Consider the following 56,237-nt stretch of genomic DNA (forward strand, 5'->3'; position numbering starts at 1 on the left):
AGCGGGGCGCAGGAGAAGGGGTGGGCGCGCACCGTGAGCCGGCCGTCCGCCATGGCCGCCCAGAGCGCCCGCCCGTACCCGGCGGCCGCGCCCGGTGCCGCGGCGAGGCGCTGCAGGGCGTCGACCACGTCGGCGGTCGTGGCGTCGGATACGTAGTACGGGTACGGCTTGACGTGCAGGACCGCCCGCTCGATCCGCCCCTCGGTGAGGAGGTGGGCGATCAGGAGCAGGTCGGGGACGAGTTCGCGGCCCGCGTTGTCCGCGACCAGGAACAGGGCGCCCGCGCCGGAGGGCGGCAGCAGCGACCACAGGGTCTCGCTGTCGTCGGCGACCAGGGCGGGGGCCGGCTCCGCGGCCTCGGCGCCCCCGGCGGACAGGCGGAAGCCCAGGTCGGCGCGGTTGCCCCAGAGCGAGCCGTGCAGCAGGGCGCGGGCCCGCTCCGGTTCCGGCCGGTCCTGGAGCGTGTCGAGCGCGGCCAGTTCCTCGTCGGTCTCCGGGGCGTCGAGTTCGGCCCGTTTGAAGGGGCGGAACGGGTCGATGCCCTGCCAGGCTCCCGGACCGCAGGAGCCGACCGCGTCGAGCAGCCGGCGGTAGAAGTAGCTTTCGGACCACAGCCACGGCACGTCGAACCACGAGTGTCCGACCTGGTCGTCCAGGCCCCAGGCGCGCCAGCGGTCGCGGTCGTCCGCGTTCTCGGGCAGCGGTTCGATCACGCCTTCGGTGCAGCTCTTCAGCAGCTCGTCCAGCGCACGGTGCTGCCCGGGGCCGTACGGGAAGGCCTCCCGCACCTGGCGGATGATCGCGGGGTGTCGCTCGGCCAGCACGCTGTGCGGGAACGAGCCGGGTTCGTTGCCGAGGATCACGGGCGCCGCAGGGGTGTCGGGCATGTCCGTCACCGTATCGCGCGGGTCAGCCGGTTCTGATCTCCCGCTCCAGCTGTGTGGCGAGGGTCAGATAGCGCGGGCGGCGGTGCACCGGCACCAGACCCCGGACCATGAGGTACCACATCTCGGCCACCCTGCGGGGCAGCCGTGCGACAGGCTCGAGGGCGCGGCCGGCGACCCGGGTTCCGATGAAGAAGCAGACCAGGGAGTGCGCGACGACATGGACGTCGATCTCGGAGTTCACGTCGGCCTCCTTGACGGCCCCGCTGAACTTCCGGGTGGCGAACTCCAGCCACTCGGTGAAGGGGTGTCGGAGCGGCGCCCGTACGACGACGTCCGCGGTGGCGAGGCGCAGTCCGGCGCGCGGCACCGGGTCCTCCACGGCGAGCCGGGCGATGCAGAACGTGATGCGCATCAGGGACTCCAGCGAGGAGTAGCCGCGGCCCTCGATGTCGTCCACGACCTGCTGCGCGGCTTTGGCCTGGAGTTCCAGGATGGCGTGGGCCAGGTCCTCCTTGGCGGCGAAATGGAAGTACAACGCCCCTTTGGTGACCTGCGCATGGCCGACGATGTCACTCAGACTGGTGGATTCATAGCCCTGCCGGTCGAACAGATCGGCAGCGGCGGTGATGATCGTCGCCCGGGTCTGCTCAGCGCGCAACTGCCTCGCCATCGACTGACCCCTTCCTTGCGGCTCTAACGAACGGGACACGCGGTTTGTTTCTCCTTGGGCATACGATAACTCACCGAGCGGCAAAGGGAGTCGGGTGGTCGGGATGGATTTCACCACGTTCCACGCCTACGGACGGCGCCGGCACGATACTTATCGTTTCGCAAATGGATGTCGCAGTACAGCACTCGTCGCACGTTTCCTGAGCGTTTCCGGAAGCCAACAGCCGGTGTCCGTCCGGACTTGGAGTGCGGCGACGGAGGGCGCCGTGCCGCTTCCGCGTGGACCTCGATGACCTCCGCCAAAACCGCCCGACCGGTCTGTGTCGTGTGCTGCCTGGCTCCGAGGGATCCTGGACGGCCGGGCAGGCGGAGGTCCGTGGCAGCTGAACACGGCGGAGGTGTGCCCCGTACTGGACACCGCAGACCCCGTTCCCGCGCCTGCCGAGGAGACGTCCCGGATGACTCGGATGACCGCCCGCCTGTGTGTCACGGCGGCCGCTGCTGCGGCACCGCTCCTGCTGCTGCCATGGGCGGCGGGGTCTGCCCAGGCCCACGGCGCCCCCACGGATCCGGTCAGCCGGGTGTACGCCTGCTCGCCCGAGGGCGGTAGCGCGAACCGGTCGGCGGCCTGCCGGGCGGCGATCGCCGCGAACGGCGCGCCCTTCACTGCATGGGACAACCTGCGTGTGGCAGGGGTGGGCGGCCGGGACCGCCAGGTGATTCCGGACGGCAGGCTGTGCAGCGGGAACCTGCCCGCCTACCGGGGGCTCGATCTGGCCCGGCGGGACTGGCCGGTGACACAGCTGAACCCGGGCGGCCGGCTGACGATGACGTACGCCTCGACGATCGCGCACACCGGTACGTTCAGGCTGTACCTCACCAAGCCCGGCTACGACCCGGCGAAGCCGCTGAAGTGGTCCGACCTGCCCACGCGCCCCTTCGCCGAGGTCACGGACCCACCGCTGACGAACGGGGCGTACCACATTCCGGCGACGCTGCCGAAGGACCGGACGGGCCGTCAGGTGCTGTACACGATCTGGCAGAACACCAGCACGCCCGACACCTACTACTCGTGTTCCGACGTGGCGTTCCCGGAGGCGGGGGCGGCGCGGGCCACCGGGGCGGCCGCCGCCTCGAAGGCACCGGCGAGTCCGCGGCCCGCGCGGACGGCGACGGCGAAGCCCTCGACGGGAACGCCGACTCCCGTGGCCGAAAAGGGGAAATCGGGCGCGGAGACGAGCACTTCGACGGGCACCACGGGCGAGAGCACGCCAGTGGCCGAGGCCACCCACGCGGACGCGGGCCCCTCGGCTCCGTTGCTGGCGGGCGGCGCCGTAGCGGTGCTGGTGCTCACCGGGGGCGCCGCCCTGGTACTACGTCTGCGTCGACGCTGAACGCCCCTTCGGAAAAGGTCAGTTGACGTAGACCGGGGCGCCCGCGTCGGTGACGGGGGCGTACTTGGCGGTGAAGTAGCCGCTGGCGAAGCAGAGCGAGGAACCCGAGCTCTTGGTGAACTGCTGGTTGGTGAAGGCGATGCTGCTGTCGCTGTTGTCGGCCTTGCCTGTCAGGCTCGGCGCCTGGTAGACGCAGGAGATGGTGCCCAGCAGGGTGCGCAGCTTCACCGTGGTCTGGATGGTGGAGCCACTGGCCGGCGACACGGTGAGGGTGCCGTCGGAGGCGACCGTCGCGGTGTAGGGCAGGTGGTCGACCGTGATGCTGCTGACGCCGAGCACACCGGTGACGTTGCTGGTGCAGCTGCTGCTGTCGAAGGTGTGCCCGGTGACCGACTCGGAGGCCGTACCGGGGGCGGTCGGGTTGTCGGTGACCGCGGCGGTGAACTGCGACGAGGTGCAGGTGACCCCGCTGGTGCCGGTCGCGCTGGAGTAGAGCGTGGCGGACGTGCCACTGGCCAGCGGGGCGGTCAGGGTGTCGCCGACGGCGGCGGCGGTGCCACCGGCGCTGCCCGTGGTCAGGACCGCACTTCCGTCCGCGGAGGCGGGGACGGCCGCGGCGACGGTGAGCGCGGTGACGGTTCCGGCGAGGGCGAGGAGGGATCGCGTACGCATGCGGGTGCCTCTTTCCTGGGGTGGGGGGACAACGTGGGGTGGGGTGAGGGGGGACGACGTGGGGTGGGGTGAGGGGGGACGACGTGGGGTGGGGGCGTTGGCGCGGTGGGGATGGCGCTACAGAGGGCGTCGCCGTCGCCGGTCCGTGACGCCTTCTCCGTACGTGACGGACCGGCGACGGCGGTCGGCCGGGCACCGGTCGAAGGCCTCGGGGGAAGGCCTCCGACCGGGCCGGACAGGGGGCGGCCGGGCACGGGCCGAGGGGGGAAGCCGACCGTGCCGGTGCCGTGCTGGTATGGAGCGGTTGATGAAGGAAGGCCGGGAACGCGGCCGATGCCGCTCGACGGATCCGGCGCCACGGATCCGGGGGAAACCTGGGAGAGTTGTAGACCGCCTCAACCATCAACGTCAAGGCGCAGCAAGGTAGTTGCTGTCTGACGGGCTCCACCCGTTACCGCTTCACGGCTGGCCGCGGAGACGTCCGCGCATACCCGACACCCTTTTTTCACAACTCCCTTGACCCCAAAAAGTAACCGGCGGTAACTTCCTCGAAGGCTACTGCCGCGTAACGAGAAAGCCCTTGCATCCGCCGGGAGTGCGAGGAGGCGTGCGTGACAGTCGCTGTCCGCGCCAGGACAACGCGCCACTGAACCCCAACCCGCATTGACCTATGCCCATGGGAGCAGACATGGCCTCGTCCCCGGACCTCTCGTCCGCCGACAACACCCCCGAGAACCCGGGAAGCGGTTCCCCGTCCGAAACCTCGACCGATTCCGGCGCCGTCGCCGGCGGCGAGAGAAGAGGCCGGGTCCGGTTGCGCAGGGCCGCCGTCATGGCGGTACCCGCCACCGTGGTCGCCGCGAGCCTCGCGGTGCTCACCGCACAGGGGGCGCTCGGCGTGCAGTTCGCGATCTCGGGCATGCCGTTCACGGTCACGGCGACGGAACTCAACGGCACCGGGTTCGAGCAGTTCGGCGGGCTCGACAACATGGCGGACGGCAGCCCCAACGCCGGGGACACCGGTGGGCAGGTGCTCGTCGTCACCTCCGCGATCAAGAACGCCACGCTCACCAAGCTGTGCCAGAGCGTCGACCTCGGCGGCACCAACCTGAAGATCACCGCCGGCGGGGGCGAGCAGAAGGTGACCGCGAGCGACCTCACCACCGACTCGACCGAGCTGTCGGGCGACGCGGCCTTCAACAACATAGAGATCGGCAACGACGCCAGCACGCTGAACAAGGCCAACGCGAAGGGCCCGATCGGCGTCTTCAGCCAGCAGGCCGACACGGTGCACATCGGCAACCTGCGCCAGACCAACTACGCGACCACCGCCGGTGTGTTCAAGCTGCCCGGACTCAAGCTGAGTTTCAGCGACAAGGCCTGCTGATCCGATGCCGGAGCGTCCACATCAGGGACCGAGGCCCGCCTTCCGCAGGTGGCGGGCCCGTCGGCCGTTCTGGGGCGGGCTGCTGCTGACCCTCGGCGGCGGGGAGATCCTGCTCACCGAGAAGGCCTCGCTGAAGGTCGTGATGCACATCGGCATGCAGGGCCTGGCCGGCTATCTGCTGCCGACGCTCATGGTGCTGCTGGGGCTGCTGATCCTCTTCAACCCCGGCCAGCGGCTCTTCTACTCCCTCACCGGCATCCTGGTCACCCTGGGGACCTGGATCACCTCGAACCTGGGCGGCTTCTTCGTCGGCCTCCTCCTCGGCGCCACCGGCTGCTGCCTGGCCTTCGGCTGGCTCCCCGACCAGGCGCCCCGCGTGAGCCGCCGCCGACGCCGCAAGGAGTCACGGGAAGCGGCGCGGCGCCTGGCGGAAGGGGCGGGAGAACCGGCCTGACGGCGTCGGCGGCGCGCGCGTCCGCCGTCGACGGCCTCACCGCACGGGGCACGGAAGGGCGCCATCCGGACAGCCTCTAGGCGTCCGGCGCCGTGCGGGTCACCGTCGGCTCCACGACCGCGGCCTTGCCGGCACCGGCCGCCGCGGCCGGTGTGCCGTTCTCGTCCTTCATCGCCTTCGCCTCGCCCTTGAGGATGCGCATGGACTTGCCCAGCGCCCGGGCGGTGTCCGGCAGCTTCCTGGAACCGAACAGCACGAGGAACACGATCGCGACGATCACCAGGCGCCAGGGCTCAAGTCCGTTGCGGAGCACGACCGCCCCTCCCTTTCTCGGATTCCGCAAAGACGATTGCCACATTGCGCAACTGTGCAACCCGGGTGAGATCCCCCTGCATGAACCCGGCCTACGGCTGACGCCGGTCGTGGCGCGTCTTCGCCACGGTGAGGGCGAGGGCGTAGAAGCCGAGGACGGCGACGAGCAGCAGGTGGTACGCGGCGGGCAGGGCCGCCATGCCGAGGGCCGCGCCCAGCGGGCTGGGCGGCAGGAGCACGCCGACGGCGGCGAGCGCGGCCGCGGCCCCGCCGACCGGTCCGGGGCGGCGGCCCTCGGCGATGCGCCGGCCGGTACGCACAAGCAGCATCACCAGGGCCTGGGTGAGCAGGTTCTCGGTGAACCAGGCCGAGTGGAAAACGGCTTCGTCGTCCACGGCGTCGGGGCCGTGCAGAGCCAGCGCGAGCACGCCGAAGGTGGCGAGGTCCGCGACCGCGTTGAGCACGCCGAACACCGTGACGAAGCGCAGGAAGGCGGGCGGTCGCAGCACGGTCGGCCGGCGCAGCGCCCGCGCGTCGGGGCGGTCGTGCGCGAACGCGAGCTGGGAGGCGTCGAAGCACAGGTTCTGCGCGAGGACCTGGGCCGGGAGCATCGGCAGGAAGGGCAGCAGCAGTCCGGCGGCGAGCATCGCGATGACGTTGCCGAGGTTGGAGGAGAGGGTGACGCGCAGGTAGGAGGCGATGTTGGCGCTGCTGTGCCGGCCGGCGGTGACGGCGTGTCCGATCGCGGTGAGGTCTTTGTCGGCGAGCACGACGTCGGCGCTCGCACGGGCCAAGTCCACGGCACCGCGCGGGGCGAGGCCGACGTCGGCGGCGAGCAGTGCGGGCACGTCGTTGACGCCGTCGCCGAGGAAGCCGACGGTGTGCCCGGCCGCGCGCAGACCGGCGACGATGCGCGCCTTTTCCTCGGGGGTGCACCGGGCGACGACCGAGGGCCCTGCCGGTACGGCCGTACCGGCGCCGTCCGCCGCGGACCGCACCTGGTCCGGCTCCAGTCCCAGGTCGCGGCAGACGCGAGCCGCCGTGCCGGGGTGGTCGCCGGTGAGGACGTGGACCGTGATGCCGAGGTCGGTGAGGGTGCGCAGGGCTTCGGCGGCGCCGGGGGCGAGGGCGTCGCGGAAGGTGATCAGGCCGCGGTAGGTGAGGCCGTGTTCGTCGGCGGAGGTGCAGGGCCGGGTGCGGGCGGTGGAGGTCCCCCCGCTCGACCGAAGCCGGGAGTACGGGAGTTCGGCGGTGGCGACGGCGAGGACGCGCAGCCCGGCGTCCGCCTCGCGCGCGGCGAGGGCGAGCAGGCGCCGGCGTTCGTCGTCCGGCAGGTCACAGCGGTCCAGGACGGCCTCGGCGGCGCCCTTGGTCACCAGGACATGGCGGCCGGGGCCATCGGTGACGACGGCGGTCGCGGTGCGCCGGGCCGGGTCGAAGGGCAGGGCGGCGAGGCCGTCGTACTCCTCGCCGACGGGTCCGGCGGCGGCGAGCAGGGCCTCGTCGAGGGCGTCCGGGGCCGGCAGTTCGGCGAGTTGCAGGGTCCACCAGGCGCCGACGGCCGCCCAGCGCAGCACGTCGGGGTCGTCCCGGCCGTCCGGTCCGAGCGAGCGGGCGAGGACGGGCCGGTCCTGGGTGAGGGTGCCGGTCTTGTCCAGGCACAGCACGTCGACCGCGCCGAGGTCGTGCAGCGCGGGCAGGCGTCGTACGACGACCCGATGGGTGCGGGCGAGCAGGGCGGCGCCCCGGGCCAGGCAGGTGGTGACGATCACCGGGAGCATCTCGGGGGTGAGCCCTACGGCCACCGCGACGGCGAACGGCAGGGTGTCCAGGCCCCAGCCGTGCAGGGCGGCGCCCGCCATGAGGACCAGCGGCGGGGTGAGCAGCATGAACCGGACGAGGACCCAGGAGATCCCGTGCACGGACCGGTCGAAGGCGCTGGGGGAACCGCGGCGGTGCGGGGCCTGCTGCCCGGCGGCGAAGCGGGTGCGCGGACCGGTCTCCACGACGACCGCGGCGGCGCCGCCCGCGACGACGTCGCTGCCCTGGAAGCACAGATGGGACTCCGCGCGCGGGTCGGGCACGTCGACCGCGGTCTTGGCGACGGGCGCGGACTCGCCGGTGAGGGCGGACTCGCGCACGGTCAGACCGCGGGCGCGGAGCAGTCGTACGTCCGCCGGGACGAGGTCGCCGGGGCCGAGCCGTACGACGTCGCCGGGCACGAGGTCGGCGACCGGGACCTCACGCGCGGACGGTCCCACTCCGTCATCGGGGCGGCGCAGCACGGTGGCCGTGCCGGCGACCAGTTCGCGCAGAGCGGCCAGGGCGCGGTCGGCGCGGCGCTCGCCGGCCGCGCGCAGCACGCAGCTGACCGCGACCAGGGCGAGGATCACGGCGGCGGTGCCCCAGGAGGCGACGCACGCCGAGACCAGGCCGAGCGTGAGCAGGACGGCGGTGAAGGGGTCGCGCAGCCCGTCGGCGTACCGGCGGAGCCAGGAGGGGGCACGGGCCTGGGGCGGGGTGTTCTCGCCGACGGCGGCGAGCCGGGCGGCGGCCTCCTCGTCGGTGAGTCCGCGCGGGCCGGTCTCCAGGCGCCGCAGCAGTGCGAGCGAGGTGTCGGTCACGGGTTCAGAGGCCGCGGAGGCGGCGGGCCGGGACCGTGGTGGGCGCCTCCCGTTCGGCGAGCCGGCCGACGAGGAGGTGGACGACGTCGACGACGGCGGCCTGCCCCTCGGCGTCCACGAAGTACACCTGGCGGCGGCCCTCGCGGCGGGAGCGGACGAGGCCGGCGAGTTTGAGCTTGGTCAGATGCTGGCTGACGGCCGGGAGCGCGCCGCCGACCCGTTCGGCGAGCCCGGTGACGTCGCTCTCGCCCTGGGCCAGCGCCCAGACGATGTGCAGCCGGGCGGGCGAGGCGAGCAGTCCGAAGGCCGCGGCGGCCTCCGTGAGCACCTCGGCCGAGGGGTCCTGCCGGCCCGTGCCGGGCGCTGTCGCCACTTCGTCGTCCTCCTGCCGCTTCTTCGCAGCGTTTCGTCTGTGTTCCGTCTGTGTGCGGGGAATCAGTCTAGGGCGCCGGAACTTATCGGCCGCCCCATGAGTTTCTACGTTGCTGTAGAAGATGCTGCAGGCGTTTCCGTCTTGGCAATCGACCGTGGATATGAGGAGTTCGCATGGCCCTGTGGGACCGCGTCAAGGAGTCGGCGTCGCAGATGCAGACCCAGCTGGTGGCGAAGAAGAACGACCTGAAGAGCGGTGCCTTCCGCGATGCGAGCATGGCGATGTGCGCGCTCGTGGCCGCCGCGGACGGCACGATCGACCCGTCGGAGCGGCAGCGGGTGGCCCAGCTCATCGCGACGAACGAGGTGTTGCAGAACTTCCCTGCCGACGACCTGAGGCGCCGCTTCGAGGAGAACCTGAACAAGCTGACCACCGACTTCGACTTCGGCAAGGTGAGCGTGCTCCAGGAGATCGCCAAGGCGAAGAAGAAGCCCGCCGAGGCGCGCGCCGTGGTGCAGATCGGCATCGTCATCGGCGGCGCCGACGGCGACTTCGACAAGACCGAGCAGGCGGTGGTGCGTGAGGCGTGCTACACGCTGGACCTGCCGCCGCACGAGTTCGACCTCTGATCCGTCGGCACCCGCGAGGATGGGGGGCATGCTCGACGACCTCGACCGTGCCCTCATCCACGCCCTGCACCTGGACGGCCGGGCGCCGTTCAGCCGGATCGCCGCGGTGCTCGGAGTCTCGGCGCAGACGGTCGCCCGCCGCTACGGCCGACTGCGCACCGAGGCCGGGCTGCGGGTGGTGGGCCTGGCCGACCCGCACCGGGCGGGCCGTACCCAGTGGCTGGTGCGGCTCACGGCGGCGGCGCGGTCCGCTCAGGACATCGCCGCGGCGCTGGCGCGGCGGCCGGACACGTCGTGGGTGCGGCTTTCCTCGGGCGGAACAGAGATCACCGCGGTGATCCACGCCCCCGCCGAGGACGCCGCCCCCGACTCCCTTCTCCTGCGGGACATTCCGCGCACCGGCGGGATCACCGCCGTGTCCGCGCACTGCCTGCTCCACACCTACCTGGGCGGACCGGCGAACTGGCGGCGCAGCGCCCAGGCCCTGGACGAGGAGCAGCGCGCGGCGCTGGCGTACCGCAGCAGCACGGAGGAGGTGCGTCAACCGGAGCCGGGCGACGCCGAGTTGCTGGCCGCACTGGAGAGGGACGGGCGGCTCGGACAGGGGGAGCTGGCCCGGGCGACCGGCTGGTCGCCCGCGACCGTGGCCCGTCGGCTGGCCGAACTGCGAGCGGCGGGCGCGCTGTTCTTCGACGTGGAGGTCGACGTCGGTGTCTTCGGAGTGCGCACCCGGGCGCTGCTGTGGCTGTCGGTGCGGCCGGCGGATCTGGAGGAGGTCGGGCTGGCCCTGGCGGGCCATGACGAGCTGGCCTTCGTGGCGGCGACCACCGGCCCCTCCAACCTGGTCGCCCAGGCACTGTGCCGCGACCCGGCCGACCTGCACCGCTACCTCACCCGTCGGCTGGGCGCGCTGCGGGCGGTCCGGTCCCTGGAGACCAGCCCGGTGCTGCGCACCCTGAAGGCGGCGAGCCCGTCGCTCACGGACCTGGCACGGGTACGCCGCCCCTCGCGGTGAGACCGGCGCCGGCGCGGTGCCGGGGGACGCGAGCATTCCCCCAGGTCCCGCCGGGGTCTTTCTCCCCGGGTCGCTACACCTGGGGTCTGTCCGGCGGATCAGGCTCTACTCCCGGTCCGCCCTGCCCACCCGGCCGCTCGCCACCGCGCACACCCCTACGAGTCCCATCGCCGCCCAGCACGCCGCCTGGGCCGCCCGCAGGGCCGCGCCCGGGTTGCCGGTGCCCGCACCGGCCAGGTACACGCTGCCGAGGATCGCGACGCCCAGGGTGGCGCCGAGTTGCTGGACCGCGTTGAGCAGACCGGCCGCCGAACCGATCTCCTGGGGGCGCAGCGGGTGCAGGGCGAGGGTGAAGAAGGCCGGGGTGAACAGGCCGGCGCCGAGGCCGACGAGGGCGAGGGCGGGCGGCAACGCACCCGGGTAGTGGCCGGGGGCGGCCGTACGGTAGGCCACGACGGCGGCGAGCAGGCCGGTCAGGAGCACGCCGAGCCCGTACGGCATCAACCGGCGCCCGTACCGCCGTACCAGTCGGGCGCCCGCCAGCCAGGACGCGACCGCGAGGCCGGCCGACCACGGGATGAGGCTCAGGCCCGACTCCAGCACGCCGGTGTGCGCGCCGAGTTGGAGCTGGAGCACGACCACCGTGGTCATGCCGGTCGTCACCGCGAAGAACACGGTCGAGGTGACCAGGGCGGCGGGGAAACCCCGGTGGGTGAACAGGCTCGGCTCCAGCAGGGGCCGGGCCGAGCGACGCTGGTGCCGGGCGAACAGGGCGAGGACGAGAAGGCCGGCGAGCAGCAGCGCCCAGCGGTGTGCGGGCAGTCGGGTGACGTCGGCGCCGATGACGGGATACACGACGAGCCCGGTACCGATCGCCGCCAGCGCGGTGCCCGGCCGGTCGAGGGCCGGCCGGAGCGGGGCGCGGTCCTCCGGGAGCAGCGGGGCGAGAGTGAGGACGACTGCGGCGACGGGCACGTTCACCAGGAACGCGGCCCGCCAGGAGGAGCCGAACAGGTCGGCGTGGGTGAGCACACCGCCGAGGACCGGTCCGCAGACGGCGGCCAGGCCCATGACAGGACCGATGCTGCCCAGCGCCCTTGCGGTCTCCTCCCCCGAGAACATCGCCTTGATCAGCCCGATGGTCTGGGGGATGACCAGGGCCGCCGCCGCGCCCTGCACCACCCGGAAGCCGATCAGAAGGCCCGCGGTCGGTGCCAGGGCGCAGGCCACCGAGGCCGCGGCGAAGGCCACGACCCCGAGGACGAACAGCCGGCGCCGGCCCGTGCGGTCGCCGAGCCGCCCACCGGTGATCAGCAGCACGGCGAACGGCAGGGTGTACGCGGTGCCGAACCACTGCACGTCGGAGACCGAGCCCCCCAGGTCGGCGTGGACGGCGGGCGCGGCGACCTGGACGACGGTCGCGTCCAGCAGGTTCATGGCCTCGGCCAGCAGCAGGGCGGCCAGGGCCGGCCAGCGCCATCGGTAGGCCTCGGCGGGCAGCACGCGTTCCGTGGTCATGGGAGTCCCCTCGCACTCGGCATGTAGCGGTCACGGATCAGCGTGGGAGCGCACGGGGAACGACCTCCAACCAGGCCGGGAAGGACGCGGATTTCTTCCGTCACATCCGTCGGTCGTACGGAAAACTCACACGGACACTCACCTGCAGACGCACACGCCGACCAGGCGGACCGCGCGGGATCACCACTCCGCGAAACACGACGAAGCGGGTGCCCCCGGCCTCCGGGGGCACCCGCTTCGTCGTGTCCACGGTCGCTTCCGCGCCGTGCGGTCGGTCAGTCGAGACCGGCGGACTTCAGCCAGGCTTGGGCGACGTCCAGCGGGTCCTTGTTCTCCGACTGCACCTGGGTGTCCAGGTCCAGCAGGGTCGCCGTGTCCAGCTTGGCGGAGACGGCGTTGAGCGCGTCGACGCCCTTCTGGGGCAGGGCGCTCTTGTACACGAGCGGCTGGATGTTCTCGAAGCCGAAGAGGTTCTTCGGGTCCTGGAGGACGACGAACTTCTCCTTGGAGATGGTCGCGTCGGTGGTGAAGATGTCCGCGGCCTGCACCGTGTTCTGCTTCAGCGCCGTCTGGGTGAGCGGGCCGCCCGCGTCCAGCGCCTTGAAGGACTTGAACTCCAGGCCGTACACGTCCTTCAGGCCTACCAGGCCCTGCTGACGGGTCTGGAACTCCGGCGAGGCACCGATGGCCAGGTCCTTCGCGATGTCCTTCAGGTCGGCGATGGACGACTTCTCGGTGAGGTGGTACTTGCTCGCGGTGGCCGCGTTGACCGTGACCGAGTCCTTGGACTGGGCGGGCGAGGGGTCCAGCAGGGTCAGCTTGGAGTCCAGCTTGGCCTCGATGGCCGACGTGGTCGCCTCGGCGGACTTCGGCCTGGCCTTCTGGTCGAGGTAGGCCAGCAGCGCGCCGTTGTACTCGGGCAGGACCGAGATGGAACCGTTCTTGAGCAAACCGTAAGTGGTCTCACGGCTGCCGATGTTCGGCTTGTAAGTGACCTTGATTCCCTTGGCCTTGAGGGCCTCGCCGTAGATGTCCGCGAGCAGGGTGCTCTCGGCGAAGTTGTTGGAGCCGACGACGACACTGTCGCCGCTCGCCTTGCTGCCCGGATCAGCAAGGGGGTCGTCGCCCTTGCCGTCGGAGGAGTTACAGCCCGCCAGCAGAGCCGTCGCCGCCGCGAGGGCGACCGCCGCCGCGCCTCGGTTCCTCCGGATGGACCTGCTGATGCGCTTGGTGGAAGTCACCTACTGATCCAATCCAGCCAGTTCTTGGTCAGTCAAGTGCCTCCAGGTCACCGATTGGCTTCGATGCGCGTTCAGTTGTGCGCAGAGAGCGCTCACCTTGTAACGCATTCTTGATAAAAGGCGAGCTGATTGATCCTTCAAGGGCCCTGTAGTCTCACCGGAGTCGAAATCGGTCACAGCGGTGCACGGGGCCCGCTTCCGCCGTAAGGCACCCCACGAAGGAGGCCCGGTGTCCACGAACCAGGTGGACGCGCCCGCCCGGCATGCCCCGATGCACAGTGGTGTACGAGGCTTCGCCGACCGCTGGCCCTTCCGGCGCAAGCTCAACCTGCTCGTCGGCGTCCCGCTCGCGGTCGTCGCCGCCCTCCTGTCGTACGTCCTCACCGACCTGGTCCGGCAGTCGGACAGCGCCGAGTCGGCGGCCCGGACGGTGCGTGACAGTGTGCAGGTGGCCCGGCTCGTCGACCGCATGGAGGCCGAGCACCAGCAGGCGATGCTGCTGTCCGCGCGCTTCGAGTCCGGCTACTCCAAGCCCTCGCTCGCCGCCTACGACGCGGCGCAGGAAGCGGTGCGGGACCAGGTCGAGGAGGTGCGCGCCACCTACGGCGACCGGCTGCCGGACGCCGAGGCGCAGGCCCTCAGGGACGTCGCCGGCCTGTCCAGCCTGCGGCAGAGCGTCGAGCGGGGCTATCTGCCGGCCGACAACATCGACCCCGCCTACGTCGACACGGCAGGCCGCCTGATCGACGGCCTCGGACTCGACCGCAACACCTCGCTCGCCTCGACCTTCACCGGCAACCTGCTGGACTCCCTGCTGCGTGCGGACGCCGCCCACGGCGCCTTCGAGACCAGCGTGTTCTCCGCGACGACCCGGGACACCAACGCGCTGATCGAGTTCACCAACGCGGTCGGTTCCTACGACCTCTACACCCACCAGTCCGACCGCTTCTCCCGGTTCGCCACCGAGCGCCAGACGCAGCAGCTGGCCGGCATCGACCACACCCCTGCGCAGCAGAACATCGCGCAGGCCTACGCCGACCTGCAGATCGACCCCACACAGCTGGAGGCCGGGTCGCGGGCCGAGATGCTCCGGGCGGTCCAGGACGCGCTGGCCGACTACCCCGACTACCCCGAACAGGCCGCCGCCCGGCTGAAGATCACCACGTCGCTGATCGGCCAGATCGCCGACCGCGCCGACGACGCCGCCTCCTCCGCCCAGTGGCGGGCGGGCCTCCTGCTGTACGGCACCCTGCTCGGCTTCGCGCTGTGGATCGCCTTCGCGGTGCTGGTGCGCCGCTCGGTGGTGCGGCCCGTGCAGGCGCTCACCGACGCCGCGCAGGAGGTCGCCGAGGTGGCGAAGCGCGAACTGGACCGGGTGGCGGACGACGACGCCGAGGACGACGGGCCACCCCGGCTGCGGGACATGCCGGTCACCGCGCGCGACGAGATCGGCGATCTGGCCGAGGCCTACAACCGGGTGCAGACCACCGCCGCGGCCCTGCTGGAACGCCAGGTGCTCAGCCGCCGCAACACCGCCGAGATGTTCGGCAACGTCGGCCGCCGCGTCAGCAACCTGACGACGCGCCAACTCGCGCTGATCGACGCAGTGGAGCGCGGCGAGACCGACCCGGCGCTGCTGGAGCGGCTCTACTCGATCGACCACATCGCCGTACGCCTGCGTCGCAACGCCGACAGCCTGATGCTGCTGGCGGGCATCCGGGAGACCGCGCTGGACGGCGGGCCCACGGAGCTCTCCAACGTCGTGCGGGCCGCGCTCGGGCAGATCGAGGGCTATCAGCGGGTACGGCTGTACGCCGCCTCGGACGCCATGGTCGAGCCGGACATCATCGGCGACCTGACCCTGATGACGGCCGAACTGCTCGAGAACGCGGTGTCGTTCTCCCCCGAGGGCAGCCCGGTGGAGGTGACCGTCCGCTCCGGCACCGACGGCGCCCACGTCGTCGTCACCGACCACGGCCTCGGCATGAGCGCCGAGCGGCTCGCCGAGGAGAACACCCGCCTGATCCGCCGCGAACGCCTGGACCTGGTGCCGACGAAGGTGCTCGGCCTGTTCGTGGTGGGCGCGCTGGCCCGCCGCTGGGAGATCGGGGTCGAGCTGACCCGTACACCGGGCGGCGGTGTGACGGCGGAGGTGACCCTGCCGGCGACCCTGCTGCTGACGCTGAGCCCGGTGGCGGAGCCGGTCGCCGTGGCACCGGCGGCCGTGGATGCTCCCTCCGGGCCGGTACCGTCCGACTCGGCCGGGGAGAAGACCGACCCGGCCGGTTCTCTGCCCCGCCGCCTGCCGAACCGCGAGGCAACCGCCCCCGAGGAGGAGCCGCAGCTCGTGCCCTCCGGCACCGCCCGCCCGCTGCGCCGCCGGGTCCGCGGAGCCACGCTCCGGACGACCGCCGACACGGCCCCGGCCGTACCGCAGCAGACCCGCACCCGGGACGCGGAGGCGGAGCGCAGCGCGCTGGACGAGTTCGAGGCGGCGGTGGAACGCGCCCAGCGGGACAGCGACACCGGCAACCACGCCCGGCCGCACGCCGAGGACACTCCCGTCCCGCCCCCCACGCAGACCCCGCCGCACGACCAGAACCACCTTCCGGAAGGAGCCGAGCAGTGAGCACGTCGACAGGTGACACCCCGACGGGCGGCACCACGCCGACCGACCTGCGGGCAGCCGCAGCCGACTTCACCTGGCTGCTGAACCGATTCGCCACCGAGACCGCGGGCGTCGTCGACGCGATCGCGGTCTCCTCGGACGGCCTGCTCATCGCCGTGTCGGAGCTGCGCGAGCGCGCCCACTCCGAGCGGCTCGCCGCGATCGTCTCGGGCATCACCAGCCTGGCCGCCGGCGCCTCCGGCAACTACGGCCTGGGCGGCCTCAACAAGGTCATCATCGATCTGGAGGGCGGCCATGTCATCGTCTCCGCGATCGGCAGCGGCGCCCTCCTCGGCGTGGTCGCCGACAAGGACGCCAAGCTCGGCAACATCGCCTACGAGATGACGCTGTTCGCCAACCGTGCCGGTGCCGCACTCAGCCCGCAGCTGGTGCTGGAGCTGAAGAACAGCGTCGGCGCCACGCACTGAGGCGGGCGTCCGGAGAGGAAGAGCTGACAGCCATGGCGGACGGCACCCCGCCCCCGGGCCCGGACCCGGTCGGCCCCGCCCCCGCCGTACGGCCGTTCCTGGTCACCGCCGGCCGGGTGGCGGACGCCGCCTCCGGCCGGTCGCTGCCCGTCGAGACCCAGGTGGTGGCCACCGCCGCCGGTCTCGACGCGCTCGACCGGCTCTCCTTCGAGCGGTACGACATCGTCGCCGCCTGCCGGCTGCCGCAGTCGGTCGCGGAACTCGCGGCCCGGCTGCGGCTGCACCTCAACGTCGTCCGTGTGCTGGCCGAAGACCTGCGCGACGCGGGGCAGCTGGCGGTGTACGTGCCCGACGTCCACGCCACCCACGCCGCCTCCGTCCTGCGCAGGGTTATCGATGGCCTCAGGGCCGTCCCCGACTCCCGAGGGGTACCGAGTGACACCGACTGAACCGCTCACCCGGGGCGCGGCCGCACCCACCCCCGTACGGCCGCCGCTGCCGGTGAAGATGGTGATCGCGGGCGGTTTCGGTGTGGGCAAGACCACCACCGTCGGCTCGATCTCGGAGATCGAGCCGCTGACCACCGAGGCGTCGATCACCGAGGTCGCGGCGGGCGTGGACGACCTCACGCACACCCCGCGCAAGACCACCACCACGGTGGCGATGGACTTCGGCTGCATCACCATCGACCCGACGCTGAAGCTGTACCTGTTCGGCACGCCCGGTCAGGAGCGGTTCGGGTTCATGTGGGACGACATCGTGGAGGGTGCGGTCGGCGGTCTCGTCATCGTCGACACCCGCCGCCTGGACGACTGCTACGCGGCGGTCGACTACTTCGAGCACAAGGACATCCCGTTCGCGGTGGCGGTCAACGCCTTCGACGGGCAGGTGGAGCACACCCTGGACGAGGTCCGCTGGGCCCTCGACGTCTCCGACGGCGTCCCGGTCGTGGTGTTCGACGCCCGGGAGCGCGGCTCGGTGCGGGACGCGCTGCTCGTCGTACTCGAGCTGGCGCTGGCCCGCACCGGGAACTGAGCCCTCAGTTGCTGCGGCGCACCCCGGGCGAGACCGCTGTCCGGGACACCGCCCAGAACAGCAGGAGGGTCGCGAGCGCCATCCCGGCGACCAGGGTGGCGCCTCCGACGACCTTCTCGTAGTCCTTCTGGTAGAGGCCGTCGATGATGTAGCGGCCGAGGCCGCCGAGGCTGACGTACGCGGCGATGGTGGCCGTGGAGACGATCTGGATGGCGGCCGAGCGCAGTCCGCTGAGCACCAGCGGGAGCGCGACCGGGAGTTCCACCTGGAAGAGGATCCGTGACTCCGGCATGCCCATGCCCCGCGCGGCGTCCACCGGGGAGGGGTCGACGGAGCGGATCGCCTCGTACGTGGTGACCAGGATCGGCGGGACCGCGAGGACGACCAACGGGATCATCACGGGTCCCAGTCCGAAGCCGAGCCAGGTGACCACCAGCACCAGCAGCCCGAAGGTGGGCAGCGCCCGGCCGGCGGTGGCGATCAGCGCGAGGGTGGTGCCGCCGCGCCCGTAGTGCCCGGTGACCAGACCGACCGGCAGCCCGATCGCGGCGGCGAGGACGAGCGCCTCCAGCGAGTACTGGAGGTGCTCGACGAGCCGGGTGGGGATGCCGTCGTAGCCGTGCCAGTGTGAGCTGTCACTGAAGAAGGCCTGGACGAAGTTCAGTACGTTCACCGGGCCGCGCTCTCCTTCGGCATCCAGGGGGTCAGCAGGACGCGCACGGCGACCAGGGCCGCGTCGACCAGCACCGCCAGCACGGCGGTCGTCACCACGGAGTTCACGGCGAGCACGGGCCGGTTGTAGATCTGCGCGTCGTGCAGCAGATTGCCGAGCGCGCCCTGGTTGCCGATCAGCATGCCGACGCTCACCAGGGAGATGCTCGACACGGTCGCCACCCGCAGGCCCGCGATGATCGCCGGCACGGCGATGGGCAACTGGACCTGGAGATAACGCCGTACGGGCCCGAGTCCCATGGCCGTGGCGGCGGCGAGGGTCTCCTGCGGCACCGAGCGGACGCCGTCCACGATCGCGGGGACCAGCACCACCAGGCTGTACACCGCGAGCGGGATCATCACCGTGGTCTCGGTCAGGCCGGTGTAGTCGATGAGGACGACGAAGAAGGCCAGGGACGGGATGGCGTACAGCACGGTGGTCGCGCCGAACACCGGCGCGTAGAGCCAGCGGAACCGTACGCACAGCTGGGCCACGGGCAGCGAGACGAGCAGCCCGGCGAGCACCGGCAGCAGGGACTCCCGCAGGTGCAGGCCGATCAGCCCGAACCAGCTGTGCTGGAGGTCGCTCGGTATGTCGAAGAAGCCGTTCATCGCACGGCCTTCGCGTCCTGTCGGCCCGCGGTGTGGGCGGCGCGGATCGCCTCGCCGATCACCTGCTGGGAGACGACGCCGACGGCGCGCCCCTCGCCGTCCACGGCCACGGCCCAGCCGGTCGGCGAGAGGACCGCCCCGTCGAGCGCGGTGCGCAGCGAGTCCTTGCCGGGCACGAACGGCCGCCCGTGCGGCAGGAGTCGGTCCGGGTCGATCTCGCCGGCGGTCAGGTCGTCGGGCGCGCCCCAGCCGAGCGGCCTGCCGCCGACGTCCGTCACGAGGAGGTAGGGGGCCGTGCCACGCGAGGCGAGCTTCTCGGCGCCGGCGTCGATCGCGACGACGGGAGCGGTCTGCAGCTCCAGGTCGGCGGAGGGGAAGAAGGACAGCCGTCGGATGCCGCGATCGGCGCCGAGGAAGTCCTCGACGAAGGGGTCGGCGGGCGCGCTGAGCAGTTCCGCCGGCGGGGCGAACTGCGCGAGCCTGCCGCCGGTGCGCAGTACGGCGACCATGGTGCCGAGCTTGATGGCCTCGTCGATGTCGTGCGTGACGAAGACGATGGTCTTGCCCAACTCGTCCTGGATCCGCAGCAGTTCGTCCTGGAGCCCCTTGCGTACGACCGGGTCGACGGCGGAGAAGGGTTCGTCCATCAGGAGCACCGGCGGGTCGGCGGCGAGCGCCCGGGCCACCCCGACGCGCTGCTGCTGGCCGCCCGAGAGCTGGTACGGGTACCGCTTGGCGAGCGCGGTGTCGAGCCCGACCCGTTCCATCAGGTCCGCGGCCCGTTCCCGGGCCTTCTGCTTGCTCCAGCCGAGCAGGCGGGGCACGGTGGCGATGTTGTCGATGATGGTGCGGTGCTGGAAGAGACCGGCGTTCTGGATGACGTATCCCATGGACCGGCGCAGGGTGTTGACCGGCTGCTGCCGGATGTCCTTGCCGTCGAGGAGGATGCTGCCCTCGCTGGGTTCGACCATCCGGTTGATCATCCGCAGGGTCGTCGTCTTGCCGCAGCCGGAGGGGCCGACGAGGACCGTGATCGCCCGGTCCGGTATCTCCAACGACAGGCGGTCGACGGCCACCGTGCCGTCCGGGTACCGCTTGGTGACTGCATCTATCCGTATCAAAACGCCGGGTACCCTTCGGTTTTGGCGAGGCCTGGCCGTTGTCGGGAGAGTGTAGACGGCGAGTGTTGCGGCACTTTTGCCTGTGCGAGACTGCACGATCGGCAGCACCTCTCGATCCACTCGCGCAACGGAGTCCGTGATGACGGTTGGTACGCCCGACGTTCCGCACATAGACACCGGCAAGGCCCATCCCGCGCGGGTCTACGACTGGTTGCTGGGCGGCAAGGACAACTACCCGGTCGACGAGGCGGTCGGCAGGAAGCTGCCGCCCGAGGCGCACGACGCCGCCCGGCAGAACCGCGCGTTCATGCACCGCGCCGCGGCCTGGCTCGCCGCCCAGGGCATCGACCAGTTCCTCGACATCGGCACCGGTGTCCCCACCGAGCCCAACCTGCACCAGATCGTCCAGAACATCGTGCCGACCGCGAGGGTCGTCTACACCGACAACGATCCGATCGTGCTGCGGCACGCCGAGGCCCTGCTCGTCAGCCGGCCCGAGGGCGCCACGGACTACATCGAGGCCGATGTGCGCCGCCCCGCGGAGATCCTCGACCACGCGCGCGGTGTGCTCGACTTCGAACGGCCCGTCGCGCTGTCACTGATCGCGCTGATGCACTTCATCCCCGACGACCAGGATCCCCACGCGATCGTTCGCGAACTGCTGGCCGTCCTGCCGTCGGGCAGCCACCTCGTGCTGTCGCACGCCGCCTCCGACCTCTACCCGGAACTGGCGGAACAGGTCACCGCCGAATACGCCAAGGGCGGCATCCGCCTCGGTTTCCGCACGCGTGCCGAGGTCGCCCGCTTCTTCGACGGCCTGGAGCTGGTCGAGCCGGGCCTGGTGACAGCCACGGAGTGGTTCCGGACGCCTCCGACGCCCGCCCCCGAGGGGAGCGGCATCTACGCAGCGGTCGCCCGCATCCCCTGAGGACCCACGACCGGCACCCCCGCCGACCGCACCACCCGACGTCCACCGCGAACACCTCGCCCGCGGCCCACATCACGCCGTCCGCCCCGAGAGCAGCGGCAGCCACGACGGCCGGCACCCCCTGAGGACCCGTCAGCCGACCCCCGCCACCGGCACCCCCGCCGACCGCACCACCCGCCGACCGGCGTCGACCGCGAACACCTCGCAGCCGGGCCGGGCGGCGGCCCAGGCCACGCCTTCCGCCCCCAACGCGAAGGCGGCTGTGGCGGTGGCGTCCGCCTCGGTCAGGGTCGGGGCCAGCACGGTCAGGCTGAGCAGCCCGGTCGCCGGGCGTCCGGTGCGCCCGTCGAGGATGTGGTCCCCGCGCTCGTACCGCCCGGAGGTCGCCACCGCCCCCTCGGTGACCTCCAGCACCGCGCACACCCGGTCGGCCCGTTCGGGATGCCGTATCCCCACCCGCCACGGCCCGCCGGCGACGACCACGTCACCCCCGGCGTTGAGGCAGAACCGCCGCGCCCCGGCCGCCGTCAGCAACTCCGCGGCCCGCTGCACCGCCCAGCCCTTGACCACCGCGGAGGGATCCAGGGGCCCCCGCCCCGGCAGCCGGGCGTCGAAGGCGCCGCCGGTCGCGCTCCGGTACTCCTCGCACAGGCCCAGGACCTCGGCGAGGTCCGCGCTCACGTCGTCGGCGCCCAGCTCGCCCCGGTCCAGCCGGCACACCTCGCTGTCCGCCCGAAAGGGGCTGAACCGGCGGTCCACCTCGCGCAGCCAGGCGAACACCCCGTCCGCGACGGCATGCGGGACCCCCTCGTCGTCGACGCGCAGCGACACCGGGAGCCCCATCACGTGCTCGACGCGCCGCAGCATCTAGGCCCCGTCCAGCGCGGCCTGCAGCGACTTCCGGTATCCCTCGCTGGTGATCGTGGCCCCGGACACCGTGTCGACGTCGGCGCTCTGCGCCCGCAGCGTCTCCTCGATCAGCGTCGGTACGGCGCCCTCGGTCTGGGCGCTGTCCGGCTGCTTCAGCATCCGTACGGCGCTGATCCGGTCCCCGTCGAGGGTCACCTCGACCTGGACGTCGCCCTTCTCGGTGGAGACGGTCGGCTCGGCCACGACCCGGCCGGACGCGGCGGCCGTGGGTGCCGGGGCGGCCTCGGTGGCGGTGGTCCGGTGCGACGGCTCGTAGCGCCACAGCGGGACGAGTCCGGCCACCGTCAGAGCCAGGACGGGCAGTGCTCGCTTCACGTGTTCGTTCTCCTCATCCTCGATGTCCTCATCCCGCCAGGCTGAAGCGCTCGAAGTGGATCTGCCGCTCGGGTACGCCCATGTCACGCAGGTGGCGCAGGACCGCCGTGGTCATCCCGGGCGGGCCGCAGACGAACACGTCGCGGTTCCCGATGTCCGGGACCAGCCGGGCCAGTTCGCGCGGCGCGAGCAGGTCGGGCACGGCCGGCCCGGTGACCAGGTGCAGCTGGGCGCCCTTGGCGGCGGCCAGTTCGGACAGCTCCCCGTACAGGACCGCGTCCCGCTCGGCCGTCACCCGGTAGAGGAGGACGACATGGCCCTCGATCTCCTCCAGCAGGGCGCGGATCGGGGTGATGCCGACCCCGCCCGCGATGAGCAGGGTGTCGGGGCGGGTGCGGTGCAGGGTGGTGAAGGCGCCGTAGGGGCCCTCGGCGAAGACCCGGGTGCCGGGCTTCAGTCGGCGCAGGGCGGCGGTGCCGTCACCGGCGGTCTTGACGGTCAGTCGCAGCTGGTTGCCGTCGGGGGCGGCGGACAGCGAGAAGGGGTTGGCCTGCCACCAGCGGCCCGGGGTCAGGAACCGCCAGAGGAAGAACTGGCCGGCGACGGCGGGCAGCCGGTCGAGGTCGCGGCCGGTGACGTACACCGACACGACGGTGTCGGACTCGGGGACGACGGCCGCGACCCTGAGCCGGTGTCGCAGGTTGCGCCACAGCGGCAGGACCAGCCGGCCCGCGAGGACCGCGCCGAGGGCCGTGCCCCACAGCGTGTACCAGTAGGCCCGTGCGGCGGCGGACGCGGTGAAGGTCGTACCGGTCGCGACCTGGTGGGTGAAGGCGAGCACCACGGCCAGGTAGGTGTACAGGTGGACGAAGTGCCAGGTCTCGTAGGCCAGCCGGCGCCGGGCCCAGCGCGCGGACACCGCGCCCACCACCGCGATCAGGGCGAACGCGACGATCGCCCGCAGCACGCCCTCGGTGGTCTCGGCGAGGTCGACGAGCTGGTCCACCGGGTCCAGGGAGGACAGCTGGGCGTACCCGAAGGTGATGAGGACCAGGTGCGCGAGGAGCGTCCACAGCACGGCGAAGCCGGTCCAGCGGTGCCAGGAGGTGAGCCGGTCCATGCCGATGCGGCGGTCCAGCCACGGCAGCCGGGCCACCAGCAGCAGCTGGAAGGCCATGACGAGCGCGCCGCAGAGCCCGGCGAGGCGGCCGAGGAGGATCAGCGCGTTGGAGCCGAGACCCGCCCGGGCGAACAGGACGGCGACGACGACGGCGTTGGCGGCCAGCAGCGCGTACAGGCCGGTGCGGGCCACGGCCCGGGGGCGTATCGCGGAGGAGGGTGGTGCGGGGCGGGACTGGAGGGTCGTCACGGACGGCGGCTCCTTGATCGGGACCTGGGAGTCGAGCTTCGCCCGGGATTGCTGTCGATCTCCTGTCGGACGACTTTCAACTGGATATCGATGTGCCTGGTGGGAACGGCCGGGTCTGGCGCCGCGGAGCCGGTGCAGGAGGATGAGCGGGTGGAGAAAGTACGACTGCTGGTCGTGGACGACGACCCGCCGATCGCCGACCTGGTCGCCACGGTCGCCCGGTACGAGGGCTGGGAGGCGGTCACCGCGTACTCCGGCGAGCAGGCCCTCGCCCGGGCCGCCGAGTTCGAGCCGGACATCGTGGTCCTGGACCTGATGCTGCCGGACATCGACGGCTTCGGCGTTCTCGACCGGCTGCGCCGCTCGGGGACGATGGTCCCCGTGGTGTTCCTGACCGCGCGCGACGGCGTCGCCGACCGGGTCGCCGGGCTCACCCGGGGCGGGGACGACTACCTGGTCAAGCCGTTCGCGGTGGAGGAGCTGATGGCCCGGCTGCGCACGGTGCTGCGGCGCAGCGCCGGACCCGGCTTCCAGCGGTCCGTACTGCGGGTCGCCGACCTGACCCTGGACGAGGACACCCGCGAGGTGCGGCGCGCGGAGCGGCTGCTCGCCCTGACGCCCACCGAGTTCGAGGTGCTGCGCTATCTCATGCGCAAGTCGCCGTCCGTGCTCACCAAGGCGCAGATCCTCGACCACGTCTGGGAGTACGGCTTCGGCGGCCGCTCGAACGTCGTCGAGCTGGTCGTCAGCCGGCTGCGCCGCAAGCTCGACGAGACGGGCACGGAGCCGCTGATCCACACCGCGCGGGGCTTCGGATACGCCGTGCGGCAGGCGGCCAGGTGACCGCCCGGCTGCGCCGGGCCTACGGCAGGCTCCGCCTCGGCACCCGCCTGGCCCTGGGCCTCGGCGTGCTGTCGCTGGTGGTGTTCGCGGTGGTCGGCACGGCCCTGACGACGTACATGCGGAACTATCTGTCGGACCAGCTGGACGCCCAGCTGGGGCTGGCCCAGGTCGCCCAGTCCAAGAGCATCGCGGAACAGGGGACCCTCCAGGGCAAGAAGTACTACCGCTGGTACTACGCCGTGTACGACGTGTCGGACGGCACCCCCGTCCTGCGCAGCCCCGAGGAGTCGACCGACCTGCCCGAGGACATCGCCGGCCTCACCGCCGTGGCCAGGGCGCAGATCGCTGCGGGCACCGAGGTGCTGCGCACCGACCGCCTCGAGGGCCAGGGCGAGTACCGGCTGCGGGCCTGCGAGGTCGAGCCCGGTGTGGTCCTGGTCAGCGGCGCACCCATGGACGACATCGAGAACACCGTGCGGCGGCTCGTCACGGTGCAGGTGGTCGCCTTCGGGCTCGCGCTGCTGGCGCTCGTGGTGTTCGGTCGCAGGACGCTCAGGCGCGGGCTCAAACCGCTCAGCGACATGGCGCACACCGCCCATGGCATCGCCTCGCACGATCTGACGGAGTCGGCGGCGCGGTTGCCGGCGCGTGCGGACGGGCGGGACGGCGGTCCGGAGGTGGCGGAGCTGCGCACCGCCTTCAACACGATGCTGGAGCACATCGACGACTCCCTCGCCGTACGTGCCGAGGCCGAGCAGCGGCTGCGCCGCTTCGTCGCGGACGCCTCCCACGAACTGCGCACCCCCCTGATGTCGGTGCGCGGCTACGCCGACCTGTTCCAGTACGCGGCCGCCAACGAGCCCGCCGAACGCGACCGCCATCTGGCCCGGCTGCGCGCCGAGGCCGCCCGCATGTCCGTCCTCCTCGACGACCTGCTGCTGCTCGCGAGGCTGGACGCGGCCGAGGTGGAGGCCCCGCTGCGCCCGGAGGACACCGACCTCACCGGCCTGGTGCGCGAGGCGGCGGACGCCTTCCGCGCGGGCCACCCGGACCACCCGCTGACCGTCGCCACCGGCCCCGGTCCGGTGCGGCTGCGCCTGGATCCCGTCCGTATCCGCCAGGTCCTGGACAACCTCCTCACCAACGCGGCCGTGCACACGCCGGCCGGTACGAAGGTGTCGGTGGCGGTGTCGGCCGGCCCGGGCACGGCCTCGGTGCGGATTGCCGACACGGGCGCGGGCATCCCGGCCGCCGACCGTGCCCGCGTCTTCGACCGCTTCTACCGCGTGGACCGGGCCCGCAGCCGGGACCGGGGCGGCAGCGGGCTCGGGCTGGCGGTGGCGCGCGGGCTGGCGGAGGCGCACGGCGGGGGCCTGCGGCTGGAGCGGGAGGACGGACTGACGGTGTTCACGGTCACCCTGCCCCGCAGGCCTCCGCACTGAGCGACCCTGCCGGTCAGGAGTCCGGCAGATCGTCCGTGCGCAGCACCAGCAACTCCTGGTGCCCCGGCCGCTCCACCTCCGCGAGCCGCACCGCCAGCCGTTCCACCATGTCCTCGAACAGCGTCCGCGCGTCCCGCCCGTTGGCGGGCCCCTCCGAGCCCGCGCGGGAGCGGAACCGGGCCAGCAGCAGCTCGTCCACCCCGGCGTCCAGTTCGAACCCGTGCACCGCGGCCAGGTGCCGTACGATCCGCACCAGCTCGTTCGGGCTGTAGGGCCGGAAGGTCACCGTACGGGAGAACCGGGACGCCAGGCCGGGGTTGGCGGTGAGGAACTCGTCCATCTCCGCCGGGTACCCGGCCGCGATCACGACGACGTCGTCCCGGTGGTCCTCCATCAGCTTGGTCAGCTCGTCGATGGCCTCCTGGCCGAAGTCGTGCCCCACCCCGAAGCGGCGGGAGAGGCTGTAGGCCTCGTCGATGAAGAGGACTCCGCCGCGGGCGCTGTCGAAGGCGGCACGGGTCTTCAGCGCGGTGGAGCCGAGGTACTGGCCGACCAGGTCGCTGCGGTGCACCTCGACCAGCCGGCCGTCGGTGAGGATGCCGAGGTCGGCGAGGATACGGCCGTACAGGCGGCCCACGGTGGTCTTCCCGGTGCCCGGGGGGCCGGAGAAGACCAGGTGACGGCCGCCGGGCGGCTCGGGCAGCCCCGCCTCGCGGCGCAGGCCGGCCAGCCTCAGCAGATCGGTCTGGGTGCGCACCTGGCGCTTGGCCTCGGACAGGCCGATCAGGGCGTCCAGTTCGGACCGCGGGTCCCCGGCACCGGGCGCGGGCGTCGCCGGCGGCCGTTCGTCGGTGGTCAGCGACGTGCAGTGCACGGTTCCCTCGCCGGACACCGCCTCGCCGTGGCTGCCGGTGATCCTGCTGTCCCGGACCCGGCCGCCGGCGCCGCTCCCGGCGTGCAGACCGTCGCTCCCGCTGCCGGTCAGGGCGCTGTCCCGGAGGTCGAAGTGGCTGCTGCCGACGGCCAGCAGACCGTGGGCGCCGGAGCCGGTCACGGCTAGCTCCGCCGCGGTCAGGCCGGCGCTGTCCATGAGGTGGACGCCGTGCCGTCCGGCCCCCTCGACCGTGCATCCGCGCGCGGTCAGGTCCGCGGTGTCGCGCACGAGGAGGCCGTCGCCGAGGGTGCCTTCGACGCGGACGTCGCGGACGGTGAGCCGGGCGGAGCCGGTGAGGACGAGGCCGCTGTCGCCCATGCCGCGCAGGACCGCTCCCGTGATCTCGCCGGCCGAGCCGGTGTCGGAGCCGTAGACCCCGTAGCGGCAGTCCTCCGCGTGCAGTCCGGTGACCTCGACGGTGCCGTCCTGGCAGAGCCGGACCGCCGACGCGGTGAGGGCGCGGACGTCGAGGCGGGCGAGGACGGCGTGGCCGTTCTCCACGACCACGCCCTTGCGGGCGCCGTCGACCCGGCAGCCGTCGACGCGCAGTCTGCCTTGCTGCTCGACGTGCAGGGCGGCGTTGGAGGCGCGGGAGAAGGAGCAGTCCTCCAGCCGGCACACGGCCTCCTCGGTCACCCGGACGCCGACGGCCCGGCAGCCCTCGAAGGTGCAGTCGCGCAGGACCGGGTCGGCGCCGCCGGCGACGACCGCACCGGCGTTCGCGCCGCTCACCCGGGTGTCCACGACGGTGCCGTGGCCCTGGTCGCGGAAGCCCAGCGCGGTGCCGGCGAGGTCCAGGAACCGGCAGTCGCGCACCTCGGCCGTGCCGTGCCGGTCGGCGAGGACGCCGTGGCCGCCGGTGCCGGTGAACGTGCAGTTGCTGAGCCGGGCGTGGCTGTCGGCACCGGTGACATGGACGGCGCTGCCGCGGGTGTCGGCGAAGGTGCAGCCGGTCACCTCGGCCCGGGCGCCGTCGGAGACGAGGAGGGCGTCCTGCTCGGCCTCGGCGAACCGGGTCCGGTGGAAGACGGCGCGGGCACCGCTCAGCGCGGCGGTGCCGACGACGAACTGGCCGCCCGTCACGCTGACCTCGGCGTCCGCCGCGGCGCTCAGCGCAACCGCTCCGGTGTGTCCGGCCAGCCGGCAGTCGCGCAGGACGAGCCGGCCCGCGCCGGCCGCCACGGCGGCCTTGCCGCGGGCGACGACGGTCAGCCCGGTCAGCACCGCACTGCCGGTCACGCTGACCGCGGTCTCGGTGGCGCGCTCGACGGTCACGGTGCCGGGCCCGCGCACGGCTCGGATCTCCACATCGCCCTTGAGGACGAGCGGTTCGGGGTAGCGGCCCGGTTCGACCAGGACGCACACGGGGCCGGCGCCGGTGTGGGCGCCCAGTGCCGCCGCGATCGTGCGGTATCCGCGGGTCGCGGTGCGCGCCACCCGCAGGACCCGGACCTCGCCGACGGCGGTGGTGCGGGAGGCGGGCGGCGGGGGCGGCGGGTCCGGGGGCGGGGGTACGGGGTCGAGGGCGGGGCTGCTCCAGCGCCGCGCGGCCTCGCTGCCGCGGGCCGGTCCGGCGACCCGGACGCCGTACGTGCCGAGGACGTAGGCGAGTTGCTCGGGGTGGACGGAGAGTCCGTGGGCCGCGCCGACGGGGCCCGCCAGGACGGGCACGATCTCCAGTGGGCCGCCGGGGACCGTGCGGAAGCAGCCGCGCAGTGGTTCGGCGACCGGCGGCGGGAGGGGGCCGGCGGGTGCCGACCGGCGGACCCGGGCCGACGGGGCGGAGGCGGAGCGGGCGTGGAGGGTCCAGCGGGGGCGTCGGTCGCCGCCGGCACCGGGCGGGGAGTCGATCTCCAGGCCGCCGGGCACGGTCCAGGGCAGGGTCCGTTCGTCGGCGCCGACGCGCAGCCTGAGGCCCCCGGAGTCGAGGAACAGGGCGCACCGTCTGCCGAGCAGCCGGTCGAGCGCCTCCAGCACGGGCAGGACGACGGCGGGGGCGGCGACCGCGGCGCCCACGTACGGCCAGTGCAGGCCGGCGCCCGGGCGGACCTCGCTGTGCCACAGGTAGCCCCAGCAGCAGAGCAGCCAGACGGCGAACGACAGCCGCCGGCCCTGGCGCGCGAGGCGGACGGCGGACGGGGAGCGGAGCCGGCCCGGGATCCGGTGGCCCGCGTCCCCCTGCGGGGGCAGTCCGGTACGGCGCCAGCGGGGGCCTGCGTGTGCCTCGAACGCCCGGTCGACGGAGGCGGGGTCGGCGTCCAGCAGGCGCAGGTCGATGGTCAGCCCGTCCCAGGCCCGGTCCGGACGGGGCGTCAACTCCAGGGCGCGGGAGAGGAGTCCGGAGCCGCGCCGGGCGGCCGGCGTGGTCGTCCGCAGCAGCAGCTGTTCCGGGAAGCGGTGGCCGGTACCGAGCAGGCGGCGGTCCGCGGCCGGGACCACACAGACCCGTTCGACGTCCGCCCAGGGCAGCCGTAACCGGCGCAGCGGGCCGCGCCACTCGAGACCCGTCCCGTCGACCGTCAGCACGACCGGAAGCAAGGAGGTGAGCAGCAGGCGCAGGCCGAGCAGGGTGAGGACGGCCGCGCCGAGCAGGCTCTCGGCGACCACGGGTGCGGGCGCCCCCACCGCGCGGGCGCCGTCGGCGGACAGGAGGCACACCAGCGCGCCGACCCCGGCCCCGGAGGCGGTCCACAGCCGGTTCTGCACGGTGCGCAGGTCCCGGCGGAAGGTGGCGCGGGGCGCGGGCGGTCTCGGAACGTGCGGGGCGGGGGGCGCGTCCGCGGGCTGCGCCGCGTCTTCCCCGGTCGCGGTCTGCGCGGCGTCTTCGCCGTCCCCGGTGCCGAGCAGAACGTCCACCCGTACCCCCGTCCGTTGGTGCGCTCTTCCGGCCGTCGGTGCCTGTCGGGCCGATCCCGGGATCAAGCGTAGAGGATCCGACTACCATGGGTGATGTGTCGTCACATGAGGACCGTGATCAACAAGTTGCGCTGCTCTGCGGCCAGTTGCCCCGGTTGCGCCGGATGCACAGGGGGCCGGTGGGCGCGGCGAAGCGCCTGGTGATCGACCGGGCGGTGCGGGCCGCCCGGGCCGGTGAGCCGGTCGAGGAGTACCTGTCCGAGCTGGGCCTGCTGCGCGCCCCCGAGCCCGGGCAGGAGGATGAGCCCGGGGCGGCGCGGTCGACGCTGCCGACCGCGATCGTCGACGACGGCCCCTACGCGGTGCCCGGCGAACACGTCTGCCCGCACGCGGTCTGCGCCCGGCGGGAGCGGCGGCGGGCGGACCGGGAACTGCCGGTGTGCGAGGTGTTCGACCTCGCCCTGCGCTTCGACGCCGAGAGCTGAGCGGACCGGCATGCTCACCGGGCTGGTCACGGATGTGGGCCGGAAGCTGGCCGAGCGCTGGGCGGCGGCCCTGGTGCTGCCGGGACTGGTGTTCACCGCGGTGGCGGCCGCCGGTCTGACCCTGAACCAGAAGCACTGGGCGGACCTGGAGCTGCTGCGGCACCGGCTGCGGGCGCTGACCGCCGACGGGTCGGGCTCGACGCGTACGGCGGTGCTGCTGCTCGGGGTGCTGGCCGCGTCCTTCGCCGCCGCACTGCTGGCCGACGCGCTGGCGGGGCCGTACGAGCGTGCCCTCCAGGGCAGTTGGCCGGGCCCGCTCGGCCGCCTCGCGGACCGGCTCACCGAGCGGCGTCGGCGCCTGTGGGAGGCCCGTGACGCGGCCTGCCGACGCGCCGAGGGAACGGACGGGTCGGGCGCTCGAGAGGCCGCGCGCAACGAGGTGGCGCTGGTCCGGCCGCAGTGCCCGACCTGGATCGGGGACCGGCTGCGCGCGCCGGTGGTGCGCATCCGGCTCCAGTACCGGACGGAACTGGGCGATGCCTGGCCCCGGTTGTGGCTGCTGCTGCCGGAGTCCACGCGCCTGCCGCTCACCGAGTCCCGGCAGCGGCTGGACGAGGCGATGCGTCTGGGCGGCTGGGCGGTGCTGTATCTGCTGCTGGGCGCGGTGTGGTGGCCGGCCGCCGTGGCCGGGGCGGGCGCGGGCCTGGTGGCCTGGCGGCGTGGACGGGAACGCGCCGACGCGTACGCGGAGTTGGTGGAGTCCGCCGTGGACGTCCATCTGCCGGAGCTGTTCGAGCGGTTCGACCCGGAGACCCGTCCGGCACGGGTGAGCATCGGGCCGGAGGTCACCGAGCGGTTCCGCAAGGGGGCTGGCCCACGGCACAGGTGACGGGACCCGCACGGGCGGGGCCGGGAGGTGCGGAACATGACGACGGACACGGCTCGGGAACAGGAGCCGGCCGGCGAGGACGGCCGGGCCGGGCGGGAGCGGCTGCTGCTGGCGATCCGGGCCCGGCTGGACGGCCTCGGCAGTCCGGACGGCGCCGCGGCGCTGCACACGGAGGAGGCGTACGCCGAGACCGACGCACTGGCACGGCACCTCGTGGACACCGGCCCGGACGGCGGTCACGACGTCGACCAGGAGGTGGCGTACACGCTCGGGTTGGCGCTGCTGGTCCGCGCGGACACCCGGCCCGAGGCCCCGACCGCCGACCTGGACGGCCGTAACGGCCTGCTGCTGCTCGCGCCGTTCTACTGCCATCTGCCCGGCACCCCGGACGTCCTGCCGCCGCCGCTGCGCGCCGGTCTCGACGAGCTGCTCGGCCCCGAGGGCCGGCGTCCCGAGGAACCCCAGGCGATCGTCCACGAGCATGCCGCGTCCCTCTCCAACGTGGCGATGCTGCTGCTGGAGCTGGGCATCGTGCTGGCCTGGCCCGAGGCCTGGGAGGCGGCCGCCCGGCTGACCCGGCAGGCCATGCCGTACCTCGCGCCCGAGGGACACGACCGGGCGCTGGCCGGCTGCAACCTCGGCTATGCGCTGCTGCTCGGCAGCGTCCGCGGCGAGGACCGACCCGGACGGGTCGCCGAGGCCGTCGCCGTGCTGCGCACCGCGTTCGCCGCCACTCCCCCGGACCACCCCAATCACGCCCGCTGCGCCAACGGACTCGGTCTCGCGCTGATGGCCCAGGCGGGTGCGACCGAGAGCCGCTCTCTGCTGGCGGAGTCGGCCGGGTTGCTGCGCACGGCGACCCGGAGCGCCGGCCCGGCCGACGAGAACGTGGCGCAGATGCACTCCGACCTCGGTTACGCCCTCACCATGTACGCCGCGAGCGCCGACGAGGACGAGGAGGTGGGCCCCGAGGTGCGGGAGGAGGCCGTGGCCGCGCTCCGCCGCTCCGTCGACCTCACTCCGGCCGAGGAGACGGAGGCGCTGCGGGACCGTCTCGACCGGCTGGCCGGGGCCACCCGGATCGGCATGCCCCGGGGCGACCGGACGCGCTCGGCCGCCCAGGCCGCGGAGGCCGTCGACGTCCTGCGCCGGCTGCTCGGCCTGACGCCCGTGGGCCACCCGGAGTGTGCGGACGTCATGCTGCGGCTGGCGGACAGCCTGATCGCCGCGCGGCGGCCGCAGGAGGCCATCGATCTGCTGACCGGCGCCGACGCCGTGTTCGCCGACGACACCGAGCAGGCCGGGAAGGCCGAAGGGCTGCTGTACCGGGCGGCCGTGCTGAACGGCGAGCTGTCCTCCCGTGCGGACCTCAGCCCCGAGCAGGAGGCCGACTCGGACGCGATCGACGCCATCATGCGGTCCGCGCTGTCCGGCGAGGGCGACGGCCACCCCATCGCCGCGGTGATGCGCCTGCTCGGCATGGGCCCGGAGGGCGGCGGCAGTCGCAGCCAGGAGCTGATGGACTTCGGCTCGCTGCTGCTCGGCTACCCCGAGGAGGTCTCCCTCGACGACATCATCACCAGGGCCGTCGAACTGGAGCTGCGGCGCATCGCCCGGCTGCCCGAGGACGAGCGCGCCCAGGCGCTGGCCGAGTTCATGGAGGGCCGCACCGCCGACCCGGAACCCGTACCGGCGGTGCGGGAACCGGTCGACACGAGCCGCCTCGACGAAGTCTTCGACGTCCACGAGCGGTTGCTGCACCGGCTGGCGCCGGACACCCGCGAGTACCGTCTGGTGAAGGACGGGCAGGCCATGCTGACCCTGGCGAGGCTGATGCACGAGCCGGACGCGGACGAGGCCAGGCTCGGCCGGATGCGCGCCTCGCTGCCCCTGCTGCGCGAGATGGTCGAGGACATGCCGCAGCGGATGCAGGAGCTGGGCATCGCCCCCGAACTCTTCGGCGGCTACACGGCGTTGGCGTACGCGTTCGAGTCGCCCTTCGACCAGTTGGAGTATCTGGAGAGAGGCGTCCGGGCGGCCCGTGACACGCTGTCCGAACTGGCCCCCGGCACACGGGAGTACGACGAGACACGCAGCTCCCTGGCTCTCGCACTGTTCATCCGGTACGCGCTGTGGTCCGAGGAGGCGGACTTCACCGAGGCCGAGGAGATCGCCCGCGAGCTGACCGCCGTACCCGACCCGGAGCTGCGGACCGTCATGCTGCTGTCGCAGTGGACGTCCGCGGTGCACTCCCGCATCCGCAACGGCCAGTTGCTCGGCGCCGAACTGCACCGCACCGAGCAGCCCGGGCAGTCCCCCAGCCTGGTGACCCGGCTGGCCTCGGACTCGGCCGCCAAGGCCCTGGACGACCGCGACCCCGTGGGCGCCCTGGAGAGTCTGGAGGACGGCCGGGCGCACCTGTTGTCCACCGCGTTCAACGCCCGCCGCGAACTCTCCGTGCTGCACAGCGCCGACACCGACCGCTATGCCCGGCTCCGGACCGCGCTGGACGGCCTCCGGTCGCTGCGCCGCGACCGGGATCCCGGCCGCTGGCCCAGTGACGAGGAGGCGGACCGGTACCGTGTCGCGCAGGAGGAGGCGGCCCGGCTGATCACCGAACTCCAGCAGCGTCCGGGCTTCCGGCGGTTCCTCACCCCGCTGCCGCTCGGCCTGGACGACCTGCTGCCCGCCGCCGCGGAGGGGCCCGTGGTCAGCGTCAACGTCCACCCGCGCCGCTGCGACGCCCTCGCGCTGTGCCCCGACGGGCTGCGCACGGTGAAGCTGCCCCGCCTGTACGCCTCGGACCTCGTCGCGCAGGCCGAGTCGTTCCGGCTGGCCGTCGAGGTGCTGACCGCCGGGCCGCGCGATCCGCTGTTCGCGGAGGCGCGGGAGATCTTCACGGGCACGCTGGCCTGGCTGTGGGACGTCCTGGCCGAACCGGTCCTGGACACCCTGGGGTTCACCGGCCCTCCGCAGCCGGGTGCGCCCTGGCCGCGCCTGTGGTGGGCCCCGTCGGGCGTGCTCAACTCCTTCCCGTTGCACGCCGCCGGGCATCACGGCCCGGGCGCACCGGCGGGCGCGGCGGTCCTCGACCGGGTGGCCTCCTCCTATACGCCCACGCTGCGCGCCCTGCTGTTCAGCCGGGCCCGCCGGCGCGCGGACCCCGGCCGGCGGGGAGTCCTCGCGGTGGCGATGCCCGAGACGGCCGGGCAGGCGCCGCTGGCCCGGACGGTCGCCGAGGCCACCACGGCGGTCGCGGCGGGCGGCGGCACGCCGCTGATCGGAGCGGCCGCCACCCGGGAGGCGGTGCGTACGGCGGTGCTCGACGCCTCGGTGGTGCACTTCGCCTGCCACGCGGACAGCGACCCGCAGGACACGGCGGCCGGCCGGCTGCTGCTCGCCGACGGCGACCTGCACATCGGGGAGATCGCGGAACTGCACCTGGAGTCGGCCGAGTTGGCCTATCTGTCGGCCTGCGGAACGGGCCGGGGCAGCTCCGCGCCCGCCCTCGTCGACGAGGTGATCCACCTCGCCTCCGCCTTCCAGCTGGCCGGCTACACCCAGTCGGTGGCCACGCTCTGGGAGGTGGGGGACGATTTCGCCGCCGACGCGGCGGCCGCCTTCCACCGCACCCTGGCCCCCGCCCTGCCGGACCCCGGCCCGCTGCCCGCGGCCCTCGCCCTCCACCACACCGTACGGGCCCTGCGCACGGCCGCCCCGGAACGGCCCTGGACCTGGTCGGCGCTGCTGCACGCGGGTGCCTGAACGGACGGTGACGGAAAGCCGGGGCGGTCGGCACGCGCCCGGTCAGGGCATGGCCGTGCGCACCGTCACCCCGTCACCTCGACGCCGTCCAGTGCCTCCCCGACCGTCTGCCGCGTGTGCGGCCGTGCCGCGAGGACCGCGACGTCGTCCTCCGCGTGGCGCGCGTCCAGGCCGCTCAGGATGGTGTCCAGGACGTCGTCCACACCGTTGCCGGTGGGAAAGCGCAGGGCCGCTATACGGGCGAGGGAGCGGTCGATGTCCTCGCCGCGGCGTTCCACCAGGCCGTCGGTGAACAGCACGAGGGTCTGTCCGGGGTCCAGCGTGTGGGTGGTCGACTCGTATCCGCCGAGGCCGGTGCCGAGCGGCGGCCCCACGGTGACGGGCAGCAGTGAGGTCGAGCCGTCCCGGTCGATGAGCACGGGCGGCAGATGGCCGGCGCTGGCCAGGGTGACCTGCCCCCGGCCGGGGTCCACGCGCGCGAGCAGACAGGTGGCCGGCCTTCGCTCGGCCTCACCGGCGGCGATGTCGTCCATCTGCCGCAGCACCCGGTGCGGGGGCAGTTCGGAGGAGGCGATGTAGCGCAGCGAGGAGCGGTAGGCGCTCATGTCGACGGCGGCCTCGAGGCCGTGGCCCATGACATCGCCGACGACCAGCAGGGTGCGGCCGAAGTGGAGCCGTACGGTCTCGCACCAGTCGCCGCCGACCAGCACCCGGCTGCCGACCGGGAGGTAGCGGATGGCGACGTCCAGGTTCGGGTGCGGTCGGCCGGGCTCCGCAAGCAGAGCGCGTTGCAGGTCACCGGCCGTGGTGCTGACCTGTTCGTAGGCGCGGGCGTGCCGGATGTGCGAGGCGGCGCGTTCGGCGAGAAGGGCGAGCTGCTCGGCCTCCGTGCGGGTGAACCGCCGCCTGTGCCGTGCCGCGACCAGCACGCCGTACTGGTCGCTGCCGCTGGTCAGGGGCGCGCAGAGCGCGTGACGTCCGAGGCCGGTGGACGGCTGCTCGATCCAGGGTTCCGGCTGTCTGTCGGCCGCCGGGACGCCCGCGTCCCGGGCCACGGCCATGGCCCAGCGGGCGTCGGGGAGCAGGTCCGCCTCCCCGGCGATCGCCTCGTACCCGGAGACGATCTTCCCGGTCCGGCGCATGACCGCGGCCCCGCCTCCGGCCAGCCGTACGGCGGCCCGGGTCAGCTCGGCGCAGGTCGTGCCCTCGTCGAGGGTGGTGCCGATCCCGCCGGCGGCGGCCCGCAGGGCTTCCAGCCGCGCCGCGTCCGCACCCTCCGGCTCGCCGGCCCCGTGCTCTCGACGGTGGCGGTCGGCGGGCAGGGGCCTGCGACGGGACTGGATCCAGCGCGGCACACCCAACACCCTCACAGAATCTCAAACAACCCCCTACTGCTCCTCCGGCTCCAGCCGCAGCGAGATGCTGTTGATGCAGTACCGCTGATCGGTGGGGGTCGCATAACCCTCCCCCTCGAACACATGGCCGAGGTGAGAGCCGCAGCGGGCGCAGCGGACCTCGGTGCGGACCATGCCGTGGGAGCGGTCCTCGATCAGCTCCACCGCGTCGCTGTCCTTCGGGTCGTAGAAGGACGGCCAGCCGCAGTGCGACTCGAACTTGGTCGTGGAGGTGAACAGCTCGGCACCGCAGGCGCGACAGGAGTAGACACCCTTGGCCTTGGTGTCCGTGTACTCACCGGTGAAGGCCGGCTCGGTCGCGGCTTGGCGCAGGACGGCGTACTCGGCCGGCGTCAGCTCCGCGCGCCACTGCTCGTCCGGCTTCTCGACGTCGTACGACATGAGCCTCAGCCCCTTTACTACTGCGACAGGCGGTCCAGGATCTGCGGGCCCAGGTCGGTCACGTCGCCCGCGCCCATGGTGAGAACGAGATCACCGGGCTTCGCCATTCCCGCGATCACCGCCGGGATCTCCGCCTTGTCGTGGACGGCCGTCACGTCGGCGCCCGCCGCACGCGCGGCCTCGATGATCAACTCGCTGGTCACCCCGGGGATCGGGTCCTCGCGGGCCGGGTAGATGTCGAGCACGACCGAGGCGTCGGCGAGCGCCAGCGACCGGCCCATCTCCGTGCCCAGCTCCTGGGTGCGGGAGAACAGGTGCGGCTGGAAGACGACCAGGATCCGGGAGTCACCGGCGGCGGAGCGCATGGCCTCCAGGTCGGCGGTCATCTCGGTGGGGTGGTGGGCGTAGGAGTCGATCACCTGCACACCGGCCACCTCGCCCTTGAGCTGCAGGCGCCGCTTGACACCGGTGTAGGCGGCCAGCGCGGGCGCCAGCTCGGCGGCGGGAACACCGAGGGCGGCGCCGGCGGCGAGCGCGGCGACCGCGTTGTGCGCGTAGTGCCGGCCGGGCACGGAGACCGCGAAGGTCAGCTCCTGCCCGTCGAGCACCACGGTGACCTGGCTCTTCAGCCCCTGCGGTACGACGGCCAGGACCCGTACGTCGGCGTCCTCGGCCGCGCCGTAGGTCACGGTCCGCACCGACCCGGCCAGCCGCCGCGTCAGCTCCCGCGCACCCTCGTGGTCGGCGGAGACGACCAGCGTGCCGCCGGGCACGATCTTCCCGGCGAAGGTCTCGAAGGACTCGTAGATCTCGTCGATCGAGGCGTAGTTGGCGTGGTGGTCCAGCTCGACGTTGAGGACGATGGCGACCTCGGGGGCGTACTTGTGGAAGCTGCGGTCCGACTCGTCGGCCTCGGCGACGAAGATGTCGCCCTCGCCGTGCAGCGCGTTCGAGCCGGGCGCGTCAAGGTCGCCGCCGATGGCGTACGAGGGCTTGAGACCCAGCTCGCCGAGGGAGACCGCCAGCATGGAGGTGGTGGTGGTCTTGCCATGGGTACCGGCCACGGCGATCGGCCGCAGGCCCTCCATCAGCGCGGCGAGCGCGTCGGAGCGGTGCACCACCGGGATGCCCAGCTCGGCGGCGCGGGCCAGTTCCGGGTTGTCCTTGCGGATCGCCGACGACACGACGACACAGCTCGCGTCGTCGGCGAGGTGCTCGGCGGCGTGCCCGATGTGCACGGTCACGCCGAGGACCCGCAGCGCGTCGGCCGTCGCCGAGTCCTTGGCGTCGCTCCCGGCAACCTTGGCCCCACGCTGCGCGAGGATCTTGGCGATGCCCGACATCCCGGCGCCGCCGATGCCGATGAAGTGCGGTCGGTCCATGGCGGTGGGAAGGCCGGGTGCCATGCGTGTCTCCATAAGATCCGGTACGAGCCTGAGCAGCCCTAGCCTATGCGCTCCGCAACGGCGCCTAGGCCTTGCTGTGCGAGAACAGCTTCAGCACCGGCACGCCGACCTTGTGCCGGGCCCGAGAAGCCCAGTCCCGGTGGAAGAACTCCTCCACATAGTGAGGATCGGTCAGCACGATGACCTCGTCGGCCGCCACCTCGGCGACCAGGGCCTTCAGCGCGTCCAGCGGATGATCCTCGACCAGCCGCCCCTCGGCCTCGCTGCCGGCGGCCCGCAGGGCCGTCAGGGACACGGCGAGCGCCTGCTGCCCCACGCTGCGGGCCTGCTCGCCCTCGGGCGTCGCACCCTCACGAACCGCCTCGTCCAGTTCCCCGAGCGCGATGTCGTCGATGGCCCGCAGCAGACGGTCCGCCTGGTCGCCGCGCGGCTGGAGCAGCACGTGGAAGGAGACCGGCTCGTCCCCGTGCAAGGTGGTGACGAACTCCACGTCGGCGGACGTCAGGGCCTTCTCGATCATCAGAACGCTTGTGAACACCAGGCGCCTCTTCTCCTCCGTGGGCCCTGCAGGGCCCTGCGGAAACCATCCTGCCCCGTGCTCGCACGGGTAGTGCCGGACCTAGTGTGCCCGCCGGAAGTCAAACGGAACGGCAGATTCCGCCGGTTTCAGGACCGACGGTAACGACTGAACAGGAATCCGTCCTCTTCCAGCAGCGACACCAGTTCGAAGCGGAGCGGATCGGCGACGGACGGCCCCCAGGCGACACGCTGTGCGTCCCCCGCGGTGAGCATCGGCGAGAGGGTCAGGCACAGCTCGTCGAGCACCTCCGCGGCCACCAGCTGGCCGAGCAGCCTGGGTCCGCCCTCGGTGAGCAGCCGGGTGAGGCCGAGGTCGGCGAGGGCGCGTACGGCGCGGGCCGGGTCGACAGCCGCGCCCTCCCCGGCGACGACCACCCGGGCGCCGGCCTTCTCGGCCGCGGCGACCCGGTCCGAGGGGGCGCCGGTGCCGGTCAGGATCAGGGTGGGCACCAGCGGCGCGGTGAACAGCGGGAGGGAGAAGTCCAGGTCGAGGCCGGCGGTGACGATCGCGATCGCCGGGGCCGGGCCCTGTCCCGCGGCCTGCCGGGCCTCCGCGAACTCCGCACGCGCGCGTGCCGGGCGGTACCCCTCCTGACGTACCGTTTCCGCGCCCACCACGATCGCGTCCGCGAGCGCGCGGAGCGTGCCGAAGACACGCATGTCGGCCGCGCCGGAGATGGGCTGGGAGTGCCCCTCGTGCTGGCCGGCGCCGTCGAGGGTGGACACCATGTTGGCCCGCAGCCACGGCCGAGGCGGGCCGGAGCCGGGCGCCTGCTCCGGATAGGCGTAGGCACCGGCCAGCTCGGCGAGGCTCCACTCGCGATTCACGAGCAGGTGGGCCCTGGCGGCCTCACCCAGCGCATGAGCGGCACGAGCACCGGCCGTCCCATGCACCTCCTCCCCCTCCGTGCCCCCGCCGAAGGCCTGGGCTGCTGTTTCGTAGGTCACAGGGAACAGGCGTCGCATGTCGTGCAGTGTGACACGGCGCTTAGCATGGGTGACCGTGTCGTCCTCCACCGCAGCCCCCGGTTCCAGCCCTTTGACCGACGCGGGCCCGCTGTCCCTGTGCACCCGTGAGCCGCACGTCCCCGCGGACCGGCTCGTCGCGGAGATGGTGCCGCCGCCGCGCTTCGACTCGGTCCGCTTCGCCACATACATCCCGGACCCGAACCAGCCCAGCCAGACCGAGGCCGTGCAGGTCCTGGAGGGCTTCGCGACCGGCCTCGGCGGTGCGCACGCCTCCGGCGCCGGCCGGCGCGGCTTCTTCGGGTTCGGCAGGGCCAAGGCGGCCAGGAACCCGGCCGGCCCCCGCGGTGTCTACCTGGACGGCGGCTACGGCGTCGGCAAGACCCACCTGCTCGCCTCCCTCTGGCACGCCACCCCGGCCGAGCCCGCGCTCAAGGCGTTCGGCACCTTCGTGGAGCTGACCAACCTGGTCGGCGCCCTCGGCTTCCAGCAGACCGTGCAGACACTCGGCGGCCACCGCCTGCTGTGCATCGACGAGTTCGAGCTGGACGACCCCGGCGACACCGTGCTCGTCTCCACCCTGCTCGGCAAGCTGGTCGAGGCGGGCGTGGCACTCGCCGCCACCTCCAACACCCTGCCCGGCAAGCTCGGCGAGGGCCGGTTCGCCGCCGCCGACTTCCTGCGCGAGATCCAGGGCCTGTCCGCCCACTTCCGCCCCCTGCGCATCGACGGCGAGGACTACCGCCACCGGGGCCTGCCCGAGGCCCCGGCGCCGTTCTCGGACGAAGAGGTGACGAAGGCGGCGTACGCCACCGCGGGCGCCTCGCTGGACGACTTCCCGCATCTGCTGGACCACCTGGCCAAGGTGCACCCGAGCCGGTACGGCGCCCTGACCGACGAGGTGACGGCGGTGTGCCTCACCGATGTGCGGCCGGTGCCGGACCAGTCGACGGCGCTGCGGCTCGTGGTGCTCGCGGACCGCCTGTACGACCGCGAGGTCCCGGTGCTCGCCTCGGGACTGCCCTTCGACCAGTTGTTCAGCGAGGAGATGCTGAACGGCGGCTACCGCAAGAAGTACTTCCGCGCGATATCCCGGCTCACCGCACTGGCCCGGGACGCGAAGGGCCTCGTCGGCCGGTAGCCACTGCCCCGATAGTCGATCAAAAGTCTGCGGGTCAAGAGCCAGTTCGCGCCATGCGACCCGCACTTTTCACGCTCTCTTGCGCGCGTAACCCTCAGTTAACCCTGCAAAGGACTTTGCAGGGTTAATGTGTTTCTTGACCAACCATTGACCAATGCTTGGTAGGGACAAGAGGCGCGAACTTCTGGGAGGAGGGCGCATGTTGCGAGGTAAAACGGTCCGGACCGTACTCGCCCTGCTCGCCGTCACCCTGTTCGCCCTGCAGTTCTTCGCACCCACGGAATCCTTCGCATCCGCGCACACGCAGAGTCATGCGAAGGCCAAGGCAGCACCCGAGTCGGTGCTCCTCTCGAAGCCCGCGCGCCCCGTGGCGTACACGATCCGCGACGGCGGCTGTGCGCAGAACCCCCTGGGCACCCGGCACCTGACCGACCGGCAGCGCGGCTCCGCCTCCGGGTGGACGCAGGAGCATCCGCCCATAGCCCGGCAGACGGCCGCCCCACAGACGCCGGCCGCATCCGGTGCCCCGCACCACCGCACCACGAGATCCTCCAGAGCCCACTCCCCGGCAGCTCTTCAGACCTTCCGCTGCTGAGAGACGGCTCGCCCCCACACGAACGTCGTGCAAGCCCGACGCGCCATTGAGGCGCGCCAGGAGGAGTCCACACACATGCAGCCCCTCATCGACAACGCCCGTACCTTCGGACAGCGCCCTGAGGAGTTCGCCAAACTCGCCGAAGGCCAGTCCCCGCAGGTGCTGTTCATCACCTGCTCCGATTCCCGGGTCGTCCCGGCCCTGATCACGGGCGCCCGCCCCGGCGAGCTGTTCGAGCTGCGCACCGCGGGCAACATCGTCCCGCCCCACACCTCGCTCCACCCCACCAGCGAGGCCGCCACCATCGAGTACGCCGTGGAGGTGCTCGGCGTCCGCGACATCGTCGTCTGCGGACACTCGCACTGCGGCGCCGTCGGCGCGCTGGTGCGCGGCGACGACCTGACCGCCGTACCCGCCGTGCGCGACTGGCTGGCGCACGCCGCCCCGCGCCCGGCCGGCGCGGCCGAGGACCCGGAGGTCGCCGAGGGCGTCCAGAGCCATGTCCTGACCCAGCTGCTGCGGCTGCGCTCGTATCCGTGCATCGAGCGGAAGACGGCACAGGGTCAGCTGGGCCTGCACGCCTGGTACTACGAGGTGCACACCGGCGCCGTACGGGCGCACCGCCCGCAGACCGACACCTTCGAAGCCCTGTGAGCGCGCCGATGAACAGCACTCCCATATCCCGTTTCCCCCATCTGAGGCAGGACTTCGCCGCCTCCCTCGTCGTGTTCCTGGTCGCGCTCCCGCTCTGCGTGGGCGTGGCCGTCGCCTCCGGAGTCCCGGCAGAGCTCGGACTTGTCACCGGCATCGTGGGCGGCCTCGTCACCGGGCTGATGCGCGGCAGCAGCCTCCAGGTGTCCGGGCCGGCCGCCGGTCTGACCGTGCTCGTCTACGAGGCGGTCAGGGAGTTCGGGCTGCCGATGCTCGGCGCCATCGTGCTCACCACCGGTCTGCTCCAGCTCCTCATGGGCCTGCTGAGGCTGGGCCGGTACTTCCGTGCCATCTCGGTCTCGGTCGTCGAAGGCATGCTGGCGGGAATTGGTCTGGTCCTGATCGCCGGTCAGCTGTATCCGGCCATGGCGGCCAAGGCCCCCGACTCGGGCCTGGGCAAGATGGCCCATCTGCCGGGGGCGTTCTGGGACGCCTTCGGCGACGGTGCGGCGCTCTCCTCGCTCGCCCTGTGCGCGGGCACCGTCGCGGTGCTGGTGCTCTGGAAGCACGCGCCGGCGAAGGTGCGTACGGTGCCCGGTCCGCTCGCCGCGGTCGGCCTCGCCACGCTGGCCGTGCCGGTGTTCGGCCTGCCGGTGGCCACCGTCGAGGTGAAGGGGCTGCTGGGCGCCGTCCAGCCGCCGCCGCTGAGTGCCTTCGCCGAGTTCGCGGGCGTCGGGGTGCTCGGCACGGTCGTCGCGTTCACGCTGATCGCGTCCGCCGAGTCGCTGTTCAGCGCGGCGGCCGTGGACCGGCTGCACGACGGACCGCGCACCGAGTACGACAAGGAACTGGTCGCGCAGGGCGCGGGCAACGCAGTGTGCGGGCTGCTCGGCGCGCTGCCGATGACCGCGGTGATCGTGCGCAGCGCGGCCAACGTGCAGGCGGGTGCCCGTACGAAGGCCTCCCGTGTGCTGCACGGCGTGTGGCTGCTGCTGTTCGCGGCCCTGCTGCCGGGCGTGCTCGCGTACATCCCGATCCCGGCTCTCGCGGGCATCCTGGTCTACTCCGGCGCCAAGCTCGTACCGGTCCGGGCGCTGGCCGTGCTGTGGCGCGAGCACCGGGGCGAGGCGCTGATCCTGGCGGTGACGGCCGTGTCGATCGTGGCGGTCAGCATGTTCGAGGGCGTGCTCATCGGCCTCGCGCTGGCCATCGTCAAGACGGCCTGGGAGGCCTCGCACCTCCGGCTGGAGGTCGTCGACAAGGGTGCGGGCCCCATCGAGGCGTACCTGTCGGGCAACGCGACCTTCCTGCGGCTGCCGAAGATCCTCGACAGCCTGGAGTCGCTGCCCCAGGACCGTCCGGTGCGCCTGAACCTGTCCGGCCTGCACCACCTGGACCACGCCTGCCGCACCGCCCTGGAGAACTGGGCCGAGCGACACAGCGCGGCCGGGACCGAGCCGGTCCAGGTCACGGAGCCGGACAAGCCGCCCAGAGCCACGGCCGCGTCCCGGCCCACCGAACCGGTGTAACCGGATCCCCCTGTTACGGCCACTGACCCCGGGCCGGGGTGCCGACGCCCCTCGGCACCCCGGCCCGGACCCGGCCCGGACCTCGGCCCGGCCCATGGCTTCCGCCTCGGGCCGGGCATATCGTTGCAGCAGCGGACAGAAAGCAGGCCTCTCGGTGAGGAGGTCATCATGCTCCAGGAGCTGCTGGGGGCCGCCGCGGCGTTGGGTTCCGTCGGCGTCGTCTACCTGGCGATGGCGGCACGGGTGGTCAAGCAGTACGAGCGGGGTGTGCTGTTCCGGCTCGGACGGGTCACGCGCGACGTACGCGAGCCGGGCCTGAATCTGGTGATCCCGTTCGTGGACCGGCTGCACAAGATCAACATGCAGATCGTGACGATGCCGATCCCCGCCCAGGAGGGCATCACCCGCGACAACGTCACCGTGCGCGTGGACGCGGTCGTCTACTTCCGCGTCGTCGACGCGGTGAGCGCGCTGGTGAAGGTCGAGGACTACAAGTTCGCGGTCTCCCAGATGGCACAGACCTCGCTGCGCTCGATCATCGGCAAGAGCGACCTGGACGACCTGCTCTCCAACCGGGAGAAGCTCAACCAGGGCCTGGAGCTGATGATCGACAGCCCGGCCGTCGGCTGGGGCATCCAGGTCGACCGGGTCGAGATCAAGGACGTGTCCCTGCCGGACACGATGAAGCGGTCCATGGCCCGCCAGGCCGAGGCCGACCGGGAGCGCCGGGCCCGGATCATCAACGCCGACGCCGAACTGCAGGCCTCCAAGAAGCTCGCCGAGGCCGCTGCACAGATGTCCGACCAACCGGCCGCGCTCCAGCTGCGACTGCTCCAGACGGTGATGGCGGTGGCGGCCGAGAAGAACTCCACGCTGGTCCTGCCCATTCCGGTGGAACTGCTGCACTTCCTGGAGAGGGGTCAGCAGCAGATCGCACCGAACATTGACGGACGGCAGCAGCAGATCGCGCCGAACGGTGACAGAGGGCAGCAGCAGATCGCGCCGAACAGTGACGGAGGGCAGCGTTCCGGCTAGCGTGCCGGGCATGCGCAAGGGTTGGGTGGTTGCCGTGGCCGCAATGGCCGTCGTACCGGGGTGCGGGGACGGAAGCGGCCCGGCCCCCTCCTCCCCCTCCCCCACCGCCACCGCCACCGCCACCGCCACCGGCCGGCTCACGGTGACGAGCCCCGCCTACGCCGACGCCGGCACCATCCCGCGCCGCTACACCTGCGAGGGCGAGAACGTCTCGCCCCCGCTCGCCTTCACCGGCGTACCCGAGCGCACCGCCTCCCTGGCCCTCCTGCTCCAGGACCCGGACGCCCCACGCGGCACCTTCATCCACTGGCTGGCGTGGGGCATCGACCCGCACACCACGCATCTCGCCGCCGACGAGCAGCCGCGGGGGGCGACGGAGGGCCGCAACGGCTTCGGGAAGACGGGCTACGGCGGCCCGTGCCCGCCCCGCGGCGACCGCCCGCACCGCTACGTCCTCACGGTGTACGCCACCGACGGCAGCCCGGACCTCGCCCCCGACGCCACGCCCGCCGACCTGCTCGGCGCCCTGTCCGGCCACACCCTCGCGACGGGCACCCTGACCGGGCGGTACGGCCGCTGAGCGGCATACACCGTACGGGCGGCAGGGCCGGGCGGGAGCCGCCCGCCGCGCGGGTGACGACACCGCCACGCCATGGTTCATTTCATCTGATAGCCGGTCATTTAGTACTACTTTCATACGGTGATTCCATCAGTACGCCGTATCACCGCCGTCTGCGCCCTGAGCGCGGCCCTCGCCGCCTGCGGTACCGCGGGCACCTCCGGCACCGCGCGCCCGGCCCACGCCAGGCCCGCAGCCCCCGCCTCCCCGTCCGCCACACGGCCGCCCGTGCTCTCCCCGGGCCCGGGCGGTCTGACCCCGGTGTTCGAGCACGGCCCGCGCACCCTGGGCAAGACCGTCGCGCTGACCTTCGACGCCGACATGACCGCCGACCAGGGGCCCCGCGCCGCCTCCGGCGAGCACTTCGACAACCCGGACCTCATCGGCACCCTGCGCACGCTGAAGGTGCCGGCGACCATCTTCATGACCGGCCGGTGGGCCGAGCAGTACCCGGCTCAGGCCCGTTCCCTCGGCCACGACCCGCAGTTCGAGGTGGCCAACCACTCCTACAGCCACTACGCGTTCACCGACAACTGCTACGGGCTGCCGACCGTCGGCGCGGACCTGATGCGCAAGGACGTCGAGCGGGCGTACGCCGCCCTCCGCACGGCGGGCGTGCCCGACGCGCTGCCGTACTTCCGTTTCCCCGGCGGCTGTTACGACCGTGCGGCGCTGCGTGCGCTCAACGGGGTCGGGGTCACCGCGGTGCAGTGGGACGTGGTGAGCGGCGACGCGTTCGCCACGGACGCCGACGCGGTCGCCCGGCAGGTGCTGGACGGGGTGAAGCCCGGGTCGGTGGTCGTCATGCACTGCACCCGCAGCGCCGCCCCGACCACCGAGCGGGTCGTCCGCACGGTCGTGCCGGAGCTGCGCAGGCAGGGCTACCGGTTCGTGAAGGTCTCCGAGCTGATCGGCGAGACGAGCGGCCACCGGTGACCGTCCTGGAGAGGCAGGAGGCACAGCGCGCTCGCCTGTTCAGGGTGACCGGCGGGAGGTGAGTGCGCTCGCCGCCGCGAAGGCCGCGGCGGCGACGAGGGCCGCCCCGGCCAGGGGCAGCAGCGGCACCGGGACGCGGCCGGACTGCGAACCGGTCACCAGGCCGCTCACCGCGGCCTGGGCCGGGGAGCCCGCGAGTACCACCGCCAGCAGCGCGGCCAGCAGCATCGCGGGCACCGCGCGGCCGGTGGAGCGCAGCAGGGGCCGGTTGGTGAGGGCGCCGACGGCACTGCCGAGCAGGGCGCAGACGAGGGCGGCCAGCAGTCCGGCCGCGCCTGCCCTCAGCGGCGGGACATGGATCCGGTGGCCGTTGTTCGTCGGGGCGCTGATCAGCGTCACGACCAGGGTCGCCGCCACCCCGAGCACGGCCGCGCCTATCAGTGCGGTCAGCAGGCAGGCAAGGTGGGCGCGGGCGGGGCCGCGCGCCGCGGCGACGCAGGCACGGGCGGCGTCCGGCTCGTTCGTGACGCAGATCCGCACCAGCCACGCGGCCACCGGCAGCAGGGCGGCGGCCGCGTAGCCGAGCGAGTCGAGCACCGGCTGACCGCTCTGCACGCCGATCGCGAGGAAGGCGGCGTAGAGAATCACCGGCGGCAGCCAGCGCTGAGAGCGCAGCAGCAGGTCGGCCTGGTAGCGCAGGAGGGCGGTCATGGGTGGCTTCCCGGGTCGAAGGGAGTGGTGCCGTCGGGTCCGACGCTCACCACGTGCCAGGGCGGGCGGGCCGTCAGCAGGACGCGCAGGAGGACGTCCGAATGGGAGGCGGGGACGGTCAGGCGGCGGACTCCGGGCGTGGCCTCCTCGTCCGAGGCGACCGTCCGCATCGCCTCGGACGGCAGCTGCGCGCCCGGTGGCCCCTGCACGGTGACGACGGTGAGCGGGCCGTCCGGCAGTGAACTCCGGCTGTCCGTACGGTGCTTGAGGCCGCCGTCGACAACCGCGTACGTGGCGTCGGGCGCCCCGGCCAGACGGCGCGGGTCGTGGTCCACGAAGACGACGGCACTCCCGGCGGCGGTTCGCTCGGCCACCGCCCGTTCCAGCTCGGCCCGCGCGGCCGCGTCCAGCCCGGTCCACGCCTCGTCGAGCACCAGCAGCTCCGGGTCGGCGAGGAGGGCTTGCGCGACGGCGACCTTCTGACTGCTGCCCTTGGACAGGCGTGACATGGGGGTGGCCGCGTAGGCGGCGGCGCCGAACCGCTCCAGCCAGGTGTCTGCCGCTTTGGCGGCGCTCCGCCGGGAGAGGCCGTTGATGGTGCCGAGGTGGGTCAGGTAGCCGGAAGCCGTGAAGGGCAGGGCCGAGGGGAAACGCTCCGGGACGTAGGCCGTGCGGGGGCGGCCGCTGACACGGCCTTCGGTCGGGGCGTCCAGCCGGGCGACGAGGCGGAGGAGGGTGGACTTTCCGGTGCCGTTCGCTCCTTCGATGCGGGTGAGAGTGGCGGGGGTGAGCGTGAGGTCGACGCCTCTTAACACCCAGGGGCCGCGGAGGCCGTAGCGGCGGCCGACGCCGACCAGCCGTAGGTCACGTTGCATGGGGCAATCTTGTCCGGTCGCGGCAGAGAGGCTGATCATGAGTCCGGTGTGCGAGACGTCCTCGGTCGGTCGCGCCCACGCGACGGAGCCGCAGAATTCACGTTGCCCCGCGCCCCTTAGGGTTGACTGGTGTGAGCCATGTTCCCACGTCACCCGGTGACAGTCCCTTCCAGTCCGAGCGCAACCCCCGCGACGAGGCACCCCAGTTCGTGCTGCCTCTCGTCGTCCGGATCGAGCGGGGTGCTCCTCCCGCCCGGACCGATGCGCTGGAGACGGCCGCCCGGGCTGTGCTCGTGCTGCTCGGGGACGAGCGGGCCACCGGGGACGGGGAGTGGGCCGAGGCCGTGCGGGACTGGGAGGATGCGCGGATCCGGAAGGTCGTGCGGCGGGCCCGGGGGGCCGAGTGGCGGCGGGCCGAGGCGCTGCCCGGGATCACGGTGACCGGCAAGTCCGCGGAGGTGCGGGTCTTCCCGCCGGTTCCGCTGGACGGCTGGCCCAAGGAGCTGGCGAAGCTCCAGGTGTCGGGAACGGAGCTGGACGATCCGGAGCCCCCGGTCGGGGCCGATCCCGCACAGCCGGTGCTGTGGCTGAACCCGGAGCTGGACATGTCGGCCGGGAAGGCGATGGCCCAGGCGGGGCACGGCGCCCAGCTGGCCTGGTGGGCGTTGTCCGACGAGGCACGTTCCGCCTGGCGCGAGGCGGGCTTCCCGCTCGCGGTACGCAGCGCCGATCCCGCCGAGTGGCGCCGACTGACCGGCAGTGGGCTGCCGTTGGTGCGGGACGCGGGCTTCACGGAGATTGCCCCCGGGCTAACTCTTGCAGTCGAAGGGGGCAGCCGCTTCTGCCCTCTCCCACGCAAGCGGTAGCCCGTCCGCAAATTGCAGCCAGGCCGGACACACGCCGCGGCGATTCTTATAAATCTCGCACCTCATATGAGGTAGGGTCTTTATAAGCCTGCTGTCGACTCCCGGAGGTTCCCTTGGCCCTGTCCGTCGTGAAGCCGTCGCCTGAACCCGATGATGTACGGGCCCAGTTGGGCGGCATGGGGACCAGGTTGGAGTTCCTGCACGACGTACTGCGCGCAGGAGAGACGGCGAGGCGTACCGCCGTCCCCAATGACCCAATCGGAACGGGGGGCCGACGGGCTTATGAGGCACACGTGCGGACCATCCGCGAGGTGCACATCGAGCACGAGGGGTGGGCCCGGCTCATTCATGGCCGCCTCGAGCTTGTCTGCAGTCCGGACCGGTCGGTTGCGATGGGCGTGATGGTCGGCGACGCCGCCACGGGGCAGGCAAGCTTGTTCCCGAAGAACGCGCGCCGACGCGGACCTGCTACCGACATGGTCGCTCGCGCCAATGCCGGCGAGGGCGCCCCGAACGTACAGACGGCTCTGTTCGCAGCCGCTGCCGGCCCTAATGGGGTTGCACTGAGCGAAGAAGAAGCATGCGCCCTGAAGACCTGGTTCCTGCTGTCCTACCGCACCAAGGTTGGCGACGCAGTACGGATCGACTGCGAACTGTCGCAACCAAAGAGGTTCGAAGGCGGCTTCGTGGTCGAATGGGGTAGGCGGATTCCGCTTCCCACTCTCGCGATGGACGGAATCGAACCTTTGAACGATGATGGGCCTGGAGAGATCGACATCCCCGTCGACTTCCGCTGAAGCCCATTGGTGGGGCGGCGAACCCTGTCGCCCCACCGCGCACCACCAATAACTGAGGCAGCCCCCACATGGTGACCCCGTCCCGTATCACACTGGCCCGCAAACGCAGGGGCCTCACCCTCGCTGAGCTGTCGGACCAGGCCGGGGTGTCACTGCAGAGCCTGTCGAACTACGAGACGGGGCGTACCGCACCACGTCCCGACACCCTCGGCAAGATCGCCTCATCACTGGACTTCCCTGCCGCATTCTTCGAAGGCCCCACACTGGACGAACTCCCCTCCGAAGGCATCTCCTGGCGGGCGCGCAGCAAGACGTCGGCGAGGGTCCTCGAAGCCGCTCGGGCCGCTGGCACGCTCGGCGCGATGCTGTACGACTGGATCGACGAAAGATTCCGTCTCCCAGCAGCGAACGTGCCCTCACTCGGCAAACCCGACCCGGAGACAGCCGCTGGCATGGTCCGCACCCGCTGGGGTCTGGGAGAAGCACCAGCGCCCAACATGGTGCACCTCCTGGAGGCACACGGAGTTCGGGTGTTCTCACTGGACCCCGACCACGCCGAGGTCGACGCATTCGCGGTATGGCGCGACGGTGTTCCGTTCGTATTCCTCAACACGCTCAAGTCAGCCGAGCGGGGCCGCTTCGACGCAGCCCATGAACTGGGCCACCTCGTCATGCACGGCAGCGAGCATGCCTGCTCAGGGCCCGAGGCCGAACGGCAAGCGAACGAGTTCGCCTCCGCGTTCCTGATGCCCCGAGCTAGCGTTCTGGGGCACATGCCGTCGGGCGCGCACGTCGACCAGATCCTTCGCGGCAAGCAGATCTGGAACGTCTCCGCCATGGCGCTGACTTACCGCATGCACGACCTGGGTCTACTCTCCGACTGGCAGTACCGGTCCACATGTGCCGAACTGAGCCGTTTGGGGTACCGGTCTGACGAGCCGCAGGGCATGGGCCAGCGCGAAACGTCGCAGGTGTTGACGAAGGTCTTCACTGCGCTACGTTCAAAGCGCGTTCGCCCCTCGACCGTCGCGGCCGAACTCGGGCTCACCAGTGAGGAAATGAACCGGCTCCTGTTCGGGCTCACCCTCACCACATTCGACGGTGAGGGCCGATACGTGGCGGCTCCGGCGAAGGGCAGCCTGTCCATCGTTCCCTGAGGAACCACACGCACGAACACCACGCGGCCCGAGTTAATCCAGGCTCCTGCACTCACGGAGATTGCCCCGGGATAACTCTTGCAGTTGGCATTGACCGCATCGCGTCCCTACCGCCCCGACAACAGCCGTGACCAGCTACGTCGTGGGCGAAAAGACGTCCCGCGCCCGCCTGACAGCAAAGCCCCGCCGTGCGGGGAGGCTTCCGGACCTCTGAGCGCGGCGGGGCGACTAGAGGAATCCTGCTACCGGAACGGCCGCTTCGGCACAGTGCGTTCGTCATATTTCGGCGGCGCTTCCATCACACCCCGTGTGAAAAAACCGACCAGGGGTGTTACCCGGAGTCACAGACGTCCCGCCCCGCCGAGGTCTTCCGGATACCGGGCGGGGCGGGCGATGCAGAGCCGCATCCGGCGCTCGCTGTTCGCTTTTCTCACCATGCAGCCGGACCGTAAGGCAGATCGATTACCTCTCAAGTAATGACGAACCCCAGGAAGCCCGACCGGCACCCGCCCCGCCGAGTCTTCCGGGACTCGCGCGGGGCGGGCGTGTGAGGTCATCCGGGCGCGACTCGATGCATGGGCCAATCGCCTGGACGACGAGACATATGACCATGGCAATTTCACCACTGTCCATATGCCGTCGACCACTGGAGATTCGTTCATCGAACTGTGATCTGAGCTGGGCAACCGAGCGAGCAGGCCCGCGAAAGCGCAGAGCAACCTGTGGACCGGCTATGTGATGCGGCTGGGCCCCGCCCATCCGCCACGGAGGAAGCGGACAGACGGGGCGCACTGAAGCCGGTCAGACCGGCCAGGCGTTCTCCGGCGAGTCCAGCCATGCACGCTGGCTGCCGTCCATCGCCGCGGTCAGGCCGAAGCGCTCGAAGTCAGGCTGGTCGGCTCCGTGCCACCAGCCCAGAGCCTCACGCACTTCGTCCCACAGCCGCCTCGGACCCTCCTGCCACACGTCGGCCTCCAGGCGGCCGTCGCGGAACATGACGCAGGCCCACGAGCGGTCCTTGAGCCCGTAGAACCACATCGGCCGGGCGCCGTCCCGCTTCTCCGCCACGACACGGTGGCAGTCGCGGACGCGCAGGCCGATCGCGAAGGTCCGCGGATCGAAGCGGCCCTCCCCGAGCAGCTCGCCCTCGGTCACATCCGTCGTGGACCGCTTAGCGCCGGCCATGCCTTCCTCGAGGTAGGCATCGTGGCCCTCGAACGGAAGCCGCTGGGAGCGCAGCTTCATGAACTCCACCGGCCCGGTGAAGCGCCCGCTCGCCTCCGCGTTGTCGGCCCTGAGGCGGACGATGGCATCGGAGTTGCTGAAGTGCGTGCCCCAGGGGGCGACGATGACGCCGCCCGGACGAGTCTGCGCAATCCACTCCGGGGGCACCGTGCGGATTCCGGCCGTAGCGATGACACGGTCGTAGGGCGCTCCCGACGGGTCGCCGAGCGCCCCGTCCCGGGTCAGGACGACGCCGAGCAACTCCTGAGCGGCGAGATGATCGCGGGCAGCGTCTGCCACGTTCGCATCGATATCGATACTCGTGACGCTGTCGACACCCAGCCGGTGGGCGAGAAGGCCGGCGTTCCAGCCGGTGCCCGTGCCGATCTCCAGCACTGTGTGCCCCGCCTGCACGTCCAGGTCGCGCAGCATCCGGAACACCACCGAGGGCATGGACGCCGACGACGTCGGCACGCGCACGCCTTCGCCGCTCGGCTTGCCGTCGTCCCACTGCGTCACGATCGGCACGTCGGCGTCGGCGTACTGGAACCAGAGCCCCGGTTCCTGCCGCAGGTCCACGGCGACGTGTGTACCGGCGGCCATGTCGTACGGCCACATCACCTCCGGCAGGAACGCGGACCGAGGCACTGCCTCGAACGCATCCATCCAGGCTGCTGTGATGGCTCCACGGGCCAGGAGGGAGCGGCCCAGTTCGGACCGCTCCTCCGACAGATCAGGCAGTTTCATCAGCCGATGATCCTCGGGCCGCCGTCGGGGGACGGGGGCTCCTGCGGGCCGGGCCAGGGCTCGCCCGGCAAGCCGTCCCCTCCCTCGCCGCCACCGTCGCCGCTCGTGGCATCGATGAAGTGAAGATCCATGTCGTCTCCTTCGATCGCGAATTCATCGTGGCCCCTTCCCGACCTCTTCGAAAGGGGGTGAACCCCGCCCCAGGCTCAACCCCGTCCAGGGCTGCGCAACTGGGGCGGGGGCTTAGGGGTGTGCGCCTACAACAGCCGGGCGATGGTCTCGGGCAGGAACAGGTCGCGGGCCCGATGCTCCGCCCATCTGTCCGCGGCATCAGGGCGAACTGCGTACTTGGGGCACTGGCCGCAGCGGCGCGTGTGCGGCGGGGGGACCTCTTCGGGGTGTGCAGTCACGATGTGCTTGGCGATGGCGATCTGCTCAGGAATGAACGTGCCATCCATGCCGACGCGCTCCCCGAGGGTGACTAACAGCTCCGTGCACTCGCCGCACCCGAACATGAACGGCGGCGGGATCGGCAGGGGTTCATAGTCCGTGGGTTTCATCAGTGTCTTCCTCGTGGACCGCCCCGCCGAGGTCTTCCGGATCCTGCGACGGGGCGGCCGGCTGACCCGCCGCACCATGGCTTGCGGTCCATGGTGCGGCGGGGGCTGGTGGGTGCGGCCCTGACCCGGAGCGGCCGCCATGGGGATGCGTTAGTGCGGTGTCCGCGCCAGCACCAGGGCGAGGGCCGGGCCCGTCACGGCCAGCACATACACGAGCAGGCCTACGAGGGCTTTCACGTCTCGCCCGCGCTCTCGTAGTGGTCGCAGAGGGCGCGCAGTACGCGGGCCAGACGCCGGGCGTGGCCGATGTCTCCGCCGTATCGGGGGCTGGGCCCGACCGAGAGTTTCCGCTGAGCCTCGCCGATGCACGCGGATGCGCAGAAGCGGGCGACGCAGTCCTGGGGCATCCGCGCGGCCTTCAGCTCGACCTCGGGGATCAGCCGCTCCAGGTGGTCGCGCAACTCCGCGGTGACCGCCCCCAGCTCCATCGGCGTGGGAGGCAGGGCATGAGGACGCCCCTCCGGCCCAAGCACCAGGATCGCGGTCTCACGCATCACCGCCAGATCCACGAGCGTCGCATCTCCGGCGCTCTTCGCCGTGGCGCTCACTGGCCGGATCCCTGGCCGGCCCGGTGGCGCGGGCACCGGCACGGCGGGAACGCCGAAGACTGCGCCAGCTCCTTCACAGGCGGGACCAGAACCTTGCCTCGGTCAGCGGTCACCGTCCCATAGCGGTCCACCTGGTACACGCGGATGGTCATATGGGTCAAATGCGGACGGTGGCCCTCGGCGGGACCTGTACCGTTCTTCACGTCGACGCTCCCTCGCTGATTTGAGCGTTGGCCATGCCCCCGGATCGGTCGCACGATCGCGGGGGTGCTTGTGTCCCCGGAGGGTGGTGCTTCCGGTGCACTTCTACGGTTCCAATTCAGCGAGTTGGCGTCACGGGCGGCGGAGTCCAACTCTTCTGGACACTCAACGCTCCCCTGACCAGGGGCGACTCACGGTCTTGGGCACGTTGTTGGGCGTCGAGGGCCGCCTCTTCTGGTTGACGGGCCCTCAGGAGGGTGACGTGACGGCTACCGTGAGTTCACTGCGCCGTGTAGGGAGTTGCTGATGAACGCCCCCATGAAGCCCGGTTCTAAAGCCGACCGGGACGCCCTCCGACACGACATGACCGCCGCTGGCTGCACAGTCGCCGACATCGCCATTGAGATGCGCACGCGATACCGGATGCGGCCGCGTGAAGCCTGGCGGCATGCCCGCGGCTGGACACTTCAGGAAGCAGCCGACCGCATCACCCAAGCCAGCGGTGAGCGACCCGGCGGCCTGGTCGCCGCAGACGCCTCGCTCGTTGGCAAGTGGGAGAAGTGGCCGGCACCCTCGTCGCGGCGTCCGAGCCTGGCGGTGTTCTCTGCCATGGCGCATGCCTTCGGATGCGCCGCGTCCAGCCTCATGGACCTTGAGGACCGTCGAGCCCTTCCCGATGCAGACCTCCGTGTCCTGATCGACCAGGCCGCGGTGAGTGCATCGACCGCGCCCGTGGCCAGTCCGCCCGCGCCGGAGCCAGTCCTCGAGCCGACGGGCTCCGACCTCGTGCACCTTGCCGCCGATGAATCCGCGAGCTGGGCGCAGTGGGCAGAGGCCTCGAACGTTGGCGACATCGCGATGGAACAGCTGATGGCCGAGACGAGCACGCTGGCGTCCGACTACCTCACCTCGGATCCGGTCGCTCTCTTTCACCGCACCAGGCGTCTGCGTGACCGTGTGTTCGCCCTGCTTGAAGGCCACCAGTTCCCGCGCCAGTCAGCGGACCTCTACGTCGCCGCCGGGTACCTGTGCGGGCTGCTGGCGTGGATGTCCTCCGACCTCGGCCAGCTGCGGGACGCGGACACGCAGGGCCGCACCGCATGGCTTTGCGCAGAGCTGGGCGGACACAACGATCTGCGCGCCTGGGTGCTCTCCACACGCTCCAAAGTGGCGTTCTGGGATGGTCGGCTGCGCGAGGCCATCAACTTCGCCCGGCGCGGTGCGACATATAGCACGACCGGTTCCGTGGCCGTCCTCCTGGCCTGCCAGGAGGCAGACGCTTGGTCGCAGCTCGGCGCCAAGGGCGAAGCTCTGGCGGCGCTCGGCCGCGCTGAAGAAGCCCGGAGCGCTGAGACCGGCTATGACGAAGTCGGCGGCATATTCGCCTGTCAGCCTGCACGGCAAGAGAACTACGCGGCGGGCGTGCATCTGCGCGTTGGGCAGCCGGCCAACGCGTTACGGGCCGCAGACGCTGCCCTGGCTCTGCTGTCGGTGCAGCGGGTGCGGGCCTACGGCACCGAGGCCCAGATTCACATCAGCCAGGCCGCTGCCCATCTGGCCACCGGCGAGGCGGAAGGCGCCCTTGAAGCCCTGGCGCCAGTGCTCGCCCTTCCCCCGGACCACCGCATGGCCCCGGTTACCAGTCGACTGAATGAACTTTCCTCAGGCATCGGTCGGACTCATGCCAGCGGCGCTGGCGCGATCGGGTTACGCCTGGCCATCGAGGAGTTCTGCGTAGATTCGGCTCCGCACCACCTCGCGCTCTCGCCAGGCGTGGGTACTGCCTGATTTGATCGCGCACATGACTTCGTTTGACACCATGCGCAACCACTGGTGGTGGCGGCCCGGTTGGAACGTCGGTCGCCGCTTCTACACCTGGCATCTCACTTTCGAGGGCCAGGACGACGTGCACAGGCTCGCCGCCCAGTACCGTGATGCGATCGTGCCGCTGGGGAGCGTCCTGACTCCCGTTCCGGATCAGTGGCTGCACCTCACGATGCAGGGCATCGGCTTCGTCGGTGAGGTCCAGGAGCAGGACGTTCAGGCCATCGTCAACGCGGCTAAGGTCCGGCTCGCCGCGGTGCCTGCGTTCGATGTCCAGATCGGGCCGCACGTGCCGGACCCGGAGGCCATCCTCCTGCACGTTCACCCCGCCGGACCCGTACACGCCGTCCGCAGCGCGATCCGCACGGCCATCGGAGACGTCCTCGACGAGGTACCAGAGAACGTAGACGGTTTCACCCCACACGTCTCCGTCGCCTACAGCGCGAGCGACGGACCGGCCAAACCGATCCACCGGGCCCTCGACGGACTCGACGTCGCGCCCGCGCACGCCCGGATCTCCAGCGCGGAACTCATCGTCATCCACCGTGACAACCAGATGTACGAGTGGGAGCCATTCGCCACGGTGCCTCTGGGCTAGATAAGGCCAAGCCCCTGCTGCTCGATGGGAGCAGCAGGGGCTGCGCCGCCTCTTCCACCTCGGGATCGCAAGGGGGGCATGCCACCGCCCCCGGGAGAGCCGGATCGGGAGGGCTCCGGTGAGGCGGTGGGGCGACCCCAATGAGCCAGGGCGGCCGAAACGCACAAGAGTCCGGACATGCAAGATTCCCCGCCGCCCGAAGGCGGCTGTCCTGTGCCACGGAACCTTGAGTCCGTGCCATCGAAGTTTGAGTGGCGCGGGTCACTAGACCTCCATCAAGTGCCACGGATGCGCCACGTACCACATGCCG

53 protein-coding genes (1 of these 53 only partly in view) are annotated in these 56,237 nt (G+C 72.1%); 27 read left to right on the forward strand and 26 right to left on the reverse strand.

From position 1 onward, the window contains the following. Positions 1-887: the 5' portion of a damage-control phosphatase ARMT1 family protein gene (locus ABZ471_RS15130; protein WP_359066415.1), read on the reverse strand. Its footprint begins 313 nt before the window's first position; the window shows 887 of its 1,200 coding nt (coding positions 1-887); its start codon is at positions 885-887; its stop codon lies off the left edge, out of view. A gap of 22 nt (positions 888-909) precedes the next feature. Beyond that, entirely contained in the window at positions 910-1,557 is a 648-nt protein-coding gene (locus tag ABZ471_RS15135) for a ScbR family autoregulator-binding transcription factor (RefSeq protein ID WP_359066417.1), read from the reverse strand. Between the two features lie 457 nt (positions 1,558-2,014). Here ABZ471_RS15135 and ABZ471_RS15140 point away from each other — a divergent pair, with 457 nt between their 5' ends. Beyond that, positions 2,015-2,950, forward strand: a complete 936-nt coding sequence (locus tag ABZ471_RS15140) for a lytic polysaccharide monooxygenase (RefSeq protein ID WP_359066419.1) — start codon at positions 2,015-2,017, stop codon at positions 2,948-2,950. Between the two features lie 18 nt (positions 2,951-2,968). Here ABZ471_RS15140 and ABZ471_RS15145 read toward each other — a convergent pair whose 3' ends face one another. After that, complete coding sequence (locus tag ABZ471_RS15145) at positions 2,969-3,622, reverse strand: Tat pathway signal sequence domain protein (protein WP_359066421.1); 654 nt, start codon at positions 3,620-3,622, stop codon at positions 2,969-2,971. A 688-nt stretch (positions 3,623-4,310) separates the two neighbouring features. Here ABZ471_RS15145 and ABZ471_RS15150 point away from each other — a divergent pair. Together ABZ471_RS15150 and ABZ471_RS15155 are read left to right on the forward strand one after the other, a co-directional pair. Beyond that, positions 4,311-5,009, forward strand: a complete 699-nt coding sequence (locus tag ABZ471_RS15150) for a DUF6230 family protein (protein WP_359066544.1) — start codon at positions 4,311-4,313, stop codon at positions 5,007-5,009. 4 nt (positions 5,010-5,013) lie between these two features. Further along, complete coding sequence (locus tag ABZ471_RS15155; RefSeq protein WP_359066423.1) at positions 5,014-5,463, forward strand: DUF6114 domain-containing protein; 450 nt, start codon at positions 5,014-5,016, stop codon at positions 5,461-5,463. A 76-nt stretch (positions 5,464-5,539) separates the two neighbouring features. Here the strand turns inward: ABZ471_RS15155 and tatA are convergent, their stop codons facing one another. From tatA to ABZ471_RS15170, 3 genes are all read right to left on the reverse strand, one after another. After that, positions 5,540-5,776 (reverse strand): Sec-independent protein translocase subunit TatA, encoded by a 237-nt coding sequence (gene tatA, locus ABZ471_RS15160; protein WP_359066425.1) that lies wholly within the window; start codon positions 5,774-5,776, stop codon positions 5,540-5,542. Positions 5,777-5,867: 91 nt separating this feature from the next. Beyond that, complete coding sequence (mgtA, locus tag ABZ471_RS15165) at positions 5,868-8,399, reverse strand: magnesium-translocating P-type ATPase (RefSeq protein ID WP_359066427.1); 2,532 nt, start codon at positions 8,397-8,399, stop codon at positions 5,868-5,870. Between the two features lie 4 nt (positions 8,400-8,403). Next, positions 8,404-8,772, reverse strand: a complete 369-nt coding sequence (locus ABZ471_RS15170; protein WP_359066429.1) for a metalloregulator ArsR/SmtB family transcription factor — start codon at positions 8,770-8,772, stop codon at positions 8,404-8,406. Positions 8,773-8,945: 173 nt separating this feature from the next. Between ABZ471_RS15170 and ABZ471_RS15175 the strand changes: the two genes are divergently transcribed. Beyond that, positions 8,946-9,401, forward strand: a complete 456-nt coding sequence (locus tag ABZ471_RS15175) for a TerB family tellurite resistance protein (RefSeq protein WP_097251767.1) — start codon at positions 8,946-8,948, stop codon at positions 9,399-9,401. A gap of 28 nt (positions 9,402-9,429) precedes the next feature. Beyond that, entirely contained in the window at positions 9,430-10,416 is a 987-nt protein-coding gene (locus ABZ471_RS15180; RefSeq protein WP_359066432.1) for an Lrp/AsnC family transcriptional regulator, read from the forward strand. Positions 10,417-10,521: 105 nt separating this feature from the next. Here the strand turns inward: ABZ471_RS15180 and ABZ471_RS15185 are convergent, their stop codons facing one another. Next, entirely contained in the window at positions 10,522-11,934 is a 1,413-nt protein-coding gene (locus ABZ471_RS15185; RefSeq protein ID WP_359066434.1) for an MFS transporter, read from the reverse strand. A gap of 275 nt (positions 11,935-12,209) precedes the next feature. Further along, positions 12,210-13,175 (reverse strand): ABC transporter substrate-binding protein, encoded by a 966-nt coding sequence (locus ABZ471_RS15190; protein ID WP_359066436.1) that lies wholly within the window; start codon positions 13,173-13,175, stop codon positions 12,210-12,212. 229 nt (positions 13,176-13,404) lie between these two features. On the opposite strand from ABZ471_RS15190, the gene ABZ471_RS15195 reads away from it, so the two are divergent. Genes ABZ471_RS15195 through ABZ471_RS15210 form a run of 4 tightly spaced genes read left to right on the forward strand, consistent with a single transcriptional unit; the run spans position 13,405 to position 17,306 of the window. Continuing rightward, on the forward strand, positions 13,405-15,804 hold the full coding sequence (locus tag ABZ471_RS15195) for an ATP-binding protein (protein WP_359066438.1): 2,400 nt from the start codon (positions 13,405-13,407) through the stop codon (positions 15,802-15,804). Further along, complete coding sequence (locus tag ABZ471_RS15200) at positions 15,801-16,271, forward strand: roadblock/LC7 domain-containing protein (protein ID WP_359066440.1); 471 nt, start codon at positions 15,801-15,803, stop codon at positions 16,269-16,271. Before ABZ471_RS15195 ends, ABZ471_RS15200 begins: the two co-directional genes overlap by 4 nt. Positions 16,272-16,303: 32 nt before the next feature. Then, complete coding sequence (locus ABZ471_RS15205; RefSeq protein ID WP_359066442.1) at positions 16,304-16,720, forward strand: DUF742 domain-containing protein; 417 nt, start codon at positions 16,304-16,306, stop codon at positions 16,718-16,720. Beyond that, the gene (locus ABZ471_RS15210; protein ID WP_359066444.1) at positions 16,707-17,306 is read left to right on the forward strand and encodes an ATP/GTP-binding protein; all 600 of its coding nucleotides are present in this window, start codon (positions 16,707-16,709) and stop codon (positions 17,304-17,306) included. The genes ABZ471_RS15205 and ABZ471_RS15210 overlap by 14 nt, the downstream gene beginning before the upstream one ends. 4 nt (positions 17,307-17,310) lie before the next feature. On the opposite strand, the gene ABZ471_RS15215 is transcribed toward ABZ471_RS15210, so the two are convergent. From ABZ471_RS15215 to ABZ471_RS15225, 3 genes are read right to left on the reverse strand one after another with little or no spacing between them, the layout of a single operon-like run. Beyond that, positions 17,311-17,979: an ABC transporter permease gene (locus ABZ471_RS15215; protein WP_359066446.1), complete on the reverse strand. Its 669-nt coding sequence runs from the start codon at positions 17,977-17,979 to the stop codon at positions 17,311-17,313. Beyond that, a complete protein-coding gene (locus tag ABZ471_RS15220) occupies positions 17,976-18,629 on the reverse strand; it encodes an ABC transporter permease subunit (RefSeq protein WP_359066448.1) in 654 nt (217 codons plus the stop codon). The genes ABZ471_RS15215 and ABZ471_RS15220 overlap by 4 nt, the downstream gene beginning before the upstream one ends. Then, complete coding sequence (locus ABZ471_RS15225; protein ID WP_359066450.1) at positions 18,626-19,750, reverse strand: ABC transporter ATP-binding protein; 1,125 nt, start codon at positions 19,748-19,750, stop codon at positions 18,626-18,628. The genes ABZ471_RS15220 and ABZ471_RS15225 overlap by 4 nt, the downstream gene beginning before the upstream one ends. Before the next feature lie 139 nt (positions 19,751-19,889). Between ABZ471_RS15225 and ABZ471_RS15230 the strand changes: the two genes are divergently transcribed. Beyond that, complete coding sequence (locus tag ABZ471_RS15230; protein WP_359066452.1) at positions 19,890-20,678, forward strand: SAM-dependent methyltransferase; 789 nt, start codon at positions 19,890-19,892, stop codon at positions 20,676-20,678. Positions 20,679-20,810: 132 nt separating this feature from the next. Here the strand turns inward: ABZ471_RS15230 and ABZ471_RS15235 are convergent, their stop codons facing one another. From ABZ471_RS15235 to ABZ471_RS15245, 3 genes are read right to left on the reverse strand one after another with little or no spacing between them, the layout of a single operon-like run. After that, the gene (locus ABZ471_RS15235) at positions 20,811-21,542 is read right to left on the reverse strand and encodes an FAD:protein FMN transferase (RefSeq protein ID WP_359066546.1); all 732 of its coding nucleotides are present in this window, start codon (positions 21,540-21,542) and stop codon (positions 20,811-20,813) included. A gap of 3 nt (positions 21,543-21,545) precedes the next feature. Beyond that, a complete protein-coding gene (locus ABZ471_RS15240) occupies positions 21,546-21,923 on the reverse strand; it encodes an FMN-binding protein (RefSeq protein ID WP_359066454.1) in 378 nt (125 codons plus the stop codon). Positions 21,924-21,951: 28 nt separating this feature from the next. Beyond that, on the reverse strand, positions 21,952-23,292 hold the full coding sequence (locus tag ABZ471_RS15245; RefSeq protein WP_359066456.1) for a ferredoxin reductase family protein: 1,341 nt from the start codon (positions 23,290-23,292) through the stop codon (positions 21,952-21,954). A 150-nt stretch (positions 23,293-23,442) separates the two neighbouring features. On the opposite strand from ABZ471_RS15245, the gene ABZ471_RS15250 reads away from it, so the two are divergent. After that, positions 23,443-24,135, forward strand: coding sequence for a response regulator transcription factor (locus tag ABZ471_RS15250; protein ID WP_359066458.1), 693 nt, complete (start codon positions 23,443-23,445; stop codon positions 24,133-24,135). Continuing rightward, positions 24,132-25,577 (forward strand): HAMP domain-containing sensor histidine kinase, encoded by a 1,446-nt coding sequence (locus ABZ471_RS15255; protein WP_359066460.1) that lies wholly within the window; start codon positions 24,132-24,134, stop codon positions 25,575-25,577. The genes ABZ471_RS15250 and ABZ471_RS15255 overlap by 4 nt, the downstream gene beginning before the upstream one ends. A gap of 13 nt (positions 25,578-25,590) precedes the next feature. On the opposite strand, the gene ABZ471_RS15260 is transcribed toward ABZ471_RS15255, so the two are convergent. Beyond that, positions 25,591-29,367 carry a right-handed parallel beta-helix repeat-containing protein gene (locus tag ABZ471_RS15260; protein ID WP_359066462.1) on the reverse strand — a complete coding sequence of 1,259 codons (3,777 nt, stop codon included), beginning with the start codon at positions 29,365-29,367 and terminating at the stop codon, positions 25,591-25,593. A 179-nt stretch (positions 29,368-29,546) separates the two neighbouring features. Between ABZ471_RS15260 and ABZ471_RS15265 the strand changes: the two genes are divergently transcribed. Genes ABZ471_RS15265 through ABZ471_RS15275 form a run of 3 tightly spaced genes read left to right on the forward strand, consistent with a single transcriptional unit; the run spans position 29,547 to position 34,506 of the window. Further along, on the forward strand, positions 29,547-29,852 hold the full coding sequence (locus ABZ471_RS15265) for a hypothetical protein (RefSeq protein WP_359066464.1): 306 nt from the start codon (positions 29,547-29,549) through the stop codon (positions 29,850-29,852). A gap of 10 nt (positions 29,853-29,862) precedes the next feature. Further along, entirely contained in the window at positions 29,863-30,741 is an 879-nt protein-coding gene (locus ABZ471_RS15270; RefSeq protein ID WP_359066466.1) for a hypothetical protein, read from the forward strand. A 36-nt stretch (positions 30,742-30,777) separates the two neighbouring features. Continuing rightward, positions 30,778-34,506, forward strand: a complete 3,729-nt coding sequence (locus ABZ471_RS15275) for a CHAT domain-containing protein (protein ID WP_359066468.1) — start codon at positions 30,778-30,780, stop codon at positions 34,504-34,506. 65 nt (positions 34,507-34,571) lie between these two features. Here ABZ471_RS15275 and ABZ471_RS15280 read toward each other — a convergent pair whose 3' ends face one another. The 5 genes from ABZ471_RS15280 to ABZ471_RS15300 all read right to left on the reverse strand — a co-directional run bounded on the left by ABZ471_RS15280 (position 34,572) and on the right by ABZ471_RS15300 (position 39,253). Beyond that, positions 34,572-35,861 carry a GAF domain-containing SpoIIE family protein phosphatase gene (locus tag ABZ471_RS15280; protein WP_359066470.1) on the reverse strand — a complete coding sequence of 430 codons (1,290 nt, stop codon included), beginning with the start codon at positions 35,859-35,861 and terminating at the stop codon, positions 34,572-34,574. A gap of 33 nt (positions 35,862-35,894) precedes the next feature. Continuing rightward, the gene (gene msrB / locus ABZ471_RS15285) at positions 35,895-36,302 is read right to left on the reverse strand and encodes a peptide-methionine (R)-S-oxide reductase MsrB (RefSeq protein ID WP_359066472.1); all 408 of its coding nucleotides are present in this window, start codon (positions 36,300-36,302) and stop codon (positions 35,895-35,897) included. A 17-nt stretch (positions 36,303-36,319) separates the two neighbouring features. Beyond that, the gene (gene murC / locus ABZ471_RS15290; protein ID WP_359066474.1) at positions 36,320-37,708 is read right to left on the reverse strand and encodes a UDP-N-acetylmuramate--L-alanine ligase; all 1,389 of its coding nucleotides are present in this window, start codon (positions 37,706-37,708) and stop codon (positions 36,320-36,322) included. A 64-nt stretch (positions 37,709-37,772) separates the two neighbouring features. Next, positions 37,773-38,246 carry an indole-3-glycerol phosphate synthase gene (locus tag ABZ471_RS15295; RefSeq protein WP_359066477.1) on the reverse strand — a complete coding sequence of 158 codons (474 nt, stop codon included), beginning with the start codon at positions 38,244-38,246 and terminating at the stop codon, positions 37,773-37,775. A gap of 128 nt (positions 38,247-38,374) precedes the next feature. Beyond that, positions 38,375-39,253: a pyrimidine reductase family protein gene (locus ABZ471_RS15300; protein ID WP_359066479.1), complete on the reverse strand. Its 879-nt coding sequence runs from the start codon at positions 39,251-39,253 to the stop codon at positions 38,375-38,377. 37 nt (positions 39,254-39,290) lie between these two features. Here ABZ471_RS15300 and zapE point away from each other — a divergent pair, with 37 nt between their 5' ends. The 7 genes from zapE (at position 39,291) to ABZ471_RS15335 (ending at position 45,759) form a co-directional block, all read left to right on the forward strand. After that, entirely contained in the window at positions 39,291-40,394 is a 1,104-nt protein-coding gene (gene zapE, locus ABZ471_RS15305) for a cell division protein ZapE (protein ID WP_359066481.1), read from the forward strand. 199 nt (positions 40,395-40,593) lie between these two features. Then, on the forward strand, positions 40,594-40,989 hold the full coding sequence (locus ABZ471_RS15310; protein ID WP_359066483.1) for a hypothetical protein: 396 nt from the start codon (positions 40,594-40,596) through the stop codon (positions 40,987-40,989). A 75-nt stretch (positions 40,990-41,064) separates the two neighbouring features. Next, positions 41,065-41,643 (forward strand): carbonic anhydrase, encoded by a 579-nt coding sequence (locus ABZ471_RS15315; RefSeq protein WP_359066485.1) that lies wholly within the window; start codon positions 41,065-41,067, stop codon positions 41,641-41,643. Between the two features lie 8 nt (positions 41,644-41,651). Then, positions 41,652-43,169 carry a SulP family inorganic anion transporter gene (locus ABZ471_RS15320; RefSeq protein WP_359066487.1) on the forward strand — a complete coding sequence of 506 codons (1,518 nt, stop codon included), beginning with the start codon at positions 41,652-41,654 and terminating at the stop codon, positions 43,167-43,169. A 168-nt stretch (positions 43,170-43,337) separates the two neighbouring features. Next, entirely contained in the window at positions 43,338-44,204 is an 867-nt protein-coding gene (locus ABZ471_RS15325) for a slipin family protein (protein ID WP_359066489.1), read from the forward strand. 10 nt (positions 44,205-44,214) lie between these two features. Beyond that, positions 44,215-44,784, forward strand: a complete 570-nt coding sequence (locus ABZ471_RS15330; RefSeq protein ID WP_359066491.1) for a YbhB/YbcL family Raf kinase inhibitor-like protein — start codon at positions 44,215-44,217, stop codon at positions 44,782-44,784. Between the two features lie 120 nt (positions 44,785-44,904). Then, on the forward strand, positions 44,905-45,759 hold the full coding sequence (locus tag ABZ471_RS15335) for a polysaccharide deacetylase family protein (RefSeq protein WP_359066493.1): 855 nt from the start codon (positions 44,905-44,907) through the stop codon (positions 45,757-45,759). A gap of 39 nt (positions 45,760-45,798) precedes the next feature. Here ABZ471_RS15335 and ABZ471_RS15340 read toward each other — a convergent pair whose 3' ends face one another. Both ABZ471_RS15340 and ABZ471_RS15345 read right to left on the reverse strand, forming a co-directional pair. Then, entirely contained in the window at positions 45,799-46,470 is a 672-nt protein-coding gene (locus tag ABZ471_RS15340; RefSeq protein ID WP_359066495.1) for an ABC transporter, read from the reverse strand. Next, positions 46,467-47,345, reverse strand: a complete 879-nt coding sequence (locus ABZ471_RS15345; protein WP_359066497.1) for an ATP-binding cassette domain-containing protein — start codon at positions 47,343-47,345, stop codon at positions 46,467-46,469. Before ABZ471_RS15345 ends, ABZ471_RS15340 begins: the two co-directional genes overlap by 4 nt. Before the next feature lie 131 nt (positions 47,346-47,476). Between ABZ471_RS15345 and ABZ471_RS15350 the strand changes: the two genes are divergently transcribed. The 3 genes from ABZ471_RS15350 (at position 47,477) to ABZ471_RS15360 (ending at position 50,165) form a co-directional block, all read left to right on the forward strand. After that, complete coding sequence (locus ABZ471_RS15350) at positions 47,477-48,211, forward strand: peptidyl-tRNA hydrolase (RefSeq protein WP_359066499.1); 735 nt, start codon at positions 47,477-47,479, stop codon at positions 48,209-48,211. Between the two features lie 311 nt (positions 48,212-48,522). Then, positions 48,523-49,008: a hypothetical protein gene (locus tag ABZ471_RS15355; protein WP_359066501.1), complete on the forward strand. Its 486-nt coding sequence runs from the start codon at positions 48,523-48,525 to the stop codon at positions 49,006-49,008. Positions 49,009-49,076: 68 nt separating this feature from the next. Next, positions 49,077-50,165, forward strand: a complete 1,089-nt coding sequence (locus tag ABZ471_RS15360) for an XRE family transcriptional regulator (protein ID WP_359066503.1) — start codon at positions 49,077-49,079, stop codon at positions 50,163-50,165. Between the two features lie 801 nt (positions 50,166-50,966). Here the strand turns inward: ABZ471_RS15360 and ABZ471_RS15365 are convergent. From ABZ471_RS15365 to ABZ471_RS15380, 4 genes are all read right to left on the reverse strand, one after another. Then, positions 50,967-52,136, reverse strand: a complete 1,170-nt coding sequence (locus tag ABZ471_RS15365) for a methyltransferase domain-containing protein (protein ID WP_359066505.1) — start codon at positions 52,134-52,136, stop codon at positions 50,967-50,969. Continuing rightward, positions 52,136-52,267 carry a hypothetical protein gene (locus ABZ471_RS15370; RefSeq protein ID WP_359066507.1) on the reverse strand — a complete coding sequence of 44 codons (132 nt, stop codon included), beginning with the start codon at positions 52,265-52,267 and terminating at the stop codon, positions 52,136-52,138. Before ABZ471_RS15370 ends, ABZ471_RS15365 begins: the two co-directional genes overlap by 1 nt. A 126-nt stretch (positions 52,268-52,393) precedes the next feature. Then, positions 52,394-52,696 (reverse strand): hypothetical protein, encoded by a 303-nt coding sequence (locus tag ABZ471_RS15375; protein WP_359066509.1) that lies wholly within the window; start codon positions 52,694-52,696, stop codon positions 52,394-52,396. A gap of 233 nt (positions 52,697-52,929) precedes the next feature. Then, a complete protein-coding gene (locus tag ABZ471_RS15380; protein ID WP_359066511.1) occupies positions 52,930-53,304 on the reverse strand; it encodes a DUF6415 family natural product biosynthesis protein in 375 nt (124 codons plus the stop codon). 507 nt (positions 53,305-53,811) lie between these two features. On the opposite strand from ABZ471_RS15380, the gene ABZ471_RS15385 reads away from it, so the two are divergent. Together ABZ471_RS15385 and ABZ471_RS15390 are read left to right on the forward strand one after the other, a co-directional pair. Next, positions 53,812-55,293: an XRE family transcriptional regulator gene (locus ABZ471_RS15385; RefSeq protein ID WP_359066513.1), complete on the forward strand. Its 1,482-nt coding sequence runs from the start codon at positions 53,812-53,814 to the stop codon at positions 55,291-55,293. 13 nt (positions 55,294-55,306) lie between these two features. Next, positions 55,307-55,927 carry a 2'-5' RNA ligase family protein gene (locus ABZ471_RS15390; protein ID WP_359066516.1) on the forward strand — a complete coding sequence of 207 codons (621 nt, stop codon included), beginning with the start codon at positions 55,307-55,309 and terminating at the stop codon, positions 55,925-55,927. Positions 55,928-56,237 lie beyond the last annotated feature (310 nt).

This window comes from Streptomyces sp. NPDC005728 (genome assembly GCF_040630895.1).
GTDB lineage: Bacteria > Actinomycetota > Actinomycetes > Streptomycetales > Streptomycetaceae > Streptomyces.

What these genes read in the sequence shown, in the direction of transcription:
- ABZ471_RS15135 (WP_359066417.1), bottom strand. Translation starts at nt 1,557, where the DNA reads ATGGCGAGGCAGTTGCGCGCTGAGCAGACCCGGGCGACGATCATCACC.
- ABZ471_RS15140 (WP_359066419.1), top strand. Translation starts at nt 2,015, where the DNA reads ATGACTCGGATGACCGCCCGCCTGTGTGTCACGGCGGCCGCTGCTGCG.
- ABZ471_RS15145 (WP_359066421.1), bottom strand. Translation starts at nt 3,622, where the DNA reads ATGCGTACGCGATCCCTCCTCGCCCTCGCCGGAACCGTCACCGCGCTC.
- ABZ471_RS15150 (WP_359066544.1), top strand. Translation starts at nt 4,311, where the DNA reads ATGGCCTCGTCCCCGGACCTCTCGTCCGCCGACAACACCCCCGAGAAC.
- ABZ471_RS15155 (WP_359066423.1), top strand. Translation starts at nt 5,014, where the DNA reads ATGCCGGAGCGTCCACATCAGGGACCGAGGCCCGCCTTCCGCAGGTGG.
- ABZ471_RS15175 (WP_097251767.1), top strand. Translation starts at nt 8,946, where the DNA reads ATGGCCCTGTGGGACCGCGTCAAGGAGTCGGCGTCGCAGATGCAGACC.
- ABZ471_RS15180 (WP_359066432.1), top strand. Translation starts at nt 9,430, where the DNA reads ATGCTCGACGACCTCGACCGTGCCCTCATCCACGCCCTGCACCTGGAC.
- ABZ471_RS15185 (WP_359066434.1), bottom strand. Translation starts at nt 11,934, where the DNA reads ATGACCACGGAACGCGTGCTGCCCGCCGAGGCCTACCGATGGCGCTGG.
- ABZ471_RS15205 (WP_359066442.1), top strand. Translation starts at nt 16,304, where the DNA reads ATGGCGGACGGCACCCCGCCCCCGGGCCCGGACCCGGTCGGCCCCGCC.
- ABZ471_RS15220 (WP_359066448.1), bottom strand. Translation starts at nt 18,629, where the DNA reads ATGAACGGCTTCTTCGACATACCGAGCGACCTCCAGCACAGCTGGTTC.
- ABZ471_RS15230 (WP_359066452.1), top strand. Translation starts at nt 19,890, where the DNA reads ATGACGGTTGGTACGCCCGACGTTCCGCACATAGACACCGGCAAGGCC.
- ABZ471_RS15270 (WP_359066466.1), top strand. Translation starts at nt 29,863, where the DNA reads ATGCTCACCGGGCTGGTCACGGATGTGGGCCGGAAGCTGGCCGAGCGC.
- ABZ471_RS15275 (WP_359066468.1), top strand. Translation starts at nt 30,778, where the DNA reads ATGACGACGGACACGGCTCGGGAACAGGAGCCGGCCGGCGAGGACGGC.
- msrB (WP_359066472.1), bottom strand. Translation starts at nt 36,302, where the DNA reads ATGTCGTACGACGTCGAGAAGCCGGACGAGCAGTGGCGCGCGGAGCTG.
- murC (WP_359066474.1), bottom strand. Translation starts at nt 37,708, where the DNA reads ATGGCACCCGGCCTTCCCACCGCCATGGACCGACCGCACTTCATCGGC.
- ABZ471_RS15300 (WP_359066479.1), bottom strand. Translation starts at nt 39,253, where the DNA reads ATGCGACGCCTGTTCCCTGTGACCTACGAAACAGCAGCCCAGGCCTTC.
- ABZ471_RS15310 (WP_359066483.1), top strand. Translation starts at nt 40,594, where the DNA reads ATGTTGCGAGGTAAAACGGTCCGGACCGTACTCGCCCTGCTCGCCGTC.
- ABZ471_RS15315 (WP_359066485.1), top strand. Translation starts at nt 41,065, where the DNA reads ATGCAGCCCCTCATCGACAACGCCCGTACCTTCGGACAGCGCCCTGAG.
- ABZ471_RS15320 (WP_359066487.1), top strand. Translation starts at nt 41,652, where the DNA reads ATGAACAGCACTCCCATATCCCGTTTCCCCCATCTGAGGCAGGACTTC.
- ABZ471_RS15325 (WP_359066489.1), top strand. Translation starts at nt 43,338, where the DNA reads ATGCTCCAGGAGCTGCTGGGGGCCGCCGCGGCGTTGGGTTCCGTCGGC.
- ABZ471_RS15330 (WP_359066491.1), top strand. Translation starts at nt 44,215, where the DNA reads ATGCGCAAGGGTTGGGTGGTTGCCGTGGCCGCAATGGCCGTCGTACCG.
- ABZ471_RS15340 (WP_359066495.1), bottom strand. Translation starts at nt 46,470, where the DNA reads ATGACCGCCCTCCTGCGCTACCAGGCCGACCTGCTGCTGCGCTCTCAG.
- ABZ471_RS15345 (WP_359066497.1), bottom strand. Translation starts at nt 47,345, where the DNA reads ATGCAACGTGACCTACGGCTGGTCGGCGTCGGCCGCCGCTACGGCCTC.
- ABZ471_RS15360 (WP_359066503.1), top strand. Translation starts at nt 49,077, where the DNA reads ATGGTGACCCCGTCCCGTATCACACTGGCCCGCAAACGCAGGGGCCTC.
- ABZ471_RS15365 (WP_359066505.1), bottom strand. Translation starts at nt 52,136, where the DNA reads ATGAAACTGCCTGATCTGTCGGAGGAGCGGTCCGAACTGGGCCGCTCC.
- ABZ471_RS15370 (WP_359066507.1), bottom strand. Translation starts at nt 52,267, where the DNA reads ATGGATCTTCACTTCATCGATGCCACGAGCGGCGACGGTGGCGGCGAG.
- ABZ471_RS15375 (WP_359066509.1), bottom strand. Translation starts at nt 52,696, where the DNA reads ATGAAACCCACGGACTATGAACCCCTGCCGATCCCGCCGCCGTTCATG.
- ABZ471_RS15385 (WP_359066513.1), top strand. Translation starts at nt 53,812, where the DNA reads ATGAACGCCCCCATGAAGCCCGGTTCTAAAGCCGACCGGGACGCCCTC.
- ABZ471_RS15390 (WP_359066516.1), top strand. Translation starts at nt 55,307, where the DNA reads ATGACTTCGTTTGACACCATGCGCAACCACTGGTGGTGGCGGCCCGGT.